The 56055-nt window shown below is 72.9% G+C and carries 53 protein-coding genes and 1 pseudogene (2 of these 54 only partly in view); 31 read left to right on the forward strand and 23 right to left on the reverse strand.

What is annotated here, in order from left to right; all coding sequences use genetic code 11:
• Nucleotides 1–1376, reverse strand: partial view of a DUF6421 family protein gene (locus tag QC283_RS20700; RefSeq protein WP_279563081.1) — the 5' portion only. 28 nt of this gene lie to the left of the window's left edge; 1376 of the gene's 1404 nt are visible here — the first part of the coding sequence; the start codon lies at nucleotides 1374–1376; the stop codon falls past the left edge of the window.
• Nucleotides 1377–1603: 227 nt separating this feature from the next.
• Here QC283_RS20700 and QC283_RS20705 point away from each other — a divergent pair, with 227 nt between their 5' ends.
• Nucleotides 1604–2287 carry a glycerophosphodiester phosphodiesterase gene (locus QC283_RS20705; RefSeq protein ID WP_279563082.1) on the forward strand — a complete coding sequence of 228 codons (684 nt, stop codon included), beginning with the start codon at nucleotides 1604–1606 and terminating at the stop codon, nucleotides 2285–2287.
• 18 nt (nucleotides 2288–2305) lie between these two features.
• Here QC283_RS20705 and QC283_RS20710 read toward each other — a convergent pair whose 3' ends face one another.
• Complete coding sequence (locus QC283_RS20710; protein ID WP_279563083.1) at nucleotides 2306–2845, reverse strand: GNAT family N-acetyltransferase; 540 nt, start codon at nucleotides 2843–2845, stop codon at nucleotides 2306–2308.
• Nucleotides 2846–2920: 75 nt separating this feature from the next.
• Here QC283_RS20710 and QC283_RS20715 point away from each other — a divergent pair, with 75 nt between their 5' ends.
• Both QC283_RS20715 and QC283_RS20720 read left to right on the forward strand, forming a co-directional pair.
• Nucleotides 2921–3313, forward strand: coding sequence for a VOC family protein (locus tag QC283_RS20715; RefSeq protein ID WP_279563084.1), 393 nt, complete (start codon nucleotides 2921–2923; stop codon nucleotides 3311–3313).
• A 103-nt stretch (nucleotides 3314–3416) separates the two neighbouring features.
• Nucleotides 3417–4181, forward strand: a complete 765-nt coding sequence (locus tag QC283_RS20720; protein WP_279563085.1) for a VOC family protein — start codon at nucleotides 3417–3419, stop codon at nucleotides 4179–4181.
• 198 nt (nucleotides 4182–4379) lie between these two features.
• Here QC283_RS20720 and QC283_RS20725 read toward each other — a convergent pair whose 3' ends face one another.
• Nucleotides 4380–4937, reverse strand: a complete 558-nt coding sequence (locus QC283_RS20725) for a MarR family winged helix-turn-helix transcriptional regulator (protein WP_279563086.1) — start codon at nucleotides 4935–4937, stop codon at nucleotides 4380–4382.
• The gene (locus QC283_RS20730; RefSeq protein WP_279563087.1) at nucleotides 4934–6622 is read right to left on the reverse strand and encodes an FUSC family protein; all 1689 of its coding nucleotides are present in this window, start codon (nucleotides 6620–6622) and stop codon (nucleotides 4934–4936) included. The genes QC283_RS20725 and QC283_RS20730 overlap by 4 nt, the downstream gene beginning before the upstream one ends.
• A gap of 188 nt (nucleotides 6623–6810) precedes the next feature.
• On the opposite strand from QC283_RS20730, the gene QC283_RS20735 reads away from it, so the two are divergent.
• The 5 genes from QC283_RS20735 (at nucleotide 6811) to QC283_RS20755 (ending at nucleotide 10963) form a co-directional block, all read left to right on the forward strand.
• Nucleotides 6811–7407: a DUF5134 domain-containing protein gene (locus tag QC283_RS20735; protein WP_279563088.1), complete on the forward strand. Its 597-nt coding sequence runs from the start codon at nucleotides 6811–6813 to the stop codon at nucleotides 7405–7407.
• A 185-nt stretch (nucleotides 7408–7592) separates the two neighbouring features.
• On the forward strand, nucleotides 7593–8525 hold the full coding sequence (locus QC283_RS20740) for a M56 family metallopeptidase (RefSeq protein WP_279563089.1): 933 nt from the start codon (nucleotides 7593–7595) through the stop codon (nucleotides 8523–8525).
• A 76-nt stretch (nucleotides 8526–8601) separates the two neighbouring features.
• On the forward strand, nucleotides 8602–9273 hold the full coding sequence (locus QC283_RS20745; RefSeq protein ID WP_279563090.1) for a phosphatase PAP2 family protein: 672 nt from the start codon (nucleotides 8602–8604) through the stop codon (nucleotides 9271–9273).
• Nucleotides 9274–9351: 78 nt separating this feature from the next.
• Nucleotides 9352–10041: an HAD family hydrolase gene (locus QC283_RS20750; protein WP_279563091.1), complete on the forward strand. Its 690-nt coding sequence runs from the start codon at nucleotides 9352–9354 to the stop codon at nucleotides 10039–10041.
• A gap of 175 nt (nucleotides 10042–10216) precedes the next feature.
• Nucleotides 10217–10963, forward strand: a complete 747-nt coding sequence (locus QC283_RS20755) for a TetR/AcrR family transcriptional regulator (RefSeq protein ID WP_279563092.1) — start codon at nucleotides 10217–10219, stop codon at nucleotides 10961–10963.
• Here the strand turns inward: QC283_RS20755 and QC283_RS20760 are convergent.
• Nucleotides 10951–12453, reverse strand: a complete 1503-nt coding sequence (locus QC283_RS20760) for an LVIVD repeat-containing protein (protein WP_279563093.1) — start codon at nucleotides 12451–12453, stop codon at nucleotides 10951–10953. The two genes, QC283_RS20755 and QC283_RS20760, sit on opposite strands and share 13 nt — an antisense overlap.
• A gap of 209 nt (nucleotides 12454–12662) precedes the next feature.
• Here QC283_RS20760 and QC283_RS20765 point away from each other — a divergent pair, with 209 nt between their 5' ends.
• The gene (locus QC283_RS20765) at nucleotides 12663–13319 is read left to right on the forward strand and encodes a DUF305 domain-containing protein (protein ID WP_279563094.1); all 657 of its coding nucleotides are present in this window, start codon (nucleotides 12663–12665) and stop codon (nucleotides 13317–13319) included.
• 18 nt (nucleotides 13320–13337) lie between these two features.
• On the opposite strand, the gene QC283_RS20770 is transcribed toward QC283_RS20765, so the two are convergent.
• Nucleotides 13338–13793: a DUF6214 family protein gene (locus QC283_RS20770; RefSeq protein WP_279563095.1), complete on the reverse strand. Its 456-nt coding sequence runs from the start codon at nucleotides 13791–13793 to the stop codon at nucleotides 13338–13340.
• A gap of 302 nt (nucleotides 13794–14095) precedes the next feature.
• Here QC283_RS20770 and QC283_RS20775 point away from each other — a divergent pair, with 302 nt between their 5' ends.
• Nucleotides 14096–15442 carry an FAD-dependent oxidoreductase gene (locus QC283_RS20775; protein ID WP_279563096.1) on the forward strand — a complete coding sequence of 449 codons (1347 nt, stop codon included), beginning with the start codon at nucleotides 14096–14098 and terminating at the stop codon, nucleotides 15440–15442.
• Nucleotides 15443–15476: 34 nt separating this feature from the next.
• Here QC283_RS20775 and QC283_RS20780 read toward each other — a convergent pair whose 3' ends face one another.
• Complete coding sequence (locus QC283_RS20780; protein ID WP_279563097.1) at nucleotides 15477–15839, reverse strand: ArsR/SmtB family transcription factor; 363 nt, start codon at nucleotides 15837–15839, stop codon at nucleotides 15477–15479.
• Nucleotides 15840–16022: 183 nt separating this feature from the next.
• On the opposite strand from QC283_RS20780, the gene QC283_RS20785 reads away from it, so the two are divergent.
• Nucleotides 16023–17102 carry an NADH:flavin oxidoreductase/NADH oxidase gene (locus QC283_RS20785; RefSeq protein WP_279563098.1) on the forward strand — a complete coding sequence of 360 codons (1080 nt, stop codon included), beginning with the start codon at nucleotides 16023–16025 and terminating at the stop codon, nucleotides 17100–17102.
• A gap of 36 nt (nucleotides 17103–17138) precedes the next feature.
• Here the strand turns inward: QC283_RS20785 and QC283_RS20790 are convergent, their stop codons facing one another.
• Complete coding sequence (locus QC283_RS20790) at nucleotides 17139–18359, reverse strand: RNA-guided endonuclease InsQ/TnpB family protein (protein ID WP_279563099.1); 1221 nt, start codon at nucleotides 18357–18359, stop codon at nucleotides 17139–17141.
• A 275-nt stretch (nucleotides 18360–18634) separates the two neighbouring features.
• Here QC283_RS20790 and QC283_RS20795 point away from each other — a divergent pair.
• Both QC283_RS20795 and QC283_RS20800 read left to right on the forward strand, forming a co-directional pair.
• A pseudogene (locus tag QC283_RS20795) lies at nucleotides 18635–18813 on the forward strand (pectate lyase); the annotation flags it as partial.
• A 97-nt stretch (nucleotides 18814–18910) separates the two neighbouring features.
• Entirely contained in the window at nucleotides 18911–20065 is a 1155-nt protein-coding gene (locus tag QC283_RS20800) for a WD40/YVTN/BNR-like repeat-containing protein (protein ID WP_279563100.1), read from the forward strand.
• Between the two features lie 251 nt (nucleotides 20066–20316).
• Here QC283_RS20800 and QC283_RS20805 read toward each other — a convergent pair whose 3' ends face one another.
• Both QC283_RS20805 and QC283_RS20810 read right to left on the reverse strand, forming a co-directional pair.
• On the reverse strand, nucleotides 20317–21336 hold the full coding sequence (locus QC283_RS20805) for a hemolysin family protein (protein WP_279563101.1): 1020 nt from the start codon (nucleotides 21334–21336) through the stop codon (nucleotides 20317–20319).
• Nucleotides 21333–22670, reverse strand: coding sequence for a hemolysin family protein (locus QC283_RS20810; protein WP_279563102.1), 1338 nt, complete (start codon nucleotides 22668–22670; stop codon nucleotides 21333–21335). The genes QC283_RS20805 and QC283_RS20810 overlap by 4 nt, the downstream gene beginning before the upstream one ends.
• 390 nt (nucleotides 22671–23060) lie before the next feature.
• Between QC283_RS20810 and QC283_RS20815 the strand changes: the two genes are divergently transcribed.
• From QC283_RS20815 to QC283_RS20825, 3 genes are all read left to right on the forward strand, one after another.
• Complete coding sequence (locus QC283_RS20815; protein WP_279563103.1) at nucleotides 23061–23279, forward strand: hypothetical protein; 219 nt, start codon at nucleotides 23061–23063, stop codon at nucleotides 23277–23279.
• A gap of 43 nt (nucleotides 23280–23322) precedes the next feature.
• Entirely contained in the window at nucleotides 23323–24330 is a 1008-nt protein-coding gene (locus tag QC283_RS20820) for a sporulation protein (RefSeq protein WP_279563104.1), read from the forward strand.
• A 142-nt stretch (nucleotides 24331–24472) separates the two neighbouring features.
• Nucleotides 24473–25057 carry a TerD family protein gene (locus tag QC283_RS20825; RefSeq protein ID WP_279563105.1) on the forward strand — a complete coding sequence of 195 codons (585 nt, stop codon included), beginning with the start codon at nucleotides 24473–24475 and terminating at the stop codon, nucleotides 25055–25057.
• 119 nt (nucleotides 25058–25176) lie between these two features.
• Here the strand turns inward: QC283_RS20825 and QC283_RS20830 are convergent, their stop codons facing one another.
• Nucleotides 25177–25854 (reverse strand): uracil-DNA glycosylase, encoded by a 678-nt coding sequence (locus QC283_RS20830; RefSeq protein WP_279563106.1) that lies wholly within the window; start codon nucleotides 25852–25854, stop codon nucleotides 25177–25179.
• A 295-nt stretch (nucleotides 25855–26149) separates the two neighbouring features.
• Here QC283_RS20830 and QC283_RS20835 point away from each other — a divergent pair, with 295 nt between their 5' ends.
• Together QC283_RS20835 and QC283_RS20840 are read left to right on the forward strand one after the other, a co-directional pair.
• Nucleotides 26150–27124, forward strand: coding sequence for an N-acetylglucosamine kinase (locus tag QC283_RS20835; protein ID WP_279563107.1), 975 nt, complete (start codon nucleotides 26150–26152; stop codon nucleotides 27122–27124).
• Between the two features lie 134 nt (nucleotides 27125–27258).
• Complete coding sequence (locus tag QC283_RS20840) at nucleotides 27259–28185, forward strand: sirohydrochlorin chelatase (protein WP_279563108.1); 927 nt, start codon at nucleotides 27259–27261, stop codon at nucleotides 28183–28185.
• A gap of 222 nt (nucleotides 28186–28407) precedes the next feature.
• Here the strand turns inward: QC283_RS20840 and QC283_RS20845 are convergent, their stop codons facing one another.
• Nucleotides 28408–29442, reverse strand: a complete 1035-nt coding sequence (locus QC283_RS20845; RefSeq protein ID WP_279563109.1) for a lactonase family protein — start codon at nucleotides 29440–29442, stop codon at nucleotides 28408–28410.
• A 155-nt stretch (nucleotides 29443–29597) separates the two neighbouring features.
• Entirely contained in the window at nucleotides 29598–31088 is a 1491-nt protein-coding gene (locus tag QC283_RS20850) for an FUSC family protein (protein WP_279563110.1), read from the reverse strand.
• Between the two features lie 214 nt (nucleotides 31089–31302).
• On the opposite strand from QC283_RS20850, the gene QC283_RS20855 reads away from it, so the two are divergent.
• From QC283_RS20855 to QC283_RS20870, 4 genes are all read left to right on the forward strand, one after another.
• Complete coding sequence (locus tag QC283_RS20855) at nucleotides 31303–31779, forward strand: Lrp/AsnC family transcriptional regulator (RefSeq protein ID WP_279563111.1); 477 nt, start codon at nucleotides 31303–31305, stop codon at nucleotides 31777–31779.
• A 28-nt stretch (nucleotides 31780–31807) separates the two neighbouring features.
• Nucleotides 31808–32503, forward strand: coding sequence for an HAD family hydrolase (locus tag QC283_RS20860; protein ID WP_279563112.1), 696 nt, complete (start codon nucleotides 31808–31810; stop codon nucleotides 32501–32503).
• Nucleotides 32504–32682: 179 nt separating this feature from the next.
• Nucleotides 32683–35511 (forward strand): beta-L-arabinofuranosidase domain-containing protein, encoded by a 2829-nt coding sequence (locus QC283_RS20865; protein WP_279563113.1) that lies wholly within the window; start codon nucleotides 32683–32685, stop codon nucleotides 35509–35511.
• A 169-nt stretch (nucleotides 35512–35680) separates the two neighbouring features.
• Nucleotides 35681–36421: a DUF4142 domain-containing protein gene (locus tag QC283_RS20870; RefSeq protein ID WP_279563114.1), complete on the forward strand. Its 741-nt coding sequence runs from the start codon at nucleotides 35681–35683 to the stop codon at nucleotides 36419–36421.
• A 30-nt stretch (nucleotides 36422–36451) separates the two neighbouring features.
• Here QC283_RS20870 and QC283_RS20875 read toward each other — a convergent pair whose 3' ends face one another.
• Entirely contained in the window at nucleotides 36452–37297 is an 846-nt protein-coding gene (locus tag QC283_RS20875) for a LysR family substrate-binding domain-containing protein (RefSeq protein WP_279563115.1), read from the reverse strand.
• 135 nt (nucleotides 37298–37432) lie between these two features.
• Here QC283_RS20875 and QC283_RS20880 point away from each other — a divergent pair, with 135 nt between their 5' ends.
• A complete protein-coding gene (locus tag QC283_RS20880; protein ID WP_279563116.1) occupies nucleotides 37433–37840 on the forward strand; it encodes a DUF5997 family protein in 408 nt (135 codons plus the stop codon).
• A 33-nt stretch (nucleotides 37841–37873) separates the two neighbouring features.
• On the opposite strand, the gene QC283_RS20885 is transcribed toward QC283_RS20880, so the two are convergent.
• The 3 genes from QC283_RS20885 to QC283_RS20895 form a co-directional block, all read right to left on the reverse strand.
• Nucleotides 37874–38392 carry a DUF1360 domain-containing protein gene (locus QC283_RS20885; protein WP_279563117.1) on the reverse strand — a complete coding sequence of 173 codons (519 nt, stop codon included), beginning with the start codon at nucleotides 38390–38392 and terminating at the stop codon, nucleotides 37874–37876.
• A gap of 85 nt (nucleotides 38393–38477) precedes the next feature.
• Entirely contained in the window at nucleotides 38478–38864 is a 387-nt protein-coding gene (locus QC283_RS20890; RefSeq protein WP_279563118.1) for a DUF2267 domain-containing protein, read from the reverse strand.
• A 74-nt stretch (nucleotides 38865–38938) separates the two neighbouring features.
• Nucleotides 38939–40105 (reverse strand): MGDG synthase family glycosyltransferase, encoded by a 1167-nt coding sequence (locus QC283_RS20895; RefSeq protein WP_443032657.1) that lies wholly within the window; start codon nucleotides 40103–40105, stop codon nucleotides 38939–38941.
• Nucleotides 40106–40261: 156 nt separating this feature from the next.
• On the opposite strand from QC283_RS20895, the gene QC283_RS20900 reads away from it, so the two are divergent.
• The 4 genes from QC283_RS20900 (at nucleotide 40262) to QC283_RS20915 (ending at nucleotide 44798) form a co-directional block, all read left to right on the forward strand.
• Entirely contained in the window at nucleotides 40262–41116 is an 855-nt protein-coding gene (locus tag QC283_RS20900; RefSeq protein WP_279563119.1) for an SDR family NAD(P)-dependent oxidoreductase, read from the forward strand.
• A gap of 27 nt (nucleotides 41117–41143) precedes the next feature.
• Nucleotides 41144–42070 (forward strand): DMT family transporter, encoded by a 927-nt coding sequence (locus QC283_RS20905; RefSeq protein ID WP_279563120.1) that lies wholly within the window; start codon nucleotides 41144–41146, stop codon nucleotides 42068–42070.
• A 123-nt stretch (nucleotides 42071–42193) separates the two neighbouring features.
• Nucleotides 42194–43018 (forward strand): polysaccharide deacetylase family protein, encoded by an 825-nt coding sequence (locus QC283_RS20910; protein ID WP_279563121.1) that lies wholly within the window; start codon nucleotides 42194–42196, stop codon nucleotides 43016–43018.
• Between the two features lie 4 nt (nucleotides 43019–43022).
• Nucleotides 43023–44798 carry a glycoside hydrolase family 15 protein gene (locus QC283_RS20915; RefSeq protein ID WP_279563122.1) on the forward strand — a complete coding sequence of 592 codons (1776 nt, stop codon included), beginning with the start codon at nucleotides 43023–43025 and terminating at the stop codon, nucleotides 44796–44798.
• A gap of 49 nt (nucleotides 44799–44847) precedes the next feature.
• Here QC283_RS20915 and QC283_RS20920 read toward each other — a convergent pair whose 3' ends face one another.
• Genes QC283_RS20920 through QC283_RS20935 form a run of 4 tightly spaced genes read right to left on the reverse strand, consistent with a single transcriptional unit; the run spans nucleotide 44848 to nucleotide 49697 of the window.
• Nucleotides 44848–45978 carry an XdhC family protein gene (locus tag QC283_RS20920; RefSeq protein WP_279563123.1) on the reverse strand — a complete coding sequence of 377 codons (1131 nt, stop codon included), beginning with the start codon at nucleotides 45976–45978 and terminating at the stop codon, nucleotides 44848–44850.
• Nucleotides 45971–48121 (reverse strand): xanthine dehydrogenase family protein molybdopterin-binding subunit, encoded by a 2151-nt coding sequence (locus QC283_RS20925; RefSeq protein ID WP_279563124.1) that lies wholly within the window; start codon nucleotides 48119–48121, stop codon nucleotides 45971–45973. The genes QC283_RS20920 and QC283_RS20925 overlap by 8 nt, the downstream gene beginning before the upstream one ends.
• Nucleotides 48118–49110, reverse strand: a complete 993-nt coding sequence (locus QC283_RS20930) for an FAD binding domain-containing protein (RefSeq protein WP_279563125.1) — start codon at nucleotides 49108–49110, stop codon at nucleotides 48118–48120. The genes QC283_RS20925 and QC283_RS20930 overlap by 4 nt, the downstream gene beginning before the upstream one ends.
• Nucleotides 49107–49697: a 2Fe-2S iron-sulfur cluster-binding protein gene (locus QC283_RS20935; RefSeq protein ID WP_279563126.1), complete on the reverse strand. Its 591-nt coding sequence runs from the start codon at nucleotides 49695–49697 to the stop codon at nucleotides 49107–49109. The genes QC283_RS20930 and QC283_RS20935 overlap by 4 nt, the downstream gene beginning before the upstream one ends.
• Nucleotides 49698–49893: 196 nt before the next feature.
• On the opposite strand from QC283_RS20935, the gene QC283_RS20940 reads away from it, so the two are divergent.
• Nucleotides 49894–50484 carry a TetR/AcrR family transcriptional regulator gene (locus QC283_RS20940; protein ID WP_279563127.1) on the forward strand — a complete coding sequence of 197 codons (591 nt, stop codon included), beginning with the start codon at nucleotides 49894–49896 and terminating at the stop codon, nucleotides 50482–50484.
• Here QC283_RS20940 and QC283_RS20945 read toward each other — a convergent pair.
• Together QC283_RS20945 and QC283_RS20950 are read right to left on the reverse strand one after the other, a co-directional pair.
• Nucleotides 50447–51160: a response regulator gene (locus tag QC283_RS20945; protein WP_279563198.1), complete on the reverse strand. Its 714-nt coding sequence runs from the start codon at nucleotides 51158–51160 to the stop codon at nucleotides 50447–50449. The two genes, QC283_RS20940 and QC283_RS20945, sit on opposite strands and share 38 nt — an antisense overlap.
• A 230-nt stretch (nucleotides 51161–51390) precedes the next feature.
• Nucleotides 51391–53037: a sensor histidine kinase gene (locus tag QC283_RS20950; RefSeq protein ID WP_279563128.1), complete on the reverse strand. Its 1647-nt coding sequence runs from the start codon at nucleotides 53035–53037 to the stop codon at nucleotides 51391–51393.
• A gap of 340 nt (nucleotides 53038–53377) precedes the next feature.
• Between QC283_RS20950 and QC283_RS20955 the strand changes: the two genes are divergently transcribed.
• The 3 genes in view from QC283_RS20955 to QC283_RS20965 are tightly spaced (at most 1 nt apart) and all read left to right on the forward strand, a layout consistent with a single transcriptional unit that may run on beyond the window.
• On the forward strand, nucleotides 53378–54364 hold the full coding sequence (locus QC283_RS20955; RefSeq protein ID WP_279563129.1) for a Bug family tripartite tricarboxylate transporter substrate binding protein: 987 nt from the start codon (nucleotides 53378–53380) through the stop codon (nucleotides 54362–54364).
• The gene (locus QC283_RS20960) at nucleotides 54361–54921 is read left to right on the forward strand and encodes a tripartite tricarboxylate transporter TctB family protein (RefSeq protein WP_279563130.1); all 561 of its coding nucleotides are present in this window, start codon (nucleotides 54361–54363) and stop codon (nucleotides 54919–54921) included. Before QC283_RS20955 ends, QC283_RS20960 begins: the two co-directional genes overlap by 4 nt.
• A 1-nt stretch (nucleotide 54922) precedes the next feature.
• On the forward strand, nucleotides 54923–56055 hold the 5' portion of the coding sequence (locus tag QC283_RS20965; RefSeq protein ID WP_279563131.1) for a tripartite tricarboxylate transporter permease. 355 nt of this gene lie beyond the right edge of the window; the window shows 1133 of its 1488 coding nt (coding positions 1–1133); it begins with the start codon at nucleotides 54923–54925; its stop codon lies off the right edge, out of view.

Raw genomic sequence — 56055 nt, forward strand, 5'->3', positions numbered from 1 at the left:
GCCGTGGCCGTGATGCCTCGGGTCGAGGCGATCACATTCTTCAGCTTCTTGGACAGTGCCTCGTAGAACATGCTCAGCGGAAACTCGTCCGGAAGCACGTCATCGACGAGTTTGCGCGGCGGCAGGGTCAGGTCCAGGGCGTCGGGGCCCTTGGCCCACTTCGACCCCGGGTGCGGGGCGAGGTAGGTGGAGACCAGCTCGTACCCGGCGAACCAGTGCACGATCTTGGGGCGGTCGATGCCGTCCCGGTACAGGGTCTCGATCTCGGTGCACAGCTGGTTGGTGACCTGCGGGGCGCGCTGCCAGTCGATGAAGAGCTTGTTGTCGGTCCAGCGCACGACGTCGTGCTTGTGCAGGTAGGCGAAGAGGAGCTGGCCGCCGAGACCGTCGTAGTTGCGCACGCGTTCGCCGGTGACCGGGAAGCGGAACATGCGGTCGAAGAGGACCGCGTACTGCACATCACGGGCCTGCGGGACGCCGTCGTCCGCAAGTTTCACGGCCTCCTTGAAGGCGGTGAGGTCGCAGCGCAGCTCCTCCAGGCCGTACATCCAGAACGGCTGGCGCTGCTTGATCATGAACGGGTCGAAGGGCAGGTCGCCGTGGCTGTGGGTGCGGTCGTGGACCATGTCCCACAGGACGAAGGCCTCCTCGCAGCGCTTCTGGTCGTCGACCATCGCGGCGACGTCCTCGGGCAGCTCCAGGCCCAGGATCCCGACGGCGGCCTCGGTGACACGGCGGAAGCGGGCGGCCTCGCGGTCGCAGAAGATGCCGCCCCAGGAGAAGCGCTCGGGCGCCTCGCGCACGGCGATGGTCTCCGGGAAGAGGACGGCGGAGTTGGTGTCGTAGCCGGCCGTGAAGTCCTCGAAGGTGATGCCGCAGAACAGCGGGTTGTCGTAGCGGGTGCGCTCCAGTTCTGCCAGCCAGTCGGGCCAGACCATGCGCAGTACGACCGCTTCGAGGTTGCGGTCGGGGTTGCCGTTCTGCGTGTACATCGGGAAGACGACCAGGTGCTGGAGGCCGTCGGCGCGGTTCGCGGCGGGCTGGAAGGCCAGCAGCGAGTCGAGGAAGTCGGGCACCTGGAAACCGCCGTCGGCCCACCGGCCGAGGTCCGTCACCAGGGCCTCGTGGTAGGCGCGGTCGTGCGCGAGGAGCGGGGACAGCTCCTCGACGGCACCGGCGACACGGCGTACGGCGTCCTCGGCCGCGGCCCGGTCGGGAGCGCCCTCGGCGTCGAAGTCGATCGACCCGTCCTTGGACTGCCATGGCCGGATCCGCTCCACGGCATCCTTGAGCACGGGCCATGCCGGGTGCTCCACCACCCTGCTCACCGGAGGAATATTCCCCTCCACACCCACCTGCACAAGAATTTCCGTCATGTCCCATCCTCCACGGGAGAAGCTCGCGTCAGGACACCGTATGCATACGAGGTTTCTCCCAGCAAGGGGAGTCTCCGTAAATTATCCTGCCTGACCCTGGGCTTCACCGCATTTTTTCCTGCGGGATGCCGGACTCCGTATACCAGGCGCGGCAGAGGGGAAACGGTCCCGCAGGGCCGTTAGGCTGCGCCCTGCCATCGCCGCCGTCGACGGAAGCGAGTCGAGCCTTGAACTTCCTCACCATCGGTCACCGCGGAGTGATGGGTGTCGAACCCGAGAACACCCTGCGTTCCTTCGTCGCCGCCGAGCAGGCCGGCCTCGACGTCGTCGAACTGGACCTGCACCTGAGCAAGGACGGCGCGCTCGTCGTCATGCACGACGCGGACGTGGACCGCACCACCGACGGCACGGGCGCGATCGCCGAGCAGACCCTCGAGGAACTGCGCGCGCTGGACGCGGGCCGCGGGGAGCGGGTCCCGGTCTTCGAGGAGGTGCTGGACGCCGTGTCGGTTCCGTTGCAGGCCGAGATCAAGGACGCGGCGGCCGCACGGACACTCGCCGAGGTGATGCGCCGACGGGACCTGGTGGACCGGGTGGAGGTGATCTCGTTCCACGACGAGGCCGTGGCGGAGATCGCCCGGCTGGTACCCGGGGTGCGGACCGCCCTGGTCGCGCAGTACTACGGCCCCGAGGTCGTGGACCGTGCCGTGAAGGCCGGTGCGGGCACGCTGTGCCTGGACATCAACCGGATCACGCTGGAGATCGTGGAGCGGGCCCGCAAGGCCGGTCTGCGGGTCTTCTGCTGGACGGTGAACACCCAGGACCATCTGCGGCTGGTGCGCGCCCTCGGCCTGGACGGTGCCACCACCGACTACCCGGAGATCAAACGCACCGGCCGCTTCACCGCGTGAACGCCACGCGGGTCGACGTCAGGCCAGCGGCTTGACGAGCAGCTCGAACCGCAGGTCGTCGCGCTGCGGAATGCCGAAGCGCTCGTCGCCGTACGGGAAGGGGGTCATCTCTCCCGTACGGCGGTAGCCGCGGCGTTCGTACCAGGCGATGAGGTCCTCGCGTACGGAGATCACGGTCATGTGCATCTCCGTCACGCCCCACGCCTCGCGGGCCTGCCGCTCCGCCTCCGCGATGATCGCCTTGCCCAGGCCCTCGCCCTGGAGCACCGGGCTGACGGCGAACATCCCGAAGTAGGCGTGCGCCCCGCGGTGCTCCAGCTGGCAGCAGGCCACGATCCCGCCGTTCCGCTCGACCGTCAGCAGTCGGCTGTCCGGTGCCTCGACGACCTCCAGCACCCCCTGCGGGTCCGTGCGCCGGCCCTGGAGAATGTCCGCCTCGGTGGTCCACCCGGCACGGCTGGACTCCCCTCGGTACGCGGACTCGACGAGCGCGACGATCTCGTCCACGTCCGCGCCGGTGGCGTCACGGTAGGTCAGCGGGCTGGCGGCGGTGTTCATGGGAGGTGTCTCCGGTTCGTTTCGGGCGCGGCGCGGGCACCGATGAGCGTAACGCTGCCAGTAGGGTCGGGGCGCATGGTGCATGTACTCAGCAGCCGGATCCTGCTCCGCCCCACCGACCCCGACCGCTCCCGCGCCTTCTACGGCGAGCGGCTCGGCCTCGCCGTCCACCGGGAGTTCGGCACCGGTCCCGAGCGGGGCACCGTCTACTTCCTCGGAGGTGGCTTCCTGGAGGTCTCCGGCCGCTCCGAGGAACCCCTCTCCCCCGCGCTGAAGCTGTGGCTCCAGGTGGAGGACGCGACAGCGGCCCACGAGGAACTGCGCGCCAAGGGGGTCGAGATCGTCCGGCCGCCGGTCCAGGAGCCGTGGGGCCTGGTGGAGATGTGGATCGAGGACCCGGACGGCACGCGGATCGTGCTGGTGGAGGTGCCCGCGGACCATCCGCTGCGTTACCGCCCCGGCATCTGATCCACCGGGGCGGTACGTGCCGGATGGCCGCGGCCCGGACCCGGCCTTAGCGTGCTGGAGGGGGACGGACGGTCTGCGGCTCTGCGGAAGGACGCCCCACGCGATGAAGCTCCACGAACCGGTGCCCGGCGGGCCCTGCTGGGCCGAGCTGGGTACCAGCGATCTTGTGGCCGCCAAGCGGTTCTACACCAAGCTGTTCGGCTGGCGCCCCGAGACGGACTCCCGGCAGCAGGCGGGCGGCTACACGATCGCCCGCCTCGGCGACGCGGCGGTCGCCGCCCTGACGCCGCTGTACCAGCAGGCCCAGCCGGTCGCCTGGAACGTGTCGTTCGCCGTGCGCGACGCGGACGCCGCCGTACGGCAGGTGACGGCGGCCGGCGGGGCGGTGCCGCAGGGGCCCACGGACGTGTTCGACTCGGGCCGGTTCGTGGTGGCCGCCGATCCGACCGGAGCGGTGTTCCAGCTGTGGCAAGGCCGCTCGTTCCCGGGAGCCGGACTGTTCAACGCCCCCGGCTCACTGGGCTGGGTGGAGCTGCTGACCCGGGAGCCCGACCGGGCCGCCGACTTCTACACCACGGTGTTCGGCTGGACCGTCACCGCCTCGGACCGCTATCCGCAGTGGGGGATCGACGGGGCGGACTTCGGCGGCATGGTGACGATGGACGACAAGTTCCCGCACGAGGTGCCGGCGCACTGGCTGCCGTACTTCGCGGTGGCGGACGTGGACACGGCGGCGGTCGACACGACCGACGGTGGCGGCACCGTGCTGATGGAGCCCACCTCGCCTCCCGACGGACCGCGTATCGCGGTGCTGCGGGACCCGCAGGGCGCGATGTTCGGGGTGTACCGGGCGGGTGACGAGCGCTGAGTCGGGGAAGGCCCCGCGCGGGTGCACACTGCCGCGCGGTACACACTGCGCGGCGGGCCGGGACTGCCGGTGGACAAGCCGGCTATCGGCACCGCCGCACGGTCCACCCGGTCCACGACGTGCTCTGAGCACAGGACCGCACCGGACCGTGCCCCCGACCCCGCCGGACTGCCGCCGGGCCGTCGTGCCGCCGGGCCGTCAGACCCGCAGCGCGTCCAGGCGGCCCTCCAGCCGCCCCAGCAACGCCCCGAGGAGCGCGGCCAGCTCGCCCTGCTCGGTGCCGTCGACACCGGACAGGACGGCGGACTCGTAGGCGAGCTGCTCCGGCAGGATGCCGTCGACGAGGTCGCGTCCGGCGTCCGTGAGGCGGACGTGGGCGACCCGGCGGTCGCGGGTGTCGCCGCGCCGCTCCACGAGCCCGCGCTCGGTGAGCTGCTTGAGGCGCTTGGTGACGGCGGCGCCGGAGGAGAAGGTCTCGCGGGCCAGGTCGCCGGGGGTCAGCTCGTGCCCGGTGCGGCGCAGCGCGCCGAGCAGGTCGAACTCGGCACGGCTGAGGCCGGCCCGGCGCAGCGGTGCGTCCTCGGCCTGCTGGAGGAGGGCGGCGCAGCGGTTGATGCGGCCGATGATCTCCATCGGGCCGGTGTCCAGGTCGGGGTGGACGGCCCGCCACTGCCGCACGACCGCGGCGACGGTGTCGCCGCCCGGTCCGCCTCTCGCGTCACCCTCGGTCGCCGAGCCCCCGTCGGTTGCGGTCATGGCCGTACGTCCTCCGTTCTCGTGCCCGTGTCCCGGTCCGGACGCGTTGCCTGGCGTCGCACCGTTGCGGCGAGCGTACGGTGTCCGGACTGCTCGGCGAGCACGACCCTCTCCTGGGGAAGCGCGCGTCCCCACCATTCGCCGGCCGCCGCGTCGACGGTGGTCCGCAGGTCGGTCAGCGCGGCGGCCAGTCCCCGGCGGGCCGCCTCCAGGGCGCCGGGGGCGGGGGCGGACTCCGCGAGGAGGCGGGCGGCGCGTTCGCGGGCGCGGTCGGCCGCGGTCACCGCCTGTTCGACGCGGTTCCCGGCGCGCCGGTTGGTGACGGCGACGGCTGCCAGGAAGCCGACCAGGGCGCCGACGAGGGTGTCCACCACCCGCTCGGTGATCAGCTCGCCGGGTGCCTGGTAGCCGGCGAACTCGGTGATGAGCAGGGCCATCGGGGTCACACAGACGCTGCCGAGCCAGTAGTTGCGGGTGATGAGCGCCTCGGCGCCGAAGTTGAGGGCGAGGCAGAGCAGGACGAGGAGAGCCTGCCCGAGGTGGGCGAGCGGGGCGATGGCGGCGAACAGCAGCACCCCGGCGATGTTGCCGACGACGCGCTGGACGGCACGGCTCCAGGTCAGGGCCATGTTGGCCTGGTAGAGCGCGGCGGCGGTGACCAGGGCCCAGTAGGGGCGTCCGATGCCGAGGGCGAGGGAGGCGTAGCCGGCCAGGGCGCAGCCGAGGGCGGTGCGGGCGGCGATCGGGGCCAGCGGGCCGAGCCGCTCCCACAGGGGTGCGGGGCGGGCGGCGAGTTCGGCGTCCACGCCGAGGAGTTCGTCGGCGGCCCCCGGGGTGGCGCCGGTGCGGGGGATCCGGCCGGTGCCGCGCAGGGCCCGCGCCCATTCGCGCAGCCGCTCCGGGTCGGTGTCGGCGGGCGCGGCGAGGGCGACCTCGGCGCGGACGACGAGGTGTTCCAGGGCGTGCCGGGTGGTGGCGCGGGCGCCCGTCGCCGGAAGGGACAGCAGCGTCTGCCAGGCGGCCTGCACGGCGGCGTACCCGGCGGCGCGGGCGGGGGTGTGGCCGTCACCGGTGCCGCGGGTGCCGGCGTACGCGGCGGCGGCGTTCAGGGCCTGGGCGGTGGCGCGGCGTTCCGGACCGTGCGGGCGGACCAGGGCGGGCGCCATACCGACGAGCCAGGCCCAGGCGCCCGCGGCGGCTGCCAGGGCCAGGTGTCCGGGAACCTGGCCGAGGGTCTGCGGGACGAAGAGGGCGGCGGAGCTGATGAAGGTCAGGACCACGTTGCCCGGCGGGCCGACGCGGGTGGCGTCGCACAGGGCCTTCTGTACGGCGGCGAGCAGGGCGCCGACCGTGACGAGGACGACGGCGCTCTGTGTGAGCGACGCGGTGACCAGGGCGACGGCGACGCCGCCGAGCATGCCGAGCACCACCCAGGCCAGGGTGCGGGCCCGGGCGGCGTAGGGACGGTTGTGCGCGTAGAGCGCGCACAGGGATCCGGCCATCGTGTACATCGCCAGGTCGAGCCGGCCGAGCGACAGCAGGATCAGGTTGGGCGGGGCGACGGCGGCGACCGAACTCAGGGCTGGCTTGAACCAGATCTCGGAGGGGCGGCGCAGGCGCAGCACGCCCGCCAGGGACAGGCGTCGGCCGAGTGAGATGCCGGAGGTGGGGGTCGCACTGCTCATAAAATAAGATTAACAGGTGTTTTACTAGTAAAGGAACTCGTTCGGTGTGACGTCGCTCCCGCCGCCCACCAGCCACGATGCGACGCGCTCCCCCGAATACCCCCCGTGTACACCCTTGCGCTCGCGTGCGCGCCGCACGGCCCGGGCAGTCCTTGACCGACCGTCGAGCGTCGAGCGAGGAGGCACCTGTGCACGGACCGGCGTCGTCCGGCTGGCTGCTGGTCGCGCTCTGCGCGGCGACCGGCGCCTACTGCCTGCTGCGGATGCGCAGCAGCGTCGAGGAGCAGCGCCGTGCCGCGGGCGGCGAGGCCCTCATGGGGTTCGCCATGGCCGCCATGGCCGTGCCCGCGGCGGTGTTCACCCCACCCGGATGGGCCTGGCCCGTCTACGCGGTGGTGTTCGGTGCCGCGGGGCTGCGCGCCCTGTGGGCGGCCCGGTCCGGGCGTCACCATCTGCACCATCTCGTCGGGAACGGGGCCATGGTCTACATGGCGGTGGTCATGGCCGGCTCGCCCGCCCACGCGCACGGCACCTCCGGGGTCCCCGTGCTGACCGGGACCCTGCTGCTCTACTTCACCGGGTACGTGCTGCTGACCGGTGTACGCCTGATACCCGTGGTCGCCGTGGCGGGGGACGGTCCCGTGACCGGCGGTGGTCCGGCGACCCGAGCCGGGCCCCCGGCCCGAGTCGGTCACCCGGCCGGGTGGGGCGACCGGCCGGAGCTGGCCCGGGCCTGCCGGCTCTCCATGGGGATCGCGATGCTCGCCATGCTCCTGGCCATGTGACATCCGGCAGCCGCCGCGCGACGCGGGCCATGCGCCACCCGGCGACCGCACCGCACCGCACCGCACCGCACCGCACCGCACCGCACCGCACCGCATAAGCGGCATACCCCGTACGCAGCCGTTGCCTGCGTCACTTTGCGCGGTGGGCCGTACTGCCGGGAGCGCGACGCTCATAGGCTGCCCTCATGACTCTCCCCGCGGCACTGCTGCTGCTCGGTGCCCTGACCGCCGTGCTCGCCCCCAGGCTGCTCGCCCGGGCCGACTGGCCGGACCGGGAACCGGTGGTCGCCCTGTGGGTGTGGCAGTGCGTGGTGGCGGCCGTGCTCGTGTGCTGCGCGCTGTCGATGACGCTCAGCGCGGCGGCGGCCTGGCACGCGGTGGGCGTGCCCGTCTTCGCGACGGCGCCCGGCCCGGTGGTCGAGGCCTACGCGCTCGGCACGTCCGGCCTCTGGGCGGACACGACCGCCGTCGCGCTGGCCTGCGGCGGGTTGTGGAGCGTCGCGATGCTGGCCCGGGAGATCGTGCGGGCCCGCACCCGGCGCCGGCGACGCCGGGCCGAACTCCTGCTGCGCGCACCGGCGTTGCCCGGCGAGGTACCCGGATCGGCGCCGCTGGTCGTCCTGGAGGGTGAGCGGCCCGACGCCTGGTGGCTGCCCGGCACTCCCCCGCAACTGGTCGTCACCACCGCCGCGTTGCGCCGCCTCAAGGGCCGGCAGCTCGACGCGGTCCTCGCCCACGAGAAGGGGCACGCGCGGGCGCGGCACGACTGGCTGCTGCACTGCTCGGCCGCGCTGGCGGACGGATTTCCGCGGGTCCCGGTGTTCGCCGCGTTCCGCGACGAGATGCACCGCCTGGTCGAACTCGCCGCCGACGACGTGGCCTCCCGCCGCTTCGGCCGACTGACGACCGCCCTGGCGCTGGTCGAACTCAACGAGGACCGGGGCGTGTTCGGCCCGTGCCCGACCACCCGGGCGCACGTTCCGCAGCGGGTGCACCGGCTGCTCACCCCGCCGAACCGGCTGACGGCGGCCCGGCGGCTGCGGTTGACGGCGGCCGCGCTGGTCCCGGTGGTGCCGGTACTGGTGGCTTTCGTGCCGGGGCTACGGGCTCTGGGATAGTCCCTCGCCGCTCTTCCGCCCCCAGGGATGCCCCGCGAATTGGCCCCGGACCCCCTGGGTCGGCGAGTATCGCAGCATGCACACGCCGCGCATCGACTCCCCACCCGGTCCACCGCAGCCCCGCACAGCCCTCCGCGTCACTTGGGTGCTGGTCGTGTGCTCCGCGTTGCTGCTCACGCTGGTCGCCCTCGAGTGGCACCCGTTGATCAACCTGGACGACGACATCGCGGGCACGACGCACCGCTGGGCGGTCGACGAACCGGGCATCACGCACGCCATGCGGATCCTCACCGACTGGGTGTGGGACACGTGGACGATGCGACTGCTGTGCGCGGTAGTGGTGCTGTGGCTGTGGTTTCGGCACGGGGACCGGTGGACGGCCGTGTGGCTGGGGATGACCTGTCTGCTGGGCAGTCTGGCGCAGCAGGCTCTGAAAGCGGCGGTGAACCGCGCCCGCCCGGTCTGGCCCGACCCCGTGGACTCCGCGCACTACGCGGCCTTCCCCTCGGGCCACGCCATGACCGCCACGTTCGTGTGCGGCCTCCTGGTCTGGCTCCTCCACCACTACGGCGCCGCCCGCTCCCTGCGCCTGACCGCTCTGGCGGTGGCGGTGGTCTCCGTGGCCGGCGTCGGCGTGACGCGGGTGTGGCTCGGTGTCCACTGGGCCACGGACGTCGTCGGCGGCTGGCTCCTGGGCGCCATGGTCGTGGCCCTCGCGGTGCTGGTGCACCGGCACCGGCACCCGTGACGACCCCGGTGGGCGGCCCCCGGTACCCAGGGCGTCCGAACCGCGGGCTGCCGAACGCCGTCTCGTAGGATCCGCCTCATGGCTGCCGTGCTGTTCGACTTCTCCGGGACCCTCTTCCGTATCGAATCCACCGAAGCCTGGCTGCGCGCGGCGCTCACCGGTGCCGGACTGACACTGTCCGGTCCCGAGTTGGCCGAGACGGCCCGGGCGCTTCAGGCGGCGGGGGCCCTGCCCGGCGGCGCCAACCCGCTGCGGGTGCCGGAGGAACTCGCCGGCGTGTGGGAGGTCCGGGACGAGAGCTCCGCCGCGCACCGGGCCGCGTACACCGGCCTCTCCCGCAAGGTGCCGCTGCCGGATCCGGGGCTGCACGACGTGCTGTACGACCGGCACATGACGCCGGGCGCGTGGACCCCCTACCCCGACGCCGCCGAGGTGCTGAGCGCCCTGCGCGGACACGGGGTCGCGGTGGGCGTCGTCAGCAACATCGGCTGGGACCTGCGTCCGGTCTTCCGCGCGCACGGCCTCGACCGGTACGTGGACACGTACGTCCTGTCGTACGAGCACGGCATCCGCAAACCCGACCCGCGGCTCTTCGAGACCGCTTGCGCGGCACTCGGCACCGAGCCGGGGCAGACGCTGATGGTCGGGGACGACCGGCGGGCGGACGGCGGTGCGGCCGCACTCGGGTGCGGGGTGCACTTCGTGGACCACCTGCCGGTGACCGAGCGTCCGGCCGGGCTGCGGCCGGTGCTGGACCTGGTGTGCTGACCGGAGGCCGACGTCGCGGCCAGGACGTTTCCCGAGGCAACCGTCCGGACGTCCGTCCGCCTCGGACGATCCCCCGTGTCGCCCGAGGCAGACGGTAGCCGGACCGGGCCCGTCGAGGCCCGTCCGCCTGCGCCGAGTATAGTTGGCTGCCAGCCAGTCAACGCAGGAGTACAGCATGTCCCCGCGTAGCGCCTCGGTCAATGAAGAGTTGCGGCGGCGTTCGAAGGAGCGGCTCCTGCAAGCCGCGGTGGAGCTCGTCGGCGAGCGCGGGTACGACGCGACCACACTGGGGGACATCGCCGACCGGGCGGGGTCGGCGCGCGGTCTGGTCTCGTACTACTTCCCCGGCAAGCGACAGCTGGTGCAGTCCGCCGTGCACCGGCTGATGCACCGCACGCTGGAGGAGGCGCTGGAGCGTCCCCCGCGCACCGCCGAGGGGCCGGAGCGGATGGCTCGGGCCATCGACGCGATCCTGAATCTGGCCCGTGATCGGCCGGTGCTCATGCGCCAGCACATGGCGGGCCTGCTCCAGGCCGAGGTGGGTTTCGTGCCGTGCCCGGAGCAGCGGCGGCTGGCGGAGCTGCTGCGGGACACCGTGGCCCGGCACGGCTCACGGGACGTCGACCGCGACTACCCGATGCTGCGCGCGCTGCTGATGGGCGCCGTGTTCGCCGCCCTGGTGCCAGGGGTGCCGATGCCCGTGCGGGTACTGCGCGCCGAGTTGTTCGAGCGCTACCGGCTGGAGTGGGGGCTGGGTGCCCCGCCGGACGCCGAGGCGCCCGACGGGACGGCGTGCGACACGGACCTGTCGCGGTTCTTCGCGACCGGCGTGCCGGGTCGGCCGGTCCGGACGGACCCGCCCGGACCGGCCCATGAGACCGGTCAGACCGGTCAGACCGACCGGACGGCTCAGTCGAAGTAGTCCGGCTGCGTCTGCGTGTTGAGCTCGCGCAGATGGACCCGCTTGGCCGGGTCGGTGCGCCGGTCACTGAGCTTGAGGACGTCGAAGCCCTTGGCCATGTCGTTCGAGTAGATGTAGCCGTTGTAGTAGTACGCCGACCAGGAACCGCCGGTGGTGATGCCGTCCGTGGTCAGCGGGCCCCGCTCGAAGTAGGCGATCTCCTTCGGACGCTCGGAGTCGGTGAACTCCCAGACGGACACGCCACCCTGGTACCAGGCCTGGACCATGATGTCGCGGCCCTTGACCGGGATCAGCGAGCCGTTGTGGGCCACGCAGTTCTCGGTGTCCGCCTGGTGGCGGGGGATCTTGAAGTAGCTGCGGAAGACCAGCTCGCGGTGGTCGCCCCTGCCCACGATGTCGTAGATGCCGTCGGCGCCGCGGTTCGGGCCGATCTCCGCGTTGCAGGTCGCCGCGCTGCCGCCGCCCAGCTCGTCGGTGAAGACGACCTTGTTCGCCTTCTGGTTGAAGGTCGCCGAGTGCCAGAAGGCGAAGTTGACGTTGTCCTGGACCCGGTCGATGACCTTCGGCCGCTCGGGGTCCTTGATGGAGAACAGGATGCCGTCGCCCATGCAGGCGCCCGCCGCCAGGTCCTTCGAGGGCAGGACGGTGATGTCGTGGCAGCCGGTGGTCTTGGAGACACCCGGGTTGGTGGGCCCGCCCGGGTTGCCGCCGCCGTCGGGGCCCTCACCGGGGAACAGCACCGGGAAGTCCACGACGGCCGCCCGCTCGGGTGCCTTGCGCGGCACCTTGATGACGGAGATGCCGTCGTGCGGCGGCCGGCAGTCGGGGTAGGCGGCGTTGGGTGAGTACGAGGAGACGTAGACGTAGACGTTCTTGCGCTCGGGCACCAGCGTGTGGGTGTGCGAGCCGCAGGCGGTCTCGACGGCGGCGACGTACTTCGGGTTCCGCTTGTCGCTGATGTCGAAGACCTTCATGCCCTCCCAGGAGGACTTCTCGGTCGCGGGCTGCGTGGTGCTGTTGCAACTGCTGTCGCTGCGCGAGGAGTCGGTCGACAGGAACAGCAGGTCACCGGAGACGGAGATGTCGTTCTGCGAGCCGGGACACAGCACCTGGGCGACGGTCTTCGGCTTCTTCGGGTTCCTGATGTCGAAGATGCGGAAGCCGTCGTAGTTGCCGGCGAAGGCGTACCGGCCCTGGAAGGCCAGGTCCGAATTGGTGCCGGGCAGCGCGTCCTTGGGGATGTTGGCCACGTGCTCGATGTTGTCCGAGTGGACTATCTCGTCCTGGCCGGGTATCTCGCCGCTCTCGATGGCGTCGCGCACCTCGGCGCGCGCGCTCTTGGACACCTCCTTCGACGCGTCCGGGCTGTCCCCGGGGTCGGGGGTCGCCACGGCCGGGCCGGCGGTGAGCAGCGCGGACAGGAGTCCGGCGGCGGCGGCCGCGACTCCCAGGCGTCTGCGCCGCGTTCGCGGGTCGTTGAACAGGGTCACTGTTTCCTCCCTACGTCCGTTCCCGTCGGAACGGTTCACGCACCTCCGCAGTATCGTCTTCACCATGCACATATCAACAGGGGGCAACAAACACGCAATGAAGTTTTTCGATCACTGACGCGCGGAAGCGTGCTAGGACGGTCACCACACCCACAAGGTGTTCCGCATCCCTCCCCCCTCGGGGGCACCCCCAGCCACAGGAGGTCGTTGTGTCCCTTCGCCCCGCGCTGTCCCGTGCCTCGCTCGTCGCGGCCTCACTGACCGCACTGGCCGTGCTCGCGCTCGGGGCCTGCGACTCCGGTTCGGACACCGGATCGGCGGCCGCGGCCGGACCCTCGGTGATCGCTCCGGGCAAACCGGGCGAGGGCAACCGGACACTTTCCGCCAAGGACGCCGAGGAGCAGCGCGCCGACGACGACTCCCCCAACTCGGCGGACGTCTCCTACGCGCGGATGATGATCCAGCACCACGAACAGGCGCTGGAGATGACCGGACTCGTCCCGGAGCACGCCGAGTCCGGCCAGGTCAAAGCGCTCGCGGAACGGCTCTCCGCCGCCCAGGGACCGGAGATCACGGCGATGAAGGGCTGGCTGAAGAACCACGACGAGAAGGAGAAGGGCGGCGGCCACGACCACGCCGCGATGCCGGGGATGGCGACCGAGGCCCAGTTGGAGAAGTTGCGCGCGGCGCGGGGCAAGGCCTTCGACCAGCTCTTCCTCACGCTGATGATCACTCACCACGAGGGTGCGATCACCATGGCCACGGAGGTGAAGTCGCAGGGCAACAACGTGCAGGTCGAGGAGATGGCCGACGACGTGGTCGCCCAGCAGACGAGCGAGATCTCGCGGATGCGGAGAATGCTGTGACGGCCCGTCGGAAACACTTCAGCGCCGTGCGCGACGCGGAGCCAGAAAGCCGTCGTCGCGCGCCTGGCCGATCAGCCTGAGCGACTTCCGCCGGCTGTGCCCGGTCGCGCGCATCACCGCGAGGACCGGGTCGCCGCCCTCGTCCCGGGCCGCCCGGTACTCCCGCGCGACCAGCCGGCGCCCTTCCCTGCCGCCCGGCCACGCGGGGCGCGCACGCCGCGCGGCGGCCGGTACGGCACGGACGGAGGCCGGCACGCAGGCCTCGAAGAGCGGATCCTCCAGCCACTCGGCGAGTACGGCCAGGTCGTCGAGGGACAGCGGCGGTTCGGCGCGTACGTCCTCGACCCGCACGTCCTGACCGGACAGCACGGCGAGCGCGTCCACCCGGGCGCCGTCGGCGAACGTCAGCCGCACGTCGAACCACGAGGTGGTGGTGCCGCCCTCGTCCACCACCCAGGTGTGCCGCACGGACATCTCACCGTCGTCCGGACAGCGGTCGGAAAGCTGAAGAGAACGATCAACGAAGGATGCTTCGAGCACACACCGTACGTAACCTCATGATCACATTCCATAAGAACAGAACACGCGCAAACACGCACCGTTCACCGGGCGCAGCACCCTGTCAGCGGAGCCCAGGCGGTGGGATGCTGGAGACGTCAGTACCCCCTCCGACTTTCCGGACCGTCCGACTTCCGCGCCATCCGGCTCCCGCGCCATCCGGCTCCCGCGCCGTCCCGGCTCTCGGACCCTCCGGCTCCCGGACAAGGAGGTCCGCCGTGCTGCGTGTCGCCGTCGTCGGCTCGGGACCGAGCGGGTGCTACACCGCCCAGAGCCTCGTCCAGCTCGACCGGGATGTGCTCGTGGACGTCCTGGACCGTCTGCCGTGCCCGTACGGACTGGTGAGATACGGCGTGGCGCCGGACCACGAGAAGATCAAGTCGCTCCAGAACACCCTGCGCACGGTCCTGGAGGACGAGCGGGTGCGGTTCCTCGGTGGCGTCCCGATCGGCCCCGGGGGCGTGTCCTCCGCCCGGCTGCGGGAGCTGTACCACGCGGTGGTGTACTGCGTGGGCGCCGCCACCGACCGGCGCCTGGGTATCCCCGGCGAGGATCTGCCGGGCAGCTGGTCGGCCACCGAGTTCGTGTCCTGGTACAGCGCCCATCCGGACGCCGTGGACGACGGCTTCCTGCGCGGGGCGCGGTCTGCGGTCGTGATCGGGGTGGGCAACGTCGCCGTGGACGTGGCACGGATGCTGGTCCGCGGCGTGGCCGAGCTGAGCGGCACCGACATGCCGCAGGCCGCGCTCGACACACTCGCCGCCGGCCAGGTGGCCGACGTGCACATGGTGGGCAGGCGGGGCCCGTCGCAGGCCCGCTTCACCACCAAGGAGCTGCGCGAGCTGGGCGCTCTGCCGGGCACGGCGGTCCTGGTGGACCCCGCGGAGCTGGCACTGGACCCGGCATACGGGGACCCCTCCGGGCTGCCCGGTCCGCAGCGCCGCAACGTGGAGGTGCTGCGCGGCTGGGCCGAGCGGCCCGCGCCGGACACCGCCCGCCGCATCCGGCCGCGCTTCTTCCTGCGCCCGGTGGAACTGACGGCGGACGACGACGGCCACGTGGGCGCCGTGCGCTTCGAGCGGACGGTGCCGGACGGCCGCGGCGGCGTGACGGGCACCGGACGGTACACGGAGATCGAGGCCCGACTGGTGCTGCGGTCGGTGGGCTACCGCGGGGTGCCGCTGGAAGGGCTGCCGTTCGACGCGGCGAGCGGGACGGTGCCGCATCGGGCGGGGCGCGTCCTGCGCGCGGGCGCCGTCACCCCCGGCGAGTACGTGGCCGGCTGGATCAAGCGGGGCCCCACCGGCGTCATCGGCACCAACCGCCCGTGCGCCAAGGAGACGGTGACGTCCCTGCTGGCGGACGCCGCCTCGCTCGTACGCCGGGACCTCCCCGCGGACCCCCTTCGCCTCCTGCGTGCCGAAGGCGTCGAGCCGGTCGAGTGGGCCGGGTGGCGGGCCATCGAGCGGGCCGAGGCGGACCTCGGCGCCGCACTGGGACGACGCGTGGTGAAGCTGCCCGACTGGGAGGCGCTGCTGACGGCGGCACGGGCGGCGACGGCCTGAGCACGCCGGCCGGCACGCCTGCCCCGGCCCTCCGTCAGCCGGTGCCGAGGCGGGAGGCCTGACGGGCCGCGGCGGCCAGAAGGGCGTCGAGCAGGCCCGGGAAGAGGTCGTCCAGGTCGCTCCTGCGCAGACCGTTCATCTTGGCCGTGCCCCGATAGGTCTGCCGGATCACCCCGCTCTCCCGCAGTACCCGGAAGTGGTGCGTGGTGGTGGACTTGGTGACCGGCAGGTCGAAGTACGAGCACGAGAAGAGCTCGTCGCTGTCGGCGGCGAGATCCCGCACGATCCGCAGCCGCACCGGGTCCGAGAGCGCGTGCAGCACCTCCTCCAACCGGATCTCCTCGCGCGCCGGGTGCGGCAGGTCGCGGGTGCCGGCGGCAGTGGCGGCGGGGGTCACGGCGGCTCCAGTTCGTCCGGGAAGGCCCACCGTTCAGGATCAGGAGTGGCCTTGGCTGGGCGTTCAGCGGGTCTTCATTGTACGAGGGCATTGTACGAAAGACATCGTAGTTTGACATCCACCGTACTACGAGAGCTATCGTACGAGCCGTTCCGTCCTGCCGCGACCAAGGGAGCAGCTCTCATGACCGCCCTCTTCCAGCCCCTACAGCTGCGTGACACCACGATCCCGAACCGGGTCTGGATGCCGCCGATGTGCCAGTACTCCGCCGCGCCGCAGGGCCCGTCGGCGGGCGTTCCCGGCGACTGGCACTTCGCGCACTACGGCGCACGCGCGACGGGCGGCACGGGACTGATCGTCGTCGAGGCCACGGGTGTGTCGCCGGAGGGCCGCATCTCCCCGCAGGACCTCGGCCTGTGGAACGACACCCAGGTCGAGGCGTTCCGCCGGATCACGGACTTCCTGCGGTCCCAGGGCACGGTCCCGGCGATCCAGCTGGCCCACGCCGGCCGCAAGGCGTCGACCGCGCAGCCCTGGAAGGGCGGGGCGCCCGTGGGCCCGGACGCGTACGGCTGGCAGCCGCTGGCTCCGAGTGGGCTGGCGTTCGACGAGCGGCACCCGGTGCCCACGGAGCTGTCGCTCGCGCAGATCCGCGAGGTGGTCGGCCAGTTCGCGGACGCCGCGCGCCGGGCCCTCGCCGCCGGTTTCGAGATCGTCGAGATCCACGGCGCCCACGGCTACCTGATCCACGAGTTCCTCTCGCCGCACTCCAACCACCGCACCGACGCCTACGGCGGCTCGTACGAGAACCGCACCCGGTTCGCACTGGAGGTCGTCGACGCCGTACGGGAGGTGTGGCCCGACGACAAGCCGCTGTTCTTCCGCGTCTCCGCCACCGACTGGCTGGACGAGGGCGGCTGGACGGCCGACGACACCGTCCGCTTCGCCCGCGACCTCCAGGCCCACGGCATCGACCTCCTCGACGTCTCCACCGGCGGCAACGTCGCGCGCGTCCGGATCCCGACCGGACCCGGCTACCAGGTCCCGTTCGCCGCGCGCGTGAAGGCGGAGACCACCCTTCCGGTCGCCGCCGTCGGCCTGATCACCGAGGCCGGGCAGGCCGAGAAGATCCTGGCCAACGGCGAGGCCGACGCGGTGCTGCTGGGCCGGGAGCTGCTGCGCGACCCGTCCTGGGCCCAGCACGCGGCGCGGGAGCTGGGCGCGGACGTCCGGATGCCGGACCAGTACGGCTGGGGCATTTGAATCCTCCCCTCCCTGAAGGCAGAGGGGATTCCTGGCTCAGGCCGCCTCCTGGAGCAGCGCTCCAGGAGGTCTTCCGCCGTCGGCACCAGCCGGGTTGAGACCAGCCCGGACGAGCATGACGCGTGCGGAGTTCTTGTCCCGTGGGGACGTGGTCCCGCAGGCGGTGCAGGTGTAGGTGCGTTCACCCAGCGGCAGGGCGTGCTTGGCTCTCGCTCCGCACTGCGCGCAGTCCATCGTGGTGTACGCGGGATGTACCAGGCGGATGTCCCGCCCGTGCTTGCGGCCCATCTCGATCAGGGCGGCCTTGGTGGCGCCGATGGCGGCGTCGGCGGCCTTGCGGGCCATCGTGGACCTGGCCAGGAACCTCGGACGGAAGTCCTCGATCGCAATGACGTCGTGGTCACGGACCACCTTCTTGGCCCACTTGCGGCCGGTGTCCGCCCGCTGCCTCGCGACCTTCTTGTGGGCCTTTGCCCGCAGTCTCCGCGCCGTCCGGTAGCCCTTCGATGCGGGCTTGCCCTTCTTGGGTCTGCGGCGGGCCATCATCCGGTCGTACCGGGCCAGCCTCACCCTCGCCTTCCCGCCGTGCCCGACGTCCGGCAGGTCGTGCGCGTCGGACGTGGTCGTCACCGTCTCCCGCACCCCCCAGTCGACACCGAGGACACGGCCGGTCTCCGGCAGGGGCTGGAGCTGGGCGGGGACGACGAACGAGCAGTACCAGTGCCCGAGACTGTCCTGGTACACGCGCACCGAGGACGGCTCACCTGGCAACTCCCGCGACCACACCACCGACAGGACAATGCCGCCCGCCAGGTGCAGCCGGCCATCCTTCAACCGGAACCCGCGCTTCGTGTAGTTCAGGGTCGGCAACGCATCACGCTTGGTCTTCCACTTCGGCATCCCGGTTCGGCGCGCCATGGGCAGGCGCGCTGTGATGTCCTGGTGGGCCTTGGTGCGAGAGCGGCCGAAGTCGCGGATGACCTGCTGCTGGGGAACGGACGAGCCCTCCCGCAGCCACGGTGTACAGGCACGGGCTCCGGTCAGCATCCTGTCGAGCTGGGCCGGGCCGCACGTGGCCTTCTCACCGGTCGCCCTGTTGTGCAGGTGCACGGCCATGCACTTGGCGACGCACTCGTTCCACACCCATCGACACCGACCCCACTCCGCCATCAAAGCGGTACGAGCAGCGGACGACACCCGCAATCGGTACATGTACCGGACATGCCCGGCCCCCACGCCCGCCCCCACCCGCGCCATCCCGCCCCCCTTCACGACCCCGGCAAGGACACCGTGCCGTCCCGAAACCCCGCAAAAGACCATACGTACGACAGCCGCACGAACACTCGCCAAACCAGCAACCACCACCCCGACCAGCGACCACAGGAACACACGTTCACATCTCGGCAGCGGTACGGGCGCTCCGCTCCCTGAGCCCGGGTACGCCGACGCTTCACGTCGCGACACCCGGATGCGATTCCTCCCCGGCGTGAACGCCGAGGCCTCCTCGCAACAAATCAGGTGGGGCAAGGCGTGCCGGAGCCTCCTCAGCGCACGCCGCCACCTGGGCGACTCCCCGAGGGCAGCGAGGGAGTCTCCTCCACCATCCCGGTCTCCGGGCACCAAGAAGTACGGGATGAAGCGCTTCTACGGCATGAATGATCCCGGCTCCGGCGGTCGGGACGAGGACCAGGGCCCGATCCTGGAACTGTCCGCCCGGCGAGGCCGGAGCGGCTCGCGCGAAAACCTCTCGCCGGGCCCGACGCCACCGTCCTGACCTGCGGCGACAGCCTTTCCAGAGGTGACTGTCAGTGCCGGGGTGCAGACTGGCCCGTGTCCGAGACAAAGGCGTCGACGACGACGCCGCGGAGGTGATCGGCATGACCGAGGTACTGCTCGCCGTAGGCACCCGCAAGGGCCTGTTCATCGGGCGCCGGCGGGGTGGCACCTGGGAGTTCGACGAAAGTCCCTACTTCAACGCACAGGCCGTCTACTCGGTCGCCCTCGACACCCGCGGCGACACCCCGCGGCTGCTTGCCGGCGGCGACAGCGCGCACTGGGGACCGTCGGTGTTCCACTCCGACGACCTGGGCCGCACCTGGACGGAACCGGCGCGGCCGGCCGTCAGGTTCCCCAAGGAGACGGGTGCTTCGCTGGAGCGGGTGTGGCAGCTGCACCCGGCCGCCGCGGAGCCCGACGTGGTCTACGCGGGCACGGAACCGGCCGCACTGTACCGCTCGGAGGACCGCGGGGAGAGCTTCGAGCTGGTCCGCCCCCTCTGGGAGCACCCCACGCGGTCCCAGTGGGTGCCGGGTGGCGGTGGCGAGGGGCTGCACACCGTCCTCACCGACAAGCGCGACCCGAAGTCGGTGACGGTCGCCGTCTCGACCGCGGGCGTGTTCCGCACGGGCGACGGCGGGGCGAGCTGGGCGCCGTCCAACTCCGGGGTCTCCGCGGTGTTCCTGCCGGACCCGGACCCGGAGTTCGGCCAGTGCGTGCACAAGGTCGCACGCGACGCGGTGACACCGGACCGGTTGTATCTGCAGAACCACTGGGGCGTGTACCGCAGCGACGACGCCGGCGCCCGGTGGACGGACATCGGCGAGGGCCTGCCATCCACCTTCGGTTTCGCGGTGGCGGCCCATCCACACCGCGGCGACACGGCGTACGTGTTCCCGATCACCGCCGACTCGGACCGGGTCCCCGCCGGCCGCCGCTGCCGGGTCTACCGCACGGCGGACGCGGGCAAGACCTGGGAGCCGCTCACGGCGGGTCTGCCCCAGGAGGACCACTACGGCACGGTGCTGCGTGACGCGCTGTGGACCGACGACGCGGAACAGGCGGGCGTGTACTTCGGCAACCGCAACGGCGAGGTGTTCGCTTCGGCGGACGACGGGGACAGCTGGCGGCAGTTGGCCTCGCACCTCCCGGACGTGCTGTGCGTGCGGGCCGCGGTCGTCGGGTGAACCGGCGGGCCGGAGCACCGGTGCGAGGGCCGGCGCTCCTCCCAGTGGGGCTCCGCGCGCTGGGCCTCCGTCCACGGCCCGCGCCGGCCCGTCTCGCGGGGCTCGTCGAGGGAGGAAGGCGGGGCGGCCCCGATGAGGGCGGCCCTGATGGACGGCCGTGATGAGGACGGCCCCGGTGAGGAGTCACCGGGGACGAGTGCGTGAGCGCCCCGGTCCGGTCCGGCCCGGGGCGCTCGGTGCCGGACGGGCGGTCAGGCCCCCTGAGGCTGGAGGTAGCGGGCCAGCAGGTCGTCCAGACTCACCATGCCGGTGAGAGCACCGGTGCCGTCGCGGACCACCGCGAGGGAGGCCCGTCGTCGGCGGAGCAGCTCGATCGCCTCGGCCACCGTGGTGTCCTCTGCCAGTTCGGGCACGGGGCGGGCCAGGGCGCGGGCGCTGGTGGGCCGGCCCTGGGCGCGGGCGACCAGGACGTCGCGGGCGTGCACCGAGCCGAGCACCTCCCCGCCCGTACGGACGAGGAGCCGGGTGCGGTCGCTGCCCGCGGCCAGAGCAAGGATCTGTTCCGCGTGGGCGTCGGCGTCGACCGCGGTGATGTCGGCTGCCGGGACCCGCAGGTCGCGCACCGGGGTCTCCGGCTCGGTCAGTGAGCGGGTGAGCAGGTCGGAGTCGGTCTCGCTGATCAGGCCGAGCCGCTCGGACTCCTCCACCAGGTGGGTGAGCTGCTCGCGGTTGTGGACGGAGGCCAGTTCGTCGCGCGGGGTGACGCGGCACAGCCGGACCAGGGCGTTGCTGATGCGGTTGAGGACCCAGATGAGCGGGCGTACGGCCTTCACGATCCCGCGGAAGGGCGCGGAAAGGAGCATCGCGGAGCGCTCGGGGTGAGCGATGGCCCAGGACTTGGGTGCCATCTCGCCGAGCACCATGTGCAGGAACACGACCACGATCATCGCCACGGCGAAGGCCACGCCGTAGCTGAGCGCGGTGGGCAGACCCAGCTTGTGCAGCAGGGGGTCCAGTTCGTGGGAGATCGCGGGCTTGGACACCGAGCCCAGGCCCAGGGTGCACACGGTGATGCCGAGCTGGGCACCGGCCAGCATGAGCGAGAGTTCGCGCATACCGGCCAGGGCCGCCTTGGCGCCGCGCTGCCCCTCGGCCACGGCCTTCTCCATGCGGTGCCGTTTGGCGGCGACCAGCGCGAACTCGGCCGCGACGAAGAACCCGCTGCCCACGAGCAGCAGGACGGTGACGAAGAGCGCCATCGGAAAACTCATGCCTGCTCCTCCGTCTTCCCGGACAGCCGCTCGATCCGGACCCGTTCCGGCACGTGCCGGTCGAGGGTGCGTACGTCGATCGCCACGCCCTCGCCGTCGGGCAGTGCCACCGTGAGATGGTCGCCTATGGCCGGGAAGCGGCCGAGCCGGTCGACGATCAGGCCCGCCACGGTCTCGTAGTCCTCGTCCTCGGGCAGCTCGACGCCGGTCACCTCGGCCACCTCGTCCAGGCGACGCCCGGCGTCCACCAGCCAGCCGTCGCCGTCCGCGACCGCGACCTCGGTGACGGTGTCGGACTCGTCGGCGATGTCGCCCACGAGCTCCTCTGCGACGTCCTCGTAGGTGACGACACCCGCCACACCGCCGTGCTCGTCGAGGACCACGGCGAACTCGTCGTCCCGCTCCCGCATCCGCTCCACGGCGTCCGGCAGCGGCAGGGTGTCCGGCAGCAGCAGCGGCCCCCGGGCCACCGCACCGGCCGTGAGGGAGGTGAGCCGGCCGGCGGGCAGCCCCATCAGCTCCCGTACGCCCAGCACACCCGTGACGTCGTCCGGATGGTCGCCGAGCACGGGGTAGTTGGAGTGGCCGTGCTTGCCGATGAGGTCGATGGCCTCGGCCGCGGTGGCCTCCTTGCGGACGAAGACCGCGTCGACCCGCGGCACCATCACCGCGTGCAGCGTCCGCTCGGAGAACTCCAGCGCGTGGTCGATCAGCTCGGCGGTGCCGCGCGGCAGCTGTCCCTGCTCGTGGGACTCGCCGATCAGGTGGCCCAGCTCCTCCAAAGTGGCGCCGTGGTGCAGTTCCTCGACCGGTTCGATGCCGACCTTGCGCAGCAGTCTGTTCGCCGCGCCGTCGAAGATCCGGACCACCGGGCCGACGACCTTCAGATAGGCCAGCGTGGAGCCGGCCAGTGACTTCGCCAGCCGTTCCGGGACGGCGATGGCGAGGTTCTTCGGGGCCAGCTCGCCCAGCACCATCTGCACGATGGTGGCCAGGACGAAGGCGAGCACGACGGAGATACCGGTGACGGCACCGTCGGGGATGCCGACTCCGGACAGGACCGGCCTCAGCAGCGCGGAGACGGACGGCTCGGCGATGAAACCGACGACCAGACCCGTCACGGTGATGCCGAGCTGAGCGCCCGAGAGCATGAACGACAACCGCTCCAGCACCGTCAGGGCACGGGCGGCCCTCCGGTCCCCGGCGTCGGCCTCACGCGCGAGGGCGAGCCGGTCCGCGGAGACGTACGCGAACTCCTGGGCGACGAAATAGCCGGTGCCCGCGGTCAGCACGAACACCGCCAGCACTCCCAGCCAGGCTTCCACGGCACTCATCCGGCACCACCCCGTCGGGAGCCGTGCTCAGGACGTACTGGGCGGAATGGCCGGGGACTGTGCCCCGAAGGGTCCGTCGATCTGGCGGACAAGCGCTGACTCCTCGTCTGTGCGTGCTGGTACGACAACGATTGTGGCCGAAAACAGGTTCCCGATCGCCACCCACGCCGGACCGTGATGGGGCTCATCGTCGGATCCCCGTCAGGCGGACGCGGGAGAGGGAGCCCCATGCCATCAGGGTTCCCTGGCCAGCTCAGGAGCGTTTTTCGGTCTTTCCCGGCGGGCCGGCCCCGAGCGCGCTCCGTGCCCGCCGACGCAACTCTATGCTTCTACTCGCTTGTAGAAACAGGCCCGGCCCCCTGTCCGGGCCGTACCCCCTTGGAGAGACACATGGCTTCGATCGATCTGGACACGGTGCTGGACAAGGCATGGGCGGACAAGAGGCTGCCGGAGATACTCGCGGCGCCGGTGGCGGCACTGAAGGGGGTCTCCGACCGCGACGGCGAGCTGCTCCAGGAGGCCTTCGGGGTCAGAACCGTCGCGGACCTGGCCGAACTGAAGTACGCCCGCTGGGCACAGGCACTCGCCGCTCTCGAAGCGGCCAAGTAGCCCCTCACGGAACATCACGCACGCAAAAGGAGTGGACGCCACCATGGTGTTCAAGCGACTTCTCGGCTCGCTCGGCGTGGGCGCCCCCACGGTCGACACGGTCCTCGACCCGGCCCCCGCACTGCCCGGCGGCACCCTCACCGGACAGGTGCACCTCAAGGGCGGCCAGGCGGACTTCGACATCGACCACATCACACTCGAACTGGTCGCCCGGGTCGAGGCGGAACACGGGGACGGCGAGAGCGAGGGCGCCGTCGTCTTCGACCGGTTCACCGTCGGCGGCGGCTTCCGGCTCGCCGCGGAAGAACCGCGCAGCGTGCCCTTCAGCGTCATGCTGCCGTGGGAGACGCCCGTCACCGAGCTGTACGGGCAGCCGCTGGGCATCGTGCTCGGTGTGCGCACCGAACTGGCGGTCGCCGGCGCCAAGGACAAGGGCGACCTCGACCAGCTCACCGTCGCGGCCCTGCCCGCCCAGGAGGCGGTTCTGGAGGCGCTCGGACAGCTCGGCTTCGGCTTCAGGTCCGCCGATCTCGAGTACGGGCACATCGGCGGCACCGGGCAGCAGCTGCCCTTCTACCAGGAGATCGAGCTCACTCCGGCGCCCCGGTACGCCCACCAGGTCAACGAGATCGAACTGACCTTCCTGGCCGGCCCGGGCGGGCTCGAAGTGGTGCTGGAGGCCGACAAGCGTGGCGGCCTCTTCTCCTCCGGCCACGACGCGCTCACCCGGTTCGCCGTCGGACACCACGACGTGCGCGACTGGACGGCCGAAGTGGACGGCTGGGTACGACAGCTCGTCGAGCACCGGACGGCGTACGGCCATCAGGCTGCGTACGGCCACGCCGCCCCGCACACCGACCACGGACACGGCGGGTTCCACGGGCCCGACCGCCCTCACGAAGACCGTCACCGTTCCGGTCCCGGCATGGGCACGGCTGTCGCGGCGGGCGCGGCCGGACTGGCGGTCGGCGTCGTCGGCGGCATGGTCGCCGCGGAGGTCGTCGACGAGGTCGGGGACTTCTTCGAAGGCGACGAGGAGGACGAGGGCTGAGTGACGAAGCCACCCGCCTGGTCCGCGGCGGTCCCCCGGCGCAGGGCGAGCACGCGCCGGGCCGGGACCCGGCGGGTGGGCCTTCCGAGCCGCCAGGCACACTCTGCCTGATGTAGTTTTGTCGACAGAGAAAGACCCGCACATGATCACGCTCACCAAGGAAGACGGACCGGCAGACCTGGACGGAGTGACCCACCTGTCCATCGGAGTCTCCTGGGACCCCACCGCCGGCAGCAGCGGCGGTGTGCTCGGCAAACTGCGCCGCAAGACCGGCACCGACCTCGACCTGATCGCCGTCGCCCTGCAGGGCGGGGACCCGGTACGCCTCGCCGGCCTCGACTCCCTCGACCCCATGGGCAACGGCTCACTGCTCCACAGCGGCGACAACCAGACCGGGCACGGTGACGGGGACGACGAGACGGTGACCGTCGAGTTCGCCCAGCTCCCGACCGCCATCACGTCGATCGTGTTCGTCGCGGCCGCCTACAAGAAGGGCAGCTCCTTCCAGAAGGCCCGCAACATCAGCTTCAAGGTCTACGACGCGACCGGGGGCAGCACGCAGCAGGTCGCCGACATCTGGCCCAGCCTGCTCAGCCAGGACAACGGCTGCGCCGTGGCCAAGGCCGTCCGGGTGGGCGGCACCTGGAAGCTGGAGGTGATCAACGAGACGGGGAAGGTCAAGCAGGGCGACGAGCACGCCCTGATGCGCTTCGCCGTGAGCAAGTAGCGCACCGGACAGCACCCCGTGCCGGTCTGTCGTCCCCGGTCGAGCCGGGGAGGACGCCGGTGGCGACCGCGCGGCCGTCGGCCACCGGCACGCCCCGGCCGGACACGGCGGGCCGACGCCTACGGCAGCTGCCAGTCCACCGGCTGGACGCCCTGCCGCACCAGCATGTCGTTGGTCCTGCTGAACGGACGGGAGCCGAAGAAGCCACGGTCCGCCGACATCGGCGACGGATGGGCGGACTCGACCGCCGGGAGGTCCCCGAGCAGCGGCCGCAGATTACGCGCGTCACGCCCCCACAGAATGGACACCAGCGGCTTGTCACGGGCGACCAGCGCTCGGATCGCCTGCTCGGTGACCTCTTCCCAGCCCTTGCCCCGGTGCGCGGCCGGCTTGCGCGGCGCCGTCGTCAACGCCCTGTTGAGCAGCAGCACGCCCTGCTCGGTCCACGGTGTCAGGTCCCCGTTGGACGGCCGGGACAGCCCCAGGTCCGTATGCAGTTCCCGGAAGATGTTCTCCAGACTGCCCGGCAAGGAGCGCACTTCGGGCGCCACCGCGAAACTCAGCCCGATCGCCATCCCCGGCGTGGGGTAGGGGTCCTGACCGACGATCAGGACACGGACGTCGTCGAACGGCTGCTGGAAGGCCCGCAGGACGTTCGCCCCGGACGGCAGGTACGTCCGGCCGGCCGCTATCTCCGCCCGCAGGAAGTCTCCCATCACGGCGATGCGTTGAGCCACAGGTTCCAGAGCCTTCGCCCAGCCTGCTTCGACAAGTTCATGCAAGGGTCGTGGTGCCACGGCGCGTCACTCTACTGGCATGCGACCGGTCCCCGCACAGCCCCCGAAGCCCCCGCGCGCGGACGCCGTCCTCAGCGCTACTCTTCCTCCACGTCGAGGTCATCGCGCCGGTCCGACAGATCGCGTGGCCGGTCGCCGGAAAGGCGGGGAACCTGTTGCATCCAGTGGTCGCGCCACTCCGTCGTCGCCATCACGTCCCGCCCGCCTCTCGCCGTCGAGAGCCGGCCCCCAGAACTCCCGCGTACGCGGTGGGGCCGCCCCCCGTCCCGCGGGGCCGTGGCGACCGGTGCCTGCCGTGAGCGGCGGCTTCCTGGCCGTCGACTCCGGCGGTTCGGGTCTGCGCGTCGTCGTCGGTACGGCCGGCACCGACGGGCGCGGGCGGCGTGCGTCGCGAGAACCGGTCCGCACCGGTGCGCGCGGCATCGATACCGGGCATCTGCTGGCACAGCTGCTGCCCATGGCCAGGGCGCTGACCGCCGAGACCGGTGTGACCCGGCTCGGCACCGTCGTCGTCGGGGCCGCCGGGCTGGCCACCCTGGGTGACGCGCTGCGGGCCGAGCTGCCGGGCGCGCTGGCCCGGGAGCTGGGCGTGCGGACGGTCGCCCTGGTCGCCGACGCCGTCACCGCGTACGTCGGCGCCCTCGGCCCCCGGCCCGGAGCCGTGGTCGCCGCGGGCACCGGCCTGATCGCGACCGGCACCGATCTGACCCGCTGGCACCGGGCGGACGGCTGGGGTCATCTGCTGGGCGACTGCGGCGGGGGTGCCTGGATCGGGCGGGCCGGCCTGGAGGCGGCGCTGCGCGCCCACGACGGGCGCCGGCGCGGCTCCGTCCCGCTCCTCGCCCGCGCCGAGGAGCGGTTCGGCCCGGTGGCGGGCCTGCCCGGTCAGCTGTATCCGCGTACGGACCGTCCCGCCGTCCTCGCCTCCTTCGCGCCGGAGGTGGCCGCCTGCGCGGCCGACGACCCCGTCGCCGCGGGCATCCTGCGGGCCGCCGCCCGGCACATGGCCGACTCGGCCGCCGCGGTCTGCCCGCCGGGTGGCGAGCCCCGCGTCGCGGTCACCGGTGGTCTGCTGAAGATGGGCGCCCCCCTCGTCGTACCGCTGGAGGAGGAACTGGCCCAGCGGCTGCCGCATGCGCGGCGGACGACCGCCGAGGGCGATCCCCTGCACGGTTCGGTGCGGATCGCGAACGACCTGGCGACCGGCTCACTCACCCTTCCGAGTGACGACAGGATGCTGTGGGTGACGACTGTGCCGGACGGCCGATAATCGGTCCGCGGCGAGGTGAATCATGCCGATGTCGGCCGATCCGTACATCACTCATCAGACAAAACCGGACGGATACCGCTCACCTGCACCCTCCCCGAACAGGGAAACCCCGGAAACCAGTAACATGCGGCGCCATGAGCTCCCCCACTGGGCCCGCGTCCGGCCTGCCAGTACGAATGCCGCGCCCCCGCCAGCCAGGACGGCACCGCCGTCCCGAACCCCTGGTGGCTCCCGAGGGCGCGCCGGCGCTCGTCCTCGCGGTGCCGGGGACGCCCAGCAGCACCACCCGGGGCCTCGCCGACGAGGTCATCAGCATCGCCCGCTCCGAGCTGCCCGGCCTCGACGCCCGGATCGGTCACCTCGACGGGGACGACGAGGAGTTCCTCTCCCTGTCGACCGTCCTCGTGCGTGCCGCCGAGGAGCGCACCGCCCGCTACGAGCAGGCACGCGCCGCCGGCCTGGACGTGAAGGAGCCCGAGGGCCCCGTCGCCGTCGTCGTACCGCTGCTGGCCGGCCCGGACGGCGCGCTGCTGCGCCGGATCCGGCAGGCTGTCATGGACAGCCGGATCGCGGCCGAGCTGACCGACGTCCTCGGTCCGCACCCGCTGCTGGCCGAGGCGCTGCACGTGCGGCTCTCCGAGGCCGGCCTGGCCCGCGCCGACCGCGCCCGCCTGTTCACCGTGGCGACCGCCGCGGACGGCATCATCCTGGCCTCCGTGGGCGGTGACGAGGCCGTCCAGGCGGCCGGGATCACCGGCATGCTGCTCGCCGCGCGCCTCGCCGTGCCGGTGATGGCGGCGGCCCTGGACGACGAGGGCTCGATCGCGTCCGTGGCCGAGCAGCTGCGTTCCTCGGGCTCGCAGCAGCTGGCGCTCGCGCCGTACCTGATCGGCCCGGAGATCGAGGCGTCCCTGCTGGAGGAGGCGGCCAGGGAGGTGGGTTGCTCCACCGCCGAGCCGCTCGGCCCGTACCCGGCGATCGGCAAGCTGGCGCTGGCCAAGTACACGACCGCGCTCGGCATCTCGCCCCAGCAGCAGCCGCAGAGCACGCCGGTCCGCTGACACAGGGGCGCCCGCCCCGAGCACGACCGAAAGGGCCCGCTCACGTACCGGAGCGGGCCCTTCGTCATGCCGTACGGCGAACCCGCGGGCCACCGCGGGGGACGGCTGACGACCGCCCGGGCGCGCGGTGGGCCCCAGGACCGAGGATCCCCCTCGGGGTCGCGGCGGGCCGCCGGCAGCCCGAGGAGCCCTTCACCGGTGGGCGGCGGGCCGCCGGCCCGGTCAGCCGAAGACCACGCAGGACGCCGCCGGTACCGCGAGTGAGCCGGTGCGCCGGGGCACTCCGGTCTCCGGGTCGAGCGCGAACCAGGTCACGTCTCCGGATCGTTCGTTGGCCGCGTACAGGAAGCCGTCCGACTCGGCGATCTCCCGCGGCCAGTGCCCGCCGCACGGCACGGTCCCGAACAGCCGCAGCCCGTCCGGCTCCACGACGAACACGGACAGGACGTCCTCGCCCCGGGTCGCGGTCCACACGAAGCGGCCGTCGGGCGAGACCACGATGCCGGAGGGGAAGGCGTCGCCGGCCGGTGCCCCGGGCAGCACCGGAACCTCGCTGAGGGGCTGCAGCACGCCCTCGGCGGCGTCCCAGCGGCAGACGGTGACGGTGGGCGCCAGTTCGTTGACCACGTAGGCGCGCGAGCCGTCCGGGTGGAAGGCCAGGTGCCGCGGGCCCGAGCCGGGGCGCAGAGCGGTCTCCCGGTGCACGGCGAGGGCGCCGTCCCTCAGGGTGCAGACCCGCACCGAGTCGGTGCCGAGGTCCACGCTGACCGCCCACCGCCCGCTCGGGTCGGGCCGCACCTGGTGGGCGTGCGGCCCCTGCTGGCGCTGGGCGTGCGGACCCGAGCCGGTGTGCCGCAGGACGCCGGAGGCGGACCGGGCGAGGGTGCCGTCGGGGCGGACGGGCACGGCGGTGACACTGCCGGAGCCGTAGTTGGCGGTCAGGACGTGCCCGGCGTACAGGCTGAGGTGGGTCGGCCCGTCGCCTCCCACGGACACCGGCCGCCCGGCGGGCTCGGGTTTGTCCCCGCTCACGCGGAAGGCGGCCACCGCGCCCTCGGCCGTCTCGCTGACGGCGTAGAGCATGTCCCCGTCGGGGGTCAGGGCCAGGTAGGAGGGGTCGGGCAGGCGGTCCGTGCCGCTGAGGACCGTGAGCGCGCCGCTGTCGGGCGCGACGGCCGCCGTCACGATGCCGGGGCCGCCGGCCGCCGTGAACGACCCGATGAACGCCCGCCGCTGCCGCCTGCCGCCGTCTGTCACCGCTGCTCCCTCTCGTCCCGCGCCGTCCCGCGCCGTCCCGGGTGGTCGCGCCGTCCCGCGCCTCGTCGAGTGCCGACTGATCGTCTGCCCCGGGGTGACGGTAGCAGTCGATCACGCGCGGTCTAGACCAAATGGGGGACGCGGGGCCGGACGGGTCAGGCGCCGACGAGCGGCGAGCCGGAGGGGGCTCGCAGGGGCGCGGCGAGTTCGGCCAGGGCGCGTTCCAGGTCGTGGAGGTGGGCCAACGCGGGCTCGGCGGCGCGCGGCCCGTCCGCGCGGGCGGGGAGGGGCCTGCCGCCGGTGAGTGCCTCGACCGCGGTTTCGACACGCCAGCAGGCGGCGGCCAGCCGGGCGTCGTGCGAGGCCTCCGGGTCGGCGGCGACGGCGACCAGGCCGCGGATCTCCCGGGCGCAGTCGTCGAGCAGGGCGAGTACGCGGCGGGCGCGCCGCTTGCGGCCGTACATCGGGTTCAGCGGGTGGACGAGCGGGGCGACCGACAGCCGTACCCGGCCGAGCATCTGTTCCAGTTCGGCCACGCGCGGCGCGGGGTCGGCGCCCTGGGTTCCGGCGAGGCGGGCGGCGGCCTCGGCGGTGCAGGCGTGGACGCAGCGCAGGGCGCGCTGGATCCAGGCGTCGGTGACGGCGTGCGTGGTGACGGGCAGCACGAAGAGCACGGCGAGCGCGGCGCCGAGCGCCCCGACGCCGGTCTCGGCGAGCCGCAGGGCGAGCAGGCCGGGGCTGAGGAAGTCCAGGAGGCCGTAGAGCAGCTCGGCGAGCACCGTCACGCAGAGCATCATCCAGGTGTAGGAGACCGCGGCGGTGTAGAAGATGCCGAAGACGCAGACGGCGGCGAGTACGGCCGTGGGCACCGCGGATCCGGCGAGCGGGACGGCGATCAGGAAGCCGAGGCCGATGCCGACGACGGTGCCGAGGACCCGGCGGAAACCGCGGACCAGGGTGTCGCCGCGCGAGGTGGTGTTGACGAACACCCACCAGGTGGCGCCGACGGCCCAGTACCAGCGCTCGTCGGACACCAGTTGGCCCACGACCAGGGCGAAGCCGGCGCCCGCGGTGGCCTGGACGGCCTGGCGGGTGGTGATGCGGGCGAGTCCGGTGCCGGCGGGCGGTGCGAGGACGGCGGGCGGGGGCAGGCGGCGCTCGTAGCACCACAGGCCGAAGCGCACCGCCGCGGCGGCGGCCACGGACAGCAGGACGGCGGCGAACATCTCGGGCAGCCGGTCCGTGGTCGCGTGCAGGAACTGGGCGATGAAGAAGGTCATGAAGGCGAACACGCCGAGGCTGTGTCCACGCGGGCCCCAGCGCCTGGCGTACACGCCGGCGCCCACGACGGCGAGGAAGGTGAGGTCCCGGGCCACGGGGTGGTCGTGCAGGGCGGCCGCGGCGGTCAGCACGGGCAGTCCGGCGACCGGCAGCAGCGCGGTGGTGACCGCCTGCCCGCGCACGGTGGCGTCGGTGACGGTGAACAGCGCGAGCAGCGCGGCGAGCCCGCCGATGACGGCGCCCACGAGAGAGGTACCGGCCAGGCCGCAGACCACGACGGCCAGCCCGATGCCGAGGACGGCCCGCGCGGCGAACCGCAGCCGGGACCGTCCCGGATCCGGGCTCACGAACACCTTCTTCAGCACTGATTACCGCCCCCTCGTATACGGGCGCCCACGGGCCCCAGGTCACTGGCATGAAAAAGGCGCCGCGGGATCCGCAGCGCCATCGACCCCTCCATAGGAGCATCTCTTCCACCAGTGGCTCAACAGGCCCGCGCTGCAGTGGGCCATTGGTATAGTCATCGCGATATTTCCACGGCCACCGAAGAGCCAATGGCCGACGAGGGGACCGGACGTCATGGCCGTCGACGAACTCGACACCCGCATCCTGCGGCTGCTGCTGGAGCAGCCGCGCACCAGCGTCCGGGAGTACGCGCGCCTCCTCGGGGTCGCCCGCGGCACGCTCCAGGCCCGGCTCGACCGCCTGGAGCGGGACGGCGTGATCACCGGCACCGCCCCCTCCCTCTCCCCCGCCGCGCTGGGCCACCCGGTACTGGCCTTCGTGCACATCGAGGTCACCCAGGGCCACCTGGACGAGGTGGGCGACGCGCTGGCGGCGGTCCCGGAGATCGTGGAGGCCTTCTCCATCACGGGCGGCGGCGACCTGCTGACCCGGGTGGTGGCACGCGACAACGCGCACCTGGAGGACGTGGTCCAGAAGCTGATCAGTCTGCCCGGGGTGGTTCGCACCCGCAGTGAGGTGGCGCTGCGCGAGCGCGTGCCGCACCGGCTGCTGCCCCTGGTGGAGTCGATCGGGCGCACGGCGCGAAAGTGATCCCCGGCTCCTTGGCATCCTGGACCCCATGAGCACTCTCGGCGGCATCTCGGTCATCTTCGATCTCGACGGAACGCTCGTGGACAGCGAGCCGAACTACTACGAGGCGGGCCGGCGGACCCTCGCCGAGTACGGCGTACCGGACTTCACCTGGGCGGACCACGAGGGGTACGTGGGGATCAGCACCCAGGAGACGGTCGCCGACTGGAAGCGGCGGTACGGCCTGCGGGCCCCCGTGGAGGAGCTGCTCGCCGTCAAGAACCGCCACTATCTGGAGCTGGCCCGCACCTCCGCCCGCGCGTACCCGGAGATGCGCGCGTTCGTCGAACTCCTGGCGGCCGAGGGAGTGCCGCTGGCGGTGGCGTCGGGTTCGTCGCCCGGGGCCATCGAGACGATCCTGTCCCGCACCGGTCTGGACGCGTGGCTGCGCACGGTCGTCTCGGCCGACGAGGTCGCGCGGGGCAAGCCGGCGCCCGACGTCTTCCTGGAGGCGGCGCGCCGGCTCGGCGCGGACCCGGCCGACTGCGTGGTCCTGGAGGACGCCGCCCCCGGGGCCGCCGCCGCGCACGCGGCCGGGATGCGCTGCATCGCGATCCCGTACGTCGCGGCCCAGGCCGACGCGCCCGAGTTCGCCACCGCCGGCCTGCTGGTGCGCGGCGGCCAGGAGGAGTTCACCGCGCGGGCGGCGTACGACTGGCTCGCGCGAGCGGTCCGGACCGCCTGACACGCCCGCCGACCGCACTCGTCGGGACCGCCCGACCCGCCCCCTGGCCGTACTCGCCGGACCGCCTGACACGCGCTCTGGCCGTACTCGTCGGTAGCGTTGACGCCCCCCTGCCTCCTGCCTATCTTCTGGGCGACCTTCCGAACAGCGTTCGGTATTTCGAATGAATCGAGGAGCACATGGCAGCGCCCCTCTCCCGGCGGAGCCTTCTGCTGGCCACGGCGGTCGTCGCGGGAACGCCCGCGGTCTCGTACGCGGCGAGCGGCGGGCCCGGCGCCGCGCCGCAGGCCCCCTCCGCGCTCGCGGGCCCCGCGGCACCGGCTGCCTGGTCCGTGCGGCCGTTCGGGCTGGAGGACGTGACGCTCGGCCGGGGTGTCTTCGCCGACAGACGACGGCTGATGCTGGACCACGCCCGCGGCTACGACGTGAACCGGCTGCTCCAGGTCTTCCGCGCCAACGCCGGTCTCCCCACCCTCGGGGCCGTCGCCCCCGGCGGCTGGGAGGGACTGGACGGCGAGGCCAACGGCAACCTCCGCGGTCACTACACCGGCCACTTCCTGACCATGCTGTCCCAGGCGTACCGCAGCACCGGGGAACGGGTCTTCGCCGAGCGGACCGGCACCATGGTCGGCGCGCTGACCGAGGTGCGCGAGGCCCTGCGCCACGACCCGGCCGTGCTGAGCACGGAGGGCCGCTTCGGCGCCGCCGCCGAGAACGTGCGCGGCTCCCACCAGTACGTCGACCTCCCCGCCGGCGTCCTCGGCGACACCTCGGCGATCACGCTGGCCGCCTGGGTGAAGCCCACCCACGACGGCGACTGGGCCCGCGTCCTCGACTTCGGCGACGACACGAACCGCTACCTCTACCTCGCCGCCCGCAACGCCGACGGCGTGCCGCGCTTCGCCATCACCGACAGCGGCGCCGCGGGCGAGCAGGGCATCGACGGCACGGCCCTGCTGCCTCTGGGCGAGTGGAGCCACCTGGCCGTGACCCTCGCGGACGGCACGGGCACCCTCTACGTCGACGGCACCGCCGTGGCGCGGAACACGGCCATGACCCTGACCCCGGCGGTCCTCGGCCCCCTCGCCCACCACTGGCTCGGCCGCTCGCACTACCCCGCCGACCCCGTCTTCGCGGGCGCCTTCGAGGAGTTCAACGTCTGGTCACGCGCCCTGAGCGCCGCCGAGATGGGCGCGCTGCGGGAGAACCGCGCCGCCGACACACCGGCCGGCCGGGGCGACCTGGCGTCGTACGCCTTCGACGAGACCGCCGGCGGGACGTTCGCGGACTCCTCCGACCGGGGCCTGACGGCCACGCTGCGCCGCACCTGGGGCGGGCCCAGCCACCCCGGGTTCCTCGCGGCGTATCCGGAGACGCAGTTCATCGAGCTGGAGTCGATGACCGGCAGCGACTACACCAAGGTCTGGGCGCCGTACTACACGGCGCACAAGATCCTCAGGGGCCTGCTCGACGCCCACCTCGCCAGCGGCGACGACCGGGCGCTGGACCTCGCGTCCGGCATGTGCGACTGGATGTACGCGCGGCTGTCCGCCCTGCCCGCGGCCACGCTTCAGCGGATGTGGGGCATCTTCTCCAGTGGGGAGTTCGGCGGCATCGTCGAGGCGATCTGCGACCTGCACGCGGTCACCGGCGAGGCTGACCATCTCGCGCTGGCCCGGCTGTTCGACCTCGACCGGCTGATCGACGCCTGCGCCGAGAACACCGACGTCCTCGACGGCCTGCACGCCAACCAGCACATACCGATCTTCACCGGCCTGGTACGCCTGTACGACGAGACGGGCGAGGAGCGCTACCTCACCGCGGCGAGGAACTTCTGGGGCATGGTCGTGCCCCACCGCATGTACGCCATCGGCGGCACCAGCACCGGTGAGTTCTGGAAGGCACGGGACGTGATCGCGGGCACGATCAGTGCCACCACGGCCGAGAGCTGCTGCGCCTACAACCTGCTCAAGCTGAGCCGGACCCTGTTCTTCCACGACCAGGACCCGGCGTACATGGACTACTACGAGCGGGCCCTGTACAACCAGGTGCTCGGCTCCAAACAGGACCGGCCGGATGCGGAGAAGCCGCTCGTCACCTACTTCATCGGGCTGACGCCCGGCCATGTGCGCGACTACACGCCCAAGCAGGGCACGACCTGCTGCGAGGGCACCGGCCTGGAGAGCGCCACCAAGTACCAGGACTCGGTGTACTTCGCCGCAGCCGACGGCAGCGCCCTGTACGTCAACCTCTACAGCCGCTCCACCCTGACCTGGGCCGAGCGGGGCGTCACCGTCACGCAGACCACGGACTATCCCCGGGAACAGGGCAGCACCCTCACCTTCGGCGGCGGCCGTGCCGCCTTCGCGCTGCGGCTGCGGGTACCGTCGTGGGCCACGGCGGGGTTCCGCGTCACCGTCAACGGGCGCGCCGTACCGGGGACTCCGACGCCCGGCAGCTACTTCACCGTGTCCCGGACCTGGCGCCGGGGCGACACCGTGCGGGTCCGGGTGCCCTTCCGGCTGCGGGTGGAGAAGGCACTCGACGACCCGTCGCTGCAGGCGCTGTTCTACGGTCCGGTCAACCTGGTCGGCCGTGATCCGTCCACCGACCTCCTGGAGTGCGGGCTGTACCGCGACGCGGGTCTCTCCGGCGACCTGCTGCCCACGCTCACGCCCGTGCCCGGCAAGCCGCTCCACTACACGCTGGACGGCACCGAGTGGGCGCCGTTCGCCGAGGGGACCGAGGATCCGACGCACGCCTACTTCCGCCGCTCGGAACCCCGGGTGGTCCTCGGCGGCACCGACTCGGGCGTCGCCAACCCGGCGAAGGACGACGGCACCACCCTGCTCGACGAGATCTGGGCGGCGGCCCCGTTCCGTGACAAGGGCGCACTGGTGACGCACGTGCGTTCCACGGTGGACGCGTGGGTGGAGGCCGGGCTGCTCGGGGACGACAAGGGCGAACAGGTGGTGCGGACCGCGCGGAAGGCGTCTTACGCGGACTGACGGCGCGGTGGGTCTTCCACCCACGGCAGTCCTACCCGCGGAAGTCCACGCGGAAGTCCTGCCCGCGGAAGTTCTTACTCGAGGAAGTTTTTGCTCGCGGAGGTGATCGGTTCGCCGCCCGCATCCGTACCTCCTGGTGTCCGAGCCTGTCTTCGCCCCAGGAGGCACGATGCGCATCACGCGCACCACGGCAGGGACCGCCTTCGTGGGCGGTGCCCTGGTCCTCACCCTCACCGCGCTCGCCTACCCGACCATGCTCGGAGTGCGGAACACGGTCAGTACCCAGGACCGCGTCATCACCAACACGGTGTTCGGGCCGCTCACCGAGGCGGACCGGGACTTCGTGGTGAAGGTCCGTGCCGCCGGGCTGTGGGAACACCCCCTGGGGCTGATGGCCATGGAGCGGGGCTCGACACCGGAGATGAAGGAGGCCGGCGAGCACCTGGTCGTCGGGCACGCCCGGCTGGACGCGACCTGCCGCAGGATCGCGCCCGAGCTGGGCGTCACCCTGCCCAACCTGGCCTCTCCCCAGCAGCAGCAGTTCGTGTCGACCGTGGACGGGGCGACGGGCAAGCAGTTCGACACCACCGCGGTCAACATCATGCGCATCACGCACGGCCAGATCTTCCCGGTGATCGCCAAGGTCCGCGCCAACACCAAGAACTCCCTGGTGCGTCAGCTGGCCGACCAGGCCAACGACACCGTGCTGGACCACATCACCGTGCTGGAGAAGACCGGCCTGGTCAACTTCGACCAGGTCAACTTCCAGCAGTCGGCCCCGCCGGACCTGCCCAAGGCGCAGCTCACACCGCCGGCGCCGCAGCCGGGTGAGCCGGTGCTCTCGCTCACCGCGCCGCCCGGGCTGGAGGTCAACACCTCGGCGCCGACGCCCAGTCCGACGGTCCGCTGACCGACACGAGGGAGCGTGGCGTCGCCCGTGTCAACCGCGGCGGGGCTTGCCGCGCCCGCCGCCGCCCTTGGTGCCGCCGCTCTTGCCGCCGCTCCTGACGTTGCCCCTGCTGCCGCCCTTGGCGGCGCTCCTGGTTCCGCCCTTGGCGCCGCTCTTGCCGTTGCCGACGGTGCCGCGCCGCGCGCCGCCGGTCTGCTTCCCGGCCCCCGGCCTGCCCCGCGCGGCCGATTCGGTGCGCTCGCCCTTCGCCGGGGCGGGGGCGGGCTGCCGGCCCCGGGTGCTGTTGACGGTCCGGCCTCGGACGATGCCGATGAAGTCCTCCACCCGGTCCGTGTGCGCGTCCTCGGGCCAGGCCAGGGCCACGCCCGACTCGGGGGCGTCCGTGACCGTCCGGTACGTGAGGTCCTTGCGGTGGTGCAGCCGCGCCAGCGACAGGGGCACGAGGAGCACGCCGATCCCGGCCGCCACCAGCTCGACGGCGTCCGCCGTGGTGGCCGGACGTTCGAGTGCGGGCCGGCCCGGCAGCCGCTCCCAGCCGAGGACGTCGTCCAAGGGGTGCAGCACGATCTCGTCGGCCAGGTCCTCGACGGCCACCTCGTCGGCCGCGGTGACCAGGTGGTCCTTGGGGATCACCACGACCGTGGTCTCGGTGTAGAGCGGGATCGCGCTGAGAGCGCTCCGGTCCACGGGCAGCCGCACCAGCCCCGCGTCGGCGTCGCCGCCCAGCAGCACGCCGCCCGCCTCGGCGGGGGCGACCTGGGTCAGGGACAGCGGGACGCCGGGCAGCCGCTCGTTCCAGATGCGCACCCATTTGTCGGGCGTCACCCCCGGGACGTACGCGAGCCGGAACGAGGGGGATTCTTCCGAGCCTGTCACCCGGCCAGGTTACCGGGCGTGGGCAGGGACGGCGGTCACCAGGCACGGCCGGGAACCGCGGTCACCGCGCGTAGCCGGCGGTCACGCTCCCGGGCGTGGTCGGCGGTCGCGCAGACGCTCGATACCCTTGACACCATGACGTCGCACCAGAACACCCAGACCATGAAGCCCGCGACCGCGGCGAAGAAGCTGGGTGTGTACCTCGAGGCCACACCCGCCGAGTTCCGGGAGGGCGTCGTCACGCGCGCCGAGCTGAACGCGCTCCAGACGGACCCGCCCGCGTGGCTGCGGGACCTGCGGCGCGACGGCCCGCACCCGCGGCCGGTGGTCGCGTCCAAGCTCGGTGTCTCCATCGCGGGTCTGCACCGGGGCGGGGTCGCGGAACCGCTCACCACGGAGCAGATCGAGGCGCTGAAGCAGGAGCGCCCCGAGTGGCTGGAGCGGGAGCAGGCCGTCCAGGCCGACGTGCGCAAGGAGGCGGCTCGCGTGAAGGAGCTGCACGCCGAGCGCGCGCAGCGGGCCGAAAGCGCCGAGCGCGACTGACGCTCACTCCTGGCCTTCCGCCCGGTCACGCGCTCACTCCTCGGCCTTCTGCTCCGTCACGCTCCACGCGTACTGCAGCCAGTCCGACAGCACTACGGCGCTCAGGCCCGCGCACAGCAGCCGGGCGGCCCGGGGCGCGACGGCGTAGCCGCCGACGAGCCCGCCGGCCACCCAGGTGGAGGTGCAGAACGGGCAGGACACCAGGTCTCCGACGGCACGGCGCAGGCCGCTGCCGCGCGGCGCGTCCATCACCTCGTTGGCGTTGCTCTCACGCTCGCGTTGGGTGAACGGCGCCCGCAGGAAACTGGTGACCTTGTCCTTGGTCAGCAGTCGGGACACCTTGAACGTCGCCGTTCCCAGCAGGGCCACGTCCCAGGCCGGGACGGTGTCCGGCAGTCGCAGCCCGCGGCGCCACGCGATCGCGGCGAACGTTCCGGCTCCCGCCACGAAGGTCGTCGCGAGTGCCATGTATCCGCCGAGGGGGGTGTCGCCCTCTTCGTCGTAGCGTTCGCCGGAGCGCCACGCGTCGTGGTGCTGCTCGCCGTCCGTCATGAATGCCTCCTGTGCGGGGACCGCATCTTCGCCGGGACCGGGTGCCCGCTTCCTCTCGTCTCCAACGCGTGCCCGCGGACCGCTCTCAGTACGGCGCCGGCCCGCCGAAGAGGTCGGCGCAGTCCGCCGGCAGGTGGGCCAGCAGGTCGTGGACGCGTTCGCCGGGCACCGCTTCGGTGAGGGTGGAGAGCACGGCGCCCGCGTCCCATTCGGCGGTGCGCGGCCGGGCGCCGGTCTGCTGCGCCACGCGCCGCAGGAACTCGTCGCGGCCGAAGGACTCGGGGCGCCCGCGTTCCAGGCGCAGCGCGTCGTCCAGGGGCGCGGGCAGGTCGGAGGCCAGACCGGCTGCCTCCTCCGGGGCTATGCGGGACGCGATCACCCACAGGACGGCCGTACTGACCTGCTCGGCCTCCTCGTCGCTGTGGTACTCGCCGCGATCGCGGACCAGGGTCAGGAATTCGTCGAGCCGCACGGCGTCGCCTCCTTCCGCCGGTTCTCGCCGCGGACCGGGTGCCCTCCGCCCGGGCCGGGGAAACCGGCGCGGCCTCACCGGCGTGCTCGCTCCGCGTCTGCGAGGGCTGCCACCCGGGTCATGGCGTCTTCCCTGAACAACGCGTGTCCGGCGGCGATCCGCTCGGTCCGGGCCGGTCCCGGGGCGGTGAGCCGGCGCAGCGTGCCGAGCAGCACGGTCTCGTCCTCGGCGACGTCCGACACACCCAGCGCGGCCATCCGCCGGACGCCGTCCGCGCCGTGTCCGGGTATCGGCCGGTACCCCACGACCGGCAGTCCGGCGGCGAGGGCCTGTACGGCGGTCTGGCCGGCGGCGTTGTCGATCAGGGCGCGGGCGGCGTGCAGCAGGCCGGGCATGTCCGTCACCCAGCCCAGCGCGACCACACCCGGTGTGCCGGACATTTCGCGGCGCAGCCTCTCGTTGTCCCCGCAGAGCACGACCGGCAGGATGCCGTGGTTCGTCAGGTGCCGGACGGTGGCGCCCAGGTGCGAGCCCACACCCCAGGCGCCGGCGGACACCACCACGGCGGGCCGCCCGGGACCGAGACGGTCGAACAGCCCCCGCCACCCGGCCGCTCCGGGAGCGTCGGCGGAGAACTCCGGGGCCACGACCGGGCCGCACGTCCACGCGGACGTGCCGGTGCTCTCCCGCACCTCGCGCGCCACGTCATCCGTGAGACACAGGCAGTGGTCGTTGCCCGGATGGAGCCACTGCCGGTGGACGGCGAAGTCGATCACGAGGACGACGCTGGGCACGGACAGCAGGCCCCGGGCGCGGAGATGGCCGGTCAGCTGGGCGCCGAGGTGGAAGACGGGGACGACCACGTCCGCGCCCGTACGCTCGGCCAGCTCGCGCAGCCGGCCGCCGGCGAGCCGGGCGAGCGGCGTGCCGCCTGGACGACGGCCCGCGCCCGGGCGCAGGAACAGGCGGTACAGGGCGGCGTACGCCCAGGGGAAGTGGCGTACCGACCCGCGGTAGAAGCGCCGCAGCGCACTGCCCACGCCGTACGGCAGCAGCGCGAGGACGTCGACGACGTGGGCGTCGTCACCGCGTTCCCGAGCCCGGCGGACCAGTTCGGCGGCGACCGTGTCGTGCCCCGCGCCCATGCTCGCGCTGACCACCAGCAGCCGTCTGCCCTCGCCCGGGGCGTCTGGGGCCGCCGGGCGGCGGGGCGCTGATGAGCTGCGAGGATGCACGGCGATCCAGGTTGCCCGCCCGGCACGTTCCAAACCACCTCATAAGCGGGCGTTTCGGACTTCTTGTCAGGGATACTCCGTGACCGCCCGTCCGGCCGGACGCCGGAGCCCGACCGCCTGGTCGGTCGCTACCCGGCGTCCGCCCCGAGCCAAGGTGGTTCCATGGTCCATGCGTTCTCCCGCCCCCGGCCCGTCCCCGGCCCGCCGGCCGTCGCGCCCGACGCGGCCCACGCCAGGCCTCGGCGGGAGCCCGCCGGCGCCCGGGGCACGCGGACGCGCACGGCCCTCGTGACGGGGGCGTCCTCCGGCATCGGCGCGGCCGTCGCCCGTCGGCTGAGCGACGAGGGCGGCTGGCGGCTGGTGCTCAGCGGACGTGACCCGTCCCGGCTGCGCGAGGTCGCCGAGAACGCGTCGGCCACCGCCTTCGCCGCGGACCTCACCCTCCCCGGCGCCGACCGGCGGCTCGCCGACTTCACGCTGGCCACGGTCGGGCCGGTGGACCTGCTGGTGGCCGGTGCCGGGGTCGGCTGGGCCGGGGAGTTCCTGGACATGCCCCCGCACACCATCGACGAGGTGCTCGACGTCAACGTGCTGGCCACGCTGCGACTGGTGCGACTGGTGCTGCCGGGCATGGTGGAGGCGGGGTCGGGGCGGGTGGTGCTCGTCGGCTCGCTGGCGGGCAGTGTGGCGGTGCGCGACGAGGCCGTGTACTCCGCCGCCAAGGCCGCGGTCGGCGCCTTCGCGGACGCCCTGCGCTACGAGTTGCGGGGCACCGGCGTGGGGGTCACGCATGTGGTCCCCGGCGTCGTCGACACCCCGTTCTTCGAACGCCGCGGCGCCCCCTATCTGCGTTCCTGGCCGCGTCCGGTACCCGCCGAGCGGGTGGCCGACGCCGTGCGGACGGCGGTGGCGCGAAGCCGCGACGAGGTCTACGTGCCCGGCTGGCTGCGACTGCCGTGCCGGGTACGGGGCGCGGCTCCGGGGCTGTACCGGCGGCTGGCGGCGCGGTTCGGATGAGCTCCGGATGAGCGGGAGCGCGCGGCGGTGAGTGTCCTCAGCGTCGTCCTGGCCCTGTTCGCGGCGCTGTCCAACGCGGCGGCGTCGGTACTGCAGCGCCGGGCCGCGGCGCAGGACGAGAGCCGGGCGGGCGCCGTCCACACGGTGGTGCGCTCACTGCTTCGGCTGGTGCGCGACCGGTACTGGGTGGGAGGCGCGGCGCTGCTGGCGCTGACGACGGTGCTGCAGGCGGCCGCGCTGGCGGTGGGCAGTCTGGCCGTCGTCCAGCCGCTGATGGCCAGTGAGCTGCTGTTCACCCTGATGGTCGGCAGTGTTGTCTTCCACCGGCGGCCCGACCTGCGGACCTGGCTGGCGTTCGTGGCCCTGGCCGTGGGGCTCGCGTTGTTCCTGGGCGCCGCCGCGCCGTCGGCCGGCCATGACACCGCGTCCCCGGGCCGATGGGGCTGGGCGGGTCTGGCGCTGTTCGTCGTGGTGACGGCTTTCGCCTCGATCGGCAGCCTGGTACGGGGCGCGCCCCGGGCCGCGCTGTTCGGATCGGCGTCCGCGGTGGCGTTCGGCGGTACGGCGGGGCTGCTGAAGGAGGTCACCGGGCGGCTTCCCCAGGGGGTGGGTGCCGTCCTGACCCAGTGGCCGCCGTACGCCACGGCGGTGGTGGGGGTGATCGGCTTCCTGCTGCTGCAGAGCGCGCTGCGGGCGGGGACCCTCGCGGCGTCACAGCCGGCGCTGACCCTCGGCGACGCGCTGACCAGCGTCGCCCTCGGCTGGGCCCTGTTCGGCGAACAGATCGCCCTCGGGGTGCGGGTGCTGCCCGAGCTGATCGGCGTGGCACTGATCGGGCTCGGCAGCGTCGGACTGGCCCGCGCGCCGTCGGTCCACGGCGCGTGGGACACGGTGCCGGCGGCGCGGGACGGCCCCGGGCCGGGCAGCCGGACACAGGAGCGGCCGGGGCCATGACGACCCCACCGGGCGACACGGCGACACCCCGGAACAGCCACACCACGGAACAGCCCAGCACCGGAACGGCGGGCCGACGAAACGCCGGAACGGCACAACCGTTGAGGACAGGGAGGCACACGGATGCGTGAGAGGTCTCACGCCGGACCGGCGGTGTACGCCGTCGCGCCGGTCGTCGTCGCGCTGGCCCACATCGGTCCGGCCGCGACCTGGCTGCCCGGGCTGCGCCGGCGCCGGTTCCCGGGCCTGGCCGGACAGGGCCGCCCCGACCACATCGCCCTGACCTTCGACGACGGCCCCGATCCGGCGTCCACGCCGCACTTCCTCGACCTGCTGGACGGGCTCGGCGTACGCGCGACGTTCTTCGTCCTGGGCGAGAACGTCGTACGTCACCCGGCGCCGGCCCGCGAACTGACCCGGCGGGGGCACGAACTCGCCGTTCACGGCTGGTCGCACGACCGCCCCTGGCTGCCGTCGCCGGCGCGGGACACGCGCGAGTTGCTGCGCGCCGTCCGCGCGGTGGCCGAGGCCGCCGGTCGCCTCCCGCGCTGGTACCGCCCGCCCTACGGCATCCTCACCTCCGGGCGCTGGGCCGCCGCCCGCCGGGCCGGACTGCGGCCGGTGCTGTGGACCGCGTGGGGCAGGGACTGGCGGCAGGACGCCACGCCCGCCTCGGTACGGGCGACCGTCGCGGCGGATCTGCGCGGGGGCGGCACGATCCTCCTGCACGACACCGACCACGCCTGCGCCCCGGGCAGCTGGCGGGCCACCCTCGGCGCCCTGCCGGACATCGTGCGCGACTGCCGCGAGGCGGGACTGACGGTGGGGCCGCTGGACGAGCACGGAGTGGCCGGGACGGCCCCGTACCCGGGAGCCGGGCCGTCGGTAGGCGCCCCGGCGGTGTCGTGGGCGTCGCCGTTTCGGTCGGCGGCGCCGGGACAGCCGTAGCGTCATGACGGACAGAGACGATCAGTGCGCGGCGACGCCGGATCCGGCGTCTCCTCCCTGGGCCCTGCGCGAATACGCCGTGCTCGCCGACGGTGAGCGTGGCGCGGTCCTGGACCCGCGGGGCCGGATCGTGTGGCTGTGCGCCCCGCGGTGGCACGACGACGCGGTGTTCTCCGCGCTCATCGGCGGCGCCGGGCACTTCGCCGTGGAGCCGGCGGACCCCTGGCACGTCTGGGGCGGCTCCTACGAGGAGGGCACACTGATCCGGGTGAGCCGGTGGGTGACCACCGAGTGCGTGATCGAATGCCGTGAGGCCCTGGCCCTGCCCGCCAGAACCGACCGGCTCGTCCTGCTGCGCCGGATGTGCGTCGAGCGGGGCGAGGCCCGGTTGTGCCTGGACCTGGACCCGCGGCCCGGTTTCGGAGACCGCCGGATGCGCGGCCACCGGCGGGAGGACGGGGTCTGGACGGCCGAGGCGGAAGGGCTGCGGATGCGGCTCGCCGGGGCCCCGGAGGCGGTGTGGCGGGCCGGCGCCGGACTGTGCGGCGAGTTCCGGCTGCGCGAGGGTGAGACACACGACCTGGTACTGGAACTGGCCGAAGGGCAGGAGACCGGACCGCTCGACGCCGGCGCGCTGTGGCGGGCCACGGAGCGCGAGTGGCGGCGGGCCGTCCCGGACTGCTCGCGGCTGGTGGCACCACGCGACGCCCAGCACGCGTACGCCGTGCTGCGCGGGCTGACCAGCGTCTCCGGCGGCATGGTGGCCGCCGCGACCACGTCCCTGCCGGAGCGGGCCAACAGCGGACGCAACTACGACTACCGCTTCGCCTGGCTGCGCGACCAGTGCTACGCCGGTCTCGCGGTCGCCGCGCACGGCCCGCACCCGCTGGCCGACGACGCCGCGCGCTTCGTCGCCGAGCGCATCCTGGAGGACGGCGACAAGGTCCGCCCCGCCTACACGGTCGACGGGCGGCCGGTCGGCGAGGAACGTTCCCTGCGGTTGCCCGGCTATCCCGGCGGCACCGACCACGTCGGCAACGACGCGGGTGCCCAGTTCCAGCTGGACACCTTCGGCGAGGCGCTGCAGCTGTTCGCCGCGGCGGCCGCGCACGACCGGCTGACCGAGGAAGCGGAACGGGCCGCCGCCGTGGCCGTGGACGTCGTGGAACGGCAGTGGCTCAAGCCGGACGCCGGACTGTGGGAACTGGAGGACCGCTGGTGGACCCACTCCCGGCTGAGCGTGGTCTGCGGTCTGCGGCGCATGGGGGACGTACTGCCCGGGAAGGCGGGGCGCCGTTGCGCCGAGCTCGCCGCCACCGTGCTGGGGGAGACCCGGCGCCGGTGCCTGGACGCCGACGGCCGCTGGCGGCGGGCCGCCGACGACGACGGGCCCGAGGCCGCGCTGCTGGTGCCGATGGCCCGCGGCTGCGCGTTCGGGGACGACGACGGTGCCGCCACCCGCGCGTACATCGAGTCCCGCCTCGCCGAGGACGGGTACCTCTACCGCTTCGAACACCCCGGGGAGCCGCTCGGTGACGCCGAGGGGGCCTTCCTGCTCTGCGGGTTCACGATGGCGCTCGCCACGCACCGGGTCGGTGACCGGGCCGGCGCGTTCCGCTGGTTCGAGCGCACCCGGGCGGCCTGCGGACCGCCCGGGCTGTTCGCCGAGGAGTACGACGTGCGCCAGCGGCAGCTGCGCGGCAACCTTCCGCAGGCCTTCGTGCACGCGATGATGCTGGAGTGCGCCGTCCGCCTGGCCGGCGAGTCGGTGCTGCCCTGACCCGGCGGACGAGCGCCCGCCCCCCTGGGCACTCGTCCCGCCCGGTCCGTCAGGCAGCCGCCCCGGTCAGGTCCCGGTGGATCGGCTCCGCCCCGCCCGTCAGCGGCACGCCCGTGCCGCCGCGCCGGGCGGCGACGATCTCCGCGGCGATGGACAGCGCGGTCTCCTCGGGCGTCCGGGCGCCGAGGTCCAGGCCGATCGGCGAACGGAGCCGGGACAGCTCGTGCTCCGTCAGGCCTGCCTCGCGCAGCCGCCGGTCGCGGTCCTCGTGGGTGCGGCGCGAGCCCATCGCGCCGACGAACGCGACCGGCATCCGCAGGGCCTCCGTCAGCAGCGGCACGTCGAACCTGGCGTCGTGGGTGAGCACGCACAGCACCGTGCGTCCGTCGGTCGGCGTACTCCGCAGGTAGCGGTGCGGCCAGTCGACGACGACCTCGTCCGCCTCCGGGAAGCGGGCCGGGGTGGCGAAGACGGACCGGGCGTCGCAGACCGTCACGTGGTGGCCGAGGAACTTGCCGGCCCGCACCAGCGCCGCCGCGAAGTCGACCGCTCCGAAGACGATCATGCGGGGCGGCGGCACACTGCACTCGACCAGCAGCGTGAGCCCGCCTGGACAGTGCGAACCGTCCTCCGAGAGACCGACCGTGCCGGTGCGGCCCGCGTCCAGCAGGGCCCCGGCCTCGGCCGCCGCCGTGCGGTCCAGGTCCGGATGGCCGCCGAGACCGCCCTCGTACGAACCGTCCGGGTGGACGAGCAGGGACCGCCCGAGGAGGCCGGCCGGCCCCTGGACGACCCGGGCGAGGGCCGCGGCCCGGCCCCGGGCCGCGGTCGACAGCGCCGCCCGGAACACCTCCCGCCAGGGCGCGTCCGCGCCGACCGGCGTGACCAGCACGTCGATGATCCCGCCACAGGTCAGCCCGACCGCGAAGGCGTCCTCGTCGCTGTATCCGAACCGTTCGCGCACCGTCTCGCCGTCCCGGAGGGCCGCGGCGCACAACTCGTACACCGCGCCCTCCACACAGCCGCCGGAGACCGAGCCGATCACCGTTCCCTCGCTGTCGACGGCGAGGGCGGCGCCGGGCCCGCGCGGGGCGCTGCCGCCGACGGAGACGACGGTGGCGACGGCGAACTCCCGGCCCTGACCGAGCCAGCGGTCCAGCTCGTCGGCGATGTCAAGCATCCGTCCCGCCCCCGGCGGTGGGCACCGTCGCCGACAGCACGCGGTCGGGCCGGATCGGCAGGTTCCGGTGGCGTACGCCGGTGGCGTGCCAGACGGCGTTGGCGACGGCCGCCGCGGCGCCCACGATGCCGATCTCGCCGACACCCTTGATCCCGACCGGGTCGTCCGGGTCGGGGTCGTCCACCCAGTCCGCCTCGACGTCCGGGACGTCGGCGTGCGTGGCGACGTGGTAGCCGGTGAGGTCGGGGCCGTAGAGACCGCCGCTCGCCCGGTCCCGGACCGCTTCCTCGTGCAGGGCCATGGAGATGCCCCAGACCATGCCGCCGACGAGCTGGTTGCGTGCGGTGAGCGGGTTGACGATGCGGCCCGCGGCGAAGATGCCGAGCATGCGGCGCACCCGTACCTCGCCGGTGGTGGTGTCCACGGCGACCTCGGCGAACTGGGCCCCGAAGGAGTGCCGTTCCTTCTGCGCGAGGGCGCCCAGGGCCTCGGTGGAGTCGGAGCGTACGGTGATGCCCTCGGGCGGGATGCTCGTGCCCAGCGCGAGCCGCTCCCGCAGTTCGCCGGCCGCGATGGTGATCGCCCAGGCCCAGGAGCGGGTGCCCATCGAACCGCCCGCGATCATCGCCGGTCCGAAGTCGCTGTCCCCGATGCGGACCCGGACCCGCTCGGGCGTGACCTCCAGCGCGTCGGCGGCGACCAGGGTCAGCGCGGTGCGGGCGCCGGTGCCGAGGTCGGCGGCGGAGATCCGCACGGTGAAGGTGCCGTCCGCCTCCGCGGTCACGAGGGCGGTGGACGGAGCGGCTCCCGCTTGGAAGGAGGCCGCCGCCGTGCCGGTGCCCAGCAGCCAGCGCCCGTCGCGGCGCACCCCGGGGCGCGGATCGCGCTCCGCCCAGCCGAAGCGGCGGGCTCCCTCGCGGAAGCAGGCGGCCAGGTTGCGGCTGCTGAACGGCAGCCCGGAGACCGGGCCGGTTTCCGGCTCGTTGCGCAGCCGCAGTTCGATCGGGTCGACGCCGCAGCGCTCGGCGAGTTCGTCGAGCGCCGCCTCGATCGCGAAGGACCCCGGCGCCTCGCCCGGCGCGCGCATGAACGTCGGGGACGGTACGTCGAGCCGTACGACGTGGTTGGCCGTGCGGTGGGCGTCGGCGTCGTACATGATCCTGGCGACACCGGCACCGGGCTCGACGAACTCGTAGAAGGTCGACGTCTGGTTGAGCGAGCGGTGCTCCAGGGCGCGCAGTCGGCCGTCGGGGTCGGCGCCGAGCCGGACGCGCTGGGTGGTGGGGCTGCGGTAGCCGGCCAGCGAGAACATCTGGCGCCTCGTCATCACCACCCGTACCGGCCGTTGCAGCACGGTCGCGGCCATCACGGCGGAGACCTGGTGGGCGCGCAGGCCCTTGCTGCCGAAGCCGCCGCCGACGTGTTCGGAACGCACCCGCACCGCGGACTCGTCGAGGGAGAACATCTTCGCGAGTTCGCCCTGGACCCAGGTGGTGCCCTGGTTGGAGTCGACGACCTCCAGCCGGCCGCCGTCCCAGAGGGCGGTGGCCGCGTGCGGCTCCATCATGCTGTGGTGCTCTTCGGGGGTGGTGTACTCCTCGTCCACCACGGCGGCGGACGCCGCGAGGCCGGCCGCCAGGTCGCCCTTCTCGGTCTCCGCGGGCATGTGTCCGTCGACCGGGTAGGCGTCGGTGCGGTCGGCAAAGAGCGCGATGTCGTGCGGTTCCTCGTCGTAGCTGACGACGAGTGTCTCGGCGGCCTCCCTCGCCTGCTCGGGCGTCCCGGCGACGACGAGGGCGACCGGCCATCCCGCGTGCGGCACCCGGTCGTCCTGGAAGACGGCGGCGGTCGGGTCCGGCGGGATGCCCAGCATGCCGACGTAGTCGGTGTCGACGCGCGGGGCGTTGCCGTGGTGGAGGACGGCGAGCACGCCGGGCATGCCGAGGACCGGATCGGTGTCGATGGAACGGATGCGGCCGCGGGCGACGGTGGACAGCACCAGCCAGCCGTGCGCGAGGTCGGCGAAGGGGATCTCGCCGGCGTAGCGGGCCGCTCCGGTGACCTTGTCGCGGCCTTCCACGCGCGTGTGCGCGGTGCCGACGGCGCCCTCGACCGTCGTACGGCCGGTCGTGGCGGTGGTCATCGGGCGGCCTCCTCGGCGAGTTCGGTCAGGACGGCCACCGCGAGGTTGCGCATGAGGGTCACCTTGTATCCGTTGTCGGGCAGCGGCCTCGCGGCCGCGAGTTCGGCGTCCGCGGCGGCGGCGAAGGTGTCGCCGCCGGCCGGCCGGCCGATCAGCACGCGCTCGGCCGCGCGGGCCCGCCAGGGCCGGGAGGCGACCGCTCCGAAGGCCAGCCGCGCGTCGCGGACGACACCGTCCTCGATGTCGAGCGCGGCGGCGACCGAGCCGATCGCGAAGGCGTAAGAGGCACGCTCGCGCACCTTGCGGTAGCGGGAGCGGGCGGCGACCGGGGTGGGCGGCAGGGTGATGCCGGTGATCAGCGCGCCGGGCGGGAGGGCGGTCTCCCGGTCCGGGGTGTCGCCGACGGGGAGGTAGAAGTCGGCGAGCGGCGACTCGCCCGGCCCGTCCGCGGTTTCGTAGGTGACGGCGGCGTCGAAGGCGGTGAGGGCGACGCCCATGTCCGAGGGGTGCACGGCCACGCAGTGGTCGGAGGCGCCCAGGATGGCGTGGTTGTGGTGCTCGCCCGTGATCGCGGGACAACCGCTGCCGGGGACGCGCTTGTTGCACGGTTTGCTCACGTCGGTGAAGTAGCCGCAGCGGGTGCGCTGGAGCAGGTTGCCGCCGACGGTGGCCATGTTGCGCAGCTGACCGGAGGCGCCGGCCAGGACCGCCTGGGCCAGCGCCGGGTAGCGGCGGCGCACTTCGGGGTGGGCGGCGAGGTCGCTGTTGGTCACGGTCGCGCCGACGCGCAGGCCGCCGTCGGCGGTCGGCTCGATGCCGTCCAGGGGCAGTTCGCGGACGTCGACGAGGCGGGCGGGGCGTTCGACGCCGGTCTTCATCAGGTCGACGAGATTGGTGCCGCCGCCGAGGAAACGGGCGTCCGGATCGGCGGCGAGGAGCGCCACCGCGCCGGAGACGTCGTCGGCGCGCTGGTAGCCGAACTCCCTCATGCCGCCGCCTCCTTCGCGTTCTCCGTCCGGGACTCGTCCCGGTTCGCCTCATGGGCCTCGGCCGCGCGGGCGACCGCCTGGACGATGGAGACGTAGGCGCCGCAACGGCACAGGTTGCCGCTCATCCGTTCGCGGATCTCGTCCGGCGTCAGGGGTGGTGGTCCGGCCTCGGGCCGTACGTCGTCGGTGGCGGCGCTGGGCCAGCCCGCCGCGTGCTCCTCGATGACGGCGACGGCCGAGCAGATCTGGCCGGGTGTGCAGTAGCCGCACTGGTAGCCGTCGAGGTCGAGGAAGGCCTGCTGCACCGGGTGCAGCCGGTCGCCCTCGGCCATGCCTTCGATGGTGGTGATCTCGCGTCCGTCGGCGGCGACCGCGAGGCTCAGACAGGAGACGGCGCGGCGTTGGTCGACCAGGACGGTGCAGGCGCCGCACTGCCCCTGGTCGCAGCCCTTCTTGGTGCCGGTGAGATCAAGGCGCTCGCGCAGGGCGTCGAGCAGGGTGGTGCGGTGGTCGACGGTCAGCTGGTGCTTCTCACCGTTGATGTTCAGGGTGACGGCGCTGGACGCCGGCGGGGTCACTGGGGCCATGAGCAGCCTTCTGTTGTGTCTGGTGACAGAGAAAACGGGCTGTAGGCGGTGGGTTCGTGTGTGGTCGGAGGCCACCGGTCGCATCCGCCGCTAGAGTGGGCAGGTAACCGGACAGCTGTCCGCTCACTGGAAACGTAACGGACAGTTGTCCGCTTAGCAAGAACGGGATTCAGCCACGAACCCGTGAGGAGGACGAGTGCCGCAATCGAAGAAGGACAAGCCGGACACTCCCCTGCGCTCGGACGCCCAGCGCAACCGCGAGCGCATCCTGCACGTGGCCACGGAGGAGCTGACGCGCTGCGCGGACGCCCCGCTGAGTTCCATCGCCAAGAAGGCGGGCGTCGGACAGGGCACGTTCTACCGCAACTTCCCGAACCGCGAGGCACTGGTCCTGGAGGTCTACCGCTACGAGATGCGGCAGGTGGCCGACGCCGCGCCCCAGCTGTTGTCCACCCGGGAGCCCGAACAGGCCCTGCGCGAGTGGATGGACCGCCTCGCCGGGTTCGCCATGACCAAGGCCGGCCTGGCCGACGCGATCCGGCTGGTCACCAGCGCGCCCGGAGGGCCGGAGAAACCGCGCCCCACTCCGGTCATGGACGCGGCCCAGCTCCTGCTCCGCGCCAACGAGGCGGCCGGCACCATCCGGCCCGGGATCTCCGCGGACGACTTCTTCCTCGTCATCGGCGGTCTCTGGCTGATCGATCCCGGCGAGGACTGGCAGCCGCGGGCCACCCGGTTCCTGGACTTCGTCATGGACGGACTGCGGGCGGGAGCACCTGGCCGGTGACCGCGCCCCGGAACACGTAGCGGCGCTCGGGGCGGCCCGCCACGCCGTAGCGCAGGGAGACCTCCGCGCTGCCGACGGTGTGGAAGTACTCCAGGTAGCGTCGGGCGCTGACCCGGGAGACGCCGGTCAGCGCCGCGCACTCGCTGGCGGACAGGGTGCCGTCGGCCTCACGGAGGGTGCGTTCAACCAGCTCGGCGGTCTCCACGCTCATTCCCTTGGGCAGTGCCGGTACCGCGGCGGCCGGCGCCGCCGCTCCCGCGAGTACGCGGTCGACGTCGGCCTGGCTGCGTACCACCGTGCCGAGCAGCCTGCCGCGCTGGACGGCGTAGCGCTCCAGCCGGACCCGCAGGTCCTCGAACTCGAACGGTTTGAGCAGGTAGTCGACCACGCCGTGCCGGACGGCGCCGCGCACCGCGTCCGCCTCCCTGGCCGCGCTGATGACCATGACGTCGCAGTCGTGACCGGCCGCGCGGAGCCTGGGGATGACGTCGAGGCCGAAGACGTCCGGCAGGTACAGGTCGAGCAGGACGAGGTCGGGGCGCAGTTCCCCGACGGCGGCGAGCGCCTGCTCCCCGGTGCCGGCGACCCCGAGGACCCGGAAGGGCTCGACGCGCTCGACGAAGGCGCGGTGGACGCGGGCGACCATGAAGTCGTCGTCGACCACGAGCACGCCGATCCCGGCACCGACGGTCTGGGGCGCCGAACCCGCCGTGGCGGCCGCGGGGGCCGGACCCGCCGTAACGGCCGCGCTGGCCGAACCCGCCGTAACGGCCGCGCTGGCCGAACCCGCCGAAGTACGCGCGTGTGCCGTACCGGTCGAGGTGACGGCGTCGGCCGTGCCGGTCCGGGCGCTCCCGTCGGTCCCACCGGCCCAGGTGCTCGCGTCGGCTGTGCCGCTCGTACCCGTCATCGTGCTGCTCCTTCCGCCACCGCGTCGGTGAGGTGGCTGACGGTCATGCGTGCGGTGAACATGGCCCCCTCGGGGGTGTTGGTCACCGAGATCTCACCGCCGTGACGCTCGCAGACCAGCCGGGTCAACGCCAGGCCGATGCCGCGTTCGCCCTGCCGGGCGGCCTTGGTGGTGAAGCCGTGGGAGAAGACCTCGCGGGCCAGTTCGGGCGCCACGCCGGGCCCGGAGTCGCGGACCACGATCTCGACGCTGGCGGCGTCCTGCCGCAGCTCGACCTCGACCCAGGCATCGTGGTCGGCGCCGGGCGCCGCGGCCGCGTCCACGGCGTTGTCGACGAGGTTGCCGACCACGGTCGCCACGTCCGCCGCGTCCTGGGGAGCGAGCCGGTCGAGCGCCGTACGGTCCGACACCCGTAGGGCGACCCTCCGCTCCGCCGCGAGGGAGGACTTCGCCGTCAGCAGCGCGGCGACGGCGGTGTCGCGGACCCGGCGGCTGAGGGTGACGTCCAGGGACTGGCGGCGCTGGTTGAGCGCGCGGATGTAGCGCACCACCTCTTCCTGCTCGCCGATCTGGATGAGCCCGGAGATGGTGTGCAGCTGGTTGGCGAACTCGTGGGCCTGGGCGCGCAGCAGTTCGGAGGTGCTGCGGAAGGAGCCGATCTCCCGTTCCAGGCGGGCCAGTTCGGTGCGGTCGCGCAGGGTGGTGACCGAGCCGAGCGGGTGGCCGTCCTTGGTGACGGTCATACGGTTCATCACCAGGACCCGGCCGTGGCGGACCACGACCTCGTCGCGCGGCTCGGCCTCGTGCGCCGCGGCGCCGGACAGGACGTCGCGAAGCCTCCCGTCGATGCCGAGGCCGTCCAGGCTCTGGCCCACACAGTCGGCGGGCAGGTCGAGCAGGCGCCGGCCCATCTCGTTGACCAGCGTGAGCCGGTGCTGTGGATCGAGGGCGACGACGCCCTCGGCGATGCCGTACAGCATCGCCTCCCGGTGCTCGGCGAGACCGGCGATCTCGCGCGGCTCCAGGCCGAGGGTCTGTCGTTTGACACGCCGGGCGAGCAGCCAGGAACCGGCCACGCCCAGCCCGCTGGCGATGCCGAGGTAGGCGAGGAGGTAGGAGGAGGCGCCGCTGAGCCGCTGCCACACCGTCGGATCGGCCTCACCGACCATCACGGTGCCGAGGTGCCGGCCGAGGGTCTGCCGGGTGTCGCCGAGCACCGGCACCTGGGCGACGAGCTCCCGGCTGCCCTGCACCGTGAGCGGGCCCGACCAGCCGCGCCCCTGTGCGGCCCCCTCGCCGCGCGGCAGCCGGCCGTCGATCATCGTGGGGTCGGTGGAGCTGACGACGCGGCCGTCGGCGTCGGCCACCGTGACCGAGGTGACCCCGGACTGGGTCTGCGTGGAGTTCACCAGCGGGGCCAGGGCCTCCTGCGGCACGGGGCTCAGGAGCTGGCTGCGGACCAGCGGCGTGGCAGCCAGTTGCTCGGCCAGAGCGGCGACCCGGCGGCCCTCGACGCGGTTGAAGGTGGCCTTGGACTGGGCCAGCGAGACGGCGGCGACCGCGAGCAGCACCACCACCACGATGGCGAGCTGGAGGACCAGCATCTCGCCCGCGAGGGTCTGACGGCGGAAGGTGGGGGCCACGGCGGACTCGATCTCGACTGACGGGGGCGGGGCAGCGGCAGGTGTGCCGGGTCGCCATCATGGCGCCCACCTGCGGCGAAGAAAAGGGATGTGTCGTCTTCGCAATGAACCGGCGATGTGCCGATGACGCATCGGGGACGCACCGGGGATGCACCGGCACGGCACCGGGGACGTACCGGCACGGCACCGGGCGATTCGCCGGCGACCGCAAAGACCACAACCTCCCTTGGTTCCGCAAGGAAGACAGGCCGCCGGTCCGCGGGCACCATGTGGCCCACGTCACCCTCCCCCACAGGGCTTTCCCCAACCCGATCTACCCAACCGACAGGTGGTGTCATACGTGCGCCTGCGCACCCCCCTTGCCCTGCTCGGGGCCGCCGTGCTCGTGCTCGCGGGACCGCCGTTGCTCTCCACGGGCAGCGACGCCGAGACCGGCACGCAGATCCCCGGCCTGCGCTTCATGGTCCCCAACACGCCCGGCGGCGGTTACGACATCACCGCCCGCACGGCCGCGAAGAACGCCGAGGACGCCGGGCTCACGCACAACATCGAGGTGTTCAACCTGCCCGGCGCGGGCGGCACCGTGGGCCTGAGCCGGCTGGTGAGCGAACACGGCAACGGCAAGCTCGCCATGTCCATGGGCCTCGGCGTGGTGGGCGCCGTCCGCTCCAACCACGCGCCCAAGACCCTCGCCGACACCACGCCGATCGCGCGGCTCACCGAGGAGCAGGACGTCGTCGTGGTCGGCAAGGACTCGCCGTACAAGACGATCGACGAACTGATCACCGCCTGGAAGAAGGACCCGGGCAAGCTCCCCGTCGGCGGCGGTTCGTCGCCGGGCGGGCCCGACCACCTCGCGCCCATGCTGATGGCGCAGGCCGCCGGGATCTCCCCCAAGTCGGTCAACTACATCCCCTTCGACGGCGGCGGCGAGCTGCTCGCCTCGATCCTCGGCAACAAGGTCGGCTTCGGGGTCTCCGGCGTCGGCGAGTACCTGGACCAGATCAAGGCGGGCGAGCTGAGGGTGCTCGCGGTGACCGGCCCGGAGCGGGTCGACGACCTGAAGGACGCGCCGACACTGAAGGAGTCCGGCTACGACGTGGACTTCACCAACTGGCGCGGCATCGTCGCCCCGCCCGGCCTCTCCGAAGCGGAACGGAACAAGCTGACCCGCTTGGTCGAGGAGCTGCACGACTCCCCCGAATGGAAGAAGTCCATGGACCAGAACGGCTGGGACGACGCCTTCCTGACCGGTGAGAAGTTCGGCGCGTTCCTGGATGCCCAGGACAAGCGCGTGGTGTCGGTACTGAAGGAGCTGGGACTGTGACGACACGGACCGGTCCTTCCCCGGACCCGACCCCTCCCCCGCCCCCTGCCCCGGCGGCCGAGCGGCGCTCGTGGCTGCGCGACCACTCCGAACTGGGCGTGTGCGTACTGCTGCTGGCGCTCGGCGTGCTCGTCCTGACCGACGCGCTGACCATGGACGTCGACATCACCCAGCGCGGGCCGGTGGGCCCGAAGACGGTGCCGATCGTGGTCGGCGTCGGATTGCTGGTGATCGCCGCGCTGCTCGCCGTCGACGTGCTGCGCGGCGGCCGGGGCGAGGCCGAAGGCGGCGAGGACATCGACCTGTCCGAGCCGGCCGACTGGCGCACGGTGCTGCTGCTCTCCGGGATCTTCCTCGGCGCGGCCGTACTCATCGAGCCGGCCGGCTTCCCCTTCGCCGGGGCGCTGCTGTTCTGGGGTGCCGCCTTCGCCCTCGGGAGCCGCCGCGTGGACCGCGACCCGCTGATCGCCGCGGTGCTGTCCCTGTTCACCTACGTCGTCTTCGACAAGCTGCTCGGCGTACCCCTGCCCGGCGGTCCGCTGATGGGAGTGCTCTGACATGAACGCCTTGAACTCCCTCATGGACGGCTTCGGGACGGCCCTGTCCCCGCTCAACCTCCTGTGGGCCGCCCTGGGTGTGCTGCTCGGCACGGCCATCGGCGTCCTGCCCGGCATCGGCCCCGCCATGGCGGTGGCACTGCTGCTGCCGGTGACGTACGGGCTCGATCCGGTCGCCGCGTTCATCATGTTCGCGGGCATCTACTACGGAGCGATGTTCGGCGGTTCGACCACCTCCATCCTGCTCAACACCCCCGGCGAGAGCGCCGCCGTGGTCGCGGCCATGGAGGGCAACCCGATGGCCAAGGCGGGGCGCGGCGCCCAGGCGCTGGCCGCCGCCGCCATCGGTCACTTCGCGGGCGGCATGATCGGCACGATCCTGCTGGTGGCGCTGGCGCCCACGGTCGCCGACCTGGCGGTGGACATCGGAGCGCCGGACTACTTCGCCATCATGGTGCTGGCGTTCATCGCCGTGACGTCGGTGCTCGGTTCGTCGCGGGTCAGAGGTCTGGCCTCTCTGCTGATCGGTCTGACGATCGGCCTGGTGGGCCTGGACCAGATGACGGGACAGCAGCGGCTGACCTTCGGTTCGCTGCAACTCGCGGACGGTGTCGACGTGGTGATCGTCGCGGTCGGTCTGTTCGCGATCGGCGAGGCGCTGTGGGTGGCGGCCCACCTGCGGCGCGGGGCGGCCGAGCCGATCCCGGTGGGCCGTCCCTGGCTCGGCCGTGACGATGTGAAGCGGACCTGGAAGTCCTGGCTGCGCGGCCCGTTCATCGGCTTCCCGTTCGGCGCGATCCCGGCGGGCGGCGCGGAGATCCCCACGTTCCTGTCGTACGTCACGGAGAAGCGCCTGTCCAAGAACAAGGACGAGTGGGGCAAGGGCGCCATCGAGGGCGTGGCCGGCCCGGAGTCGGCGGCGTCGGCCTCGGCGGCGGGCACGCTGGTGTCCATGCTGACCCTGGGGCTGCCGACGACGGCGGTCGCGGCGGTCATGCTGGCCGCCTTCCAGCAGTACGGCATCCAGCCCGGCCCGCTGCTCTTCGAACGCGAACCCGAGCTGGTGTGGGGCCTGATCGCGTCCCTGTTCGTCGGCATGGTGCTGCTGCTCGCGCTCAACCTGCCGCTGGCACC

Origin of the sequence: Streptomyces sp. DH41, from assembly GCF_029813785.1 — a bacterium.
Lineage (GTDB): Bacteria > Actinomycetota > Actinomycetes > Streptomycetales > Streptomycetaceae > Streptomyces.

Excerpts from the sequence above, each read along its gene's own strand:
- QC283_RS20710 (WP_279563083.1), bottom strand. The coding sequence starts at position 2,845 with ATGAACACCGCCGCCAGCCCGCTGACCTACCGTGACGCCACCGGCGCG.
- QC283_RS20715 (WP_279563084.1), top strand. The coding sequence starts at position 2,921 with ATGGTGCATGTACTCAGCAGCCGGATCCTGCTCCGCCCCACCGACCCC.
- QC283_RS20720 (WP_279563085.1), top strand. The coding sequence starts at position 3,417 with ATGAAGCTCCACGAACCGGTGCCCGGCGGGCCCTGCTGGGCCGAGCTG.
- QC283_RS20725 (WP_279563086.1), bottom strand. The coding sequence starts at position 4,937 with ATGACCGCAACCGACGGGGGCTCGGCGACCGAGGGTGACGCGAGAGGC.
- QC283_RS20730 (WP_279563087.1), bottom strand. The coding sequence starts at position 6,622 with ATGAGCAGTGCGACCCCCACCTCCGGCATCTCACTCGGCCGACGCCTG.
- QC283_RS20740 (WP_279563089.1), top strand. The coding sequence starts at position 7,593 with ATGACTCTCCCCGCGGCACTGCTGCTGCTCGGTGCCCTGACCGCCGTG.
- QC283_RS20745 (WP_279563090.1), top strand. The coding sequence starts at position 8,602 with ATGCACACGCCGCGCATCGACTCCCCACCCGGTCCACCGCAGCCCCGC.
- QC283_RS20750 (WP_279563091.1), top strand. The coding sequence starts at position 9,352 with ATGGCTGCCGTGCTGTTCGACTTCTCCGGGACCCTCTTCCGTATCGAA.
- QC283_RS20755 (WP_279563092.1), top strand. The coding sequence starts at position 10,217 with ATGTCCCCGCGTAGCGCCTCGGTCAATGAAGAGTTGCGGCGGCGTTCG.
- QC283_RS20770 (WP_279563095.1), bottom strand. The coding sequence starts at position 13,793 with ATGTCCGTGCGGCACACCTGGGTGGTGGACGAGGGCGGCACCACCACC.
- QC283_RS20785 (WP_279563098.1), top strand. The coding sequence starts at position 16,023 with ATGACCGCCCTCTTCCAGCCCCTACAGCTGCGTGACACCACGATCCCG.
- QC283_RS20790 (WP_279563099.1), bottom strand. The coding sequence starts at position 18,359 with ATGGCGCGGGTGGGGGCGGGCGTGGGGGCCGGGCATGTCCGGTACATG.
- QC283_RS20805 (WP_279563101.1), bottom strand. The coding sequence starts at position 21,336 with ATGAGTTTTCCGATGGCGCTCTTCGTCACCGTCCTGCTGCTCGTGGGC.
- QC283_RS20810 (WP_279563102.1), bottom strand. The coding sequence starts at position 22,670 with ATGAGTGCCGTGGAAGCCTGGCTGGGAGTGCTGGCGGTGTTCGTGCTG.
- QC283_RS20815 (WP_279563103.1), top strand. The coding sequence starts at position 23,061 with ATGGCTTCGATCGATCTGGACACGGTGCTGGACAAGGCATGGGCGGAC.
- QC283_RS20820 (WP_279563104.1), top strand. The coding sequence starts at position 23,323 with ATGGTGTTCAAGCGACTTCTCGGCTCGCTCGGCGTGGGCGCCCCCACG.
- QC283_RS20825 (WP_279563105.1), top strand. The coding sequence starts at position 24,473 with ATGATCACGCTCACCAAGGAAGACGGACCGGCAGACCTGGACGGAGTG.
- QC283_RS20840 (WP_279563108.1), top strand. The coding sequence starts at position 27,259 with ATGAGCTCCCCCACTGGGCCCGCGTCCGGCCTGCCAGTACGAATGCCG.
- QC283_RS20855 (WP_279563111.1), top strand. The coding sequence starts at position 31,303 with ATGGCCGTCGACGAACTCGACACCCGCATCCTGCGGCTGCTGCTGGAG.
- QC283_RS20860 (WP_279563112.1), top strand. The coding sequence starts at position 31,808 with ATGAGCACTCTCGGCGGCATCTCGGTCATCTTCGATCTCGACGGAACG.
- QC283_RS20865 (WP_279563113.1), top strand. The coding sequence starts at position 32,683 with ATGGCAGCGCCCCTCTCCCGGCGGAGCCTTCTGCTGGCCACGGCGGTC.
- QC283_RS20870 (WP_279563114.1), top strand. The coding sequence starts at position 35,681 with ATGCGCATCACGCGCACCACGGCAGGGACCGCCTTCGTGGGCGGTGCC.
- QC283_RS20880 (WP_279563116.1), top strand. The coding sequence starts at position 37,433 with ATGACGTCGCACCAGAACACCCAGACCATGAAGCCCGCGACCGCGGCG.
- QC283_RS20885 (WP_279563117.1), bottom strand. The coding sequence starts at position 38,392 with ATGACGGACGGCGAGCAGCACCACGACGCGTGGCGCTCCGGCGAACGC.
- QC283_RS20900 (WP_279563119.1), top strand. The coding sequence starts at position 40,262 with ATGGTCCATGCGTTCTCCCGCCCCCGGCCCGTCCCCGGCCCGCCGGCC.
- QC283_RS20910 (WP_279563121.1), top strand. The coding sequence starts at position 42,194 with ATGCGTGAGAGGTCTCACGCCGGACCGGCGGTGTACGCCGTCGCGCCG.
- QC283_RS20915 (WP_279563122.1), top strand. The coding sequence starts at position 43,023 with ATGACGGACAGAGACGATCAGTGCGCGGCGACGCCGGATCCGGCGTCT.
- QC283_RS20920 (WP_279563123.1), bottom strand. The coding sequence starts at position 45,978 with ATGCTTGACATCGCCGACGAGCTGGACCGCTGGCTCGGTCAGGGCCGG.
- QC283_RS20925 (WP_279563124.1), bottom strand. The coding sequence starts at position 48,121 with ATGACCACCGCCACGACCGGCCGTACGACGGTCGAGGGCGCCGTCGGC.
- QC283_RS20930 (WP_279563125.1), bottom strand. The coding sequence starts at position 49,110 with ATGAGGGAGTTCGGCTACCAGCGCGCCGACGACGTCTCCGGCGCGGTG.
- QC283_RS20935 (WP_279563126.1), bottom strand. The coding sequence starts at position 49,697 with ATGGCCCCAGTGACCCCGCCGGCGTCCAGCGCCGTCACCCTGAACATC.